The 57,671-nt window shown below is 36.3% G+C and carries 48 protein-coding genes, 2 tRNA genes and 2 pseudogenes (2 of these 52 cut by a window edge); 16 read left to right on the top strand and 36 right to left on the bottom strand.

Annotated elements, in window-relative coordinates; translation table 11 throughout:
• The 4 genes from DYE54_RS04600 to DYE54_RS04615 form a co-directional block, all read right to left on the bottom strand.
• Nucleotides 1-1,317, bottom strand: the 5' portion of a protein-coding gene (locus DYE54_RS04600) for an ATP-dependent nuclease (protein ID WP_172460558.1). The gene continues 597 nt to the left of window position 1, outside the view; the window shows 1,317 of its 1,914 coding nt (coding positions 1-1,317); it begins with the start codon at nt 1,315-1,317; its stop codon lies beyond the left edge, outside the window.
• A 41-nt stretch (nt 1,318-1,358) separates the two neighbouring features.
• Nucleotides 1,359-2,210: a DMT family transporter gene (locus DYE54_RS04605; RefSeq protein ID WP_115310144.1), complete on the bottom strand. Its 852-nt coding sequence runs from the start codon at nt 2,208-2,210 to the stop codon at nt 1,359-1,361.
• 34 nt (nt 2,211-2,244) lie between these two features.
• Complete coding sequence (gene thrC / locus DYE54_RS04610) at nt 2,245-3,744, bottom strand: threonine synthase (protein WP_115310145.1); 1,500 nt, start codon at nt 3,742-3,744, stop codon at nt 2,245-2,247.
• A gap of 278 nt (nt 3,745-4,022) precedes the next feature.
• Nucleotides 4,023-13,469 (bottom strand): ESPR-type extended signal peptide-containing protein, encoded by a 9,447-nt coding sequence (locus DYE54_RS04615; protein WP_115310146.1) that lies wholly within the window; start codon nt 13,467-13,469, stop codon nt 4,023-4,025.
• A gap of 596 nt (nt 13,470-14,065) precedes the next feature.
• Between DYE54_RS04615 and DYE54_RS04620 the strand changes: the two genes are divergently transcribed.
• Nucleotides 14,066-14,141 (top strand) — tRNA-Lys (locus tag DYE54_RS04620).
• 268 nt (nt 14,142-14,409) lie between these two features.
• Here DYE54_RS04620 and DYE54_RS10245 read toward each other — a convergent pair.
• The 3 genes from DYE54_RS10245 to larA all read right to left on the bottom strand — a co-directional run bounded on the left by DYE54_RS10245 (nt 14,410) and on the right by larA (nt 16,476).
• Nucleotides 14,410-14,553 carry a hypothetical protein gene (locus tag DYE54_RS10245; protein ID WP_218564755.1) on the bottom strand — a complete coding sequence of 48 codons (144 nt, stop codon included), beginning with the start codon at nt 14,551-14,553 and terminating at the stop codon, nt 14,410-14,412.
• Nucleotides 14,554-14,909: 356 nt separating this feature from the next.
• Nucleotides 14,910-15,059 carry a LysR family transcriptional regulator gene (locus DYE54_RS04630; protein ID WP_115311085.1) on the bottom strand — a complete coding sequence of 50 codons (150 nt, stop codon included), beginning with the start codon at nt 15,057-15,059 and terminating at the stop codon, nt 14,910-14,912.
• Between the two features lie 142 nt (nt 15,060-15,201).
• Nucleotides 15,202-16,476 carry a nickel-dependent lactate racemase gene (gene larA, locus DYE54_RS04635; protein ID WP_115310147.1) on the bottom strand — a complete coding sequence of 425 codons (1,275 nt, stop codon included), beginning with the start codon at nt 16,474-16,476 and terminating at the stop codon, nt 15,202-15,204.
• Nucleotides 16,477-16,754: 278 nt separating this feature from the next.
• On the opposite strand from larA, the gene DYE54_RS10440 reads away from it, so the two are divergent.
• Entirely contained in the window at nt 16,755-16,832 is a 78-nt protein-coding gene (locus DYE54_RS10440; protein ID WP_422822098.1) for a putative holin-like toxin, read from the top strand.
• A gap of 148 nt (nt 16,833-16,980) precedes the next feature.
• On the opposite strand, the gene DYE54_RS10140 is transcribed toward DYE54_RS10440, so the two are convergent.
• Complete coding sequence (locus DYE54_RS10140; RefSeq protein ID WP_172460559.1) at nt 16,981-17,121, bottom strand: hypothetical protein; 141 nt, start codon at nt 17,119-17,121, stop codon at nt 16,981-16,983.
• Nucleotides 17,122-17,374: 253 nt separating this feature from the next.
• Here DYE54_RS10140 and DYE54_RS04640 point away from each other — a divergent pair, with 253 nt between their 5' ends.
• Both DYE54_RS04640 and DYE54_RS04645 read left to right on the top strand, forming a co-directional pair.
• Nucleotides 17,375-19,078 carry a sensor histidine kinase gene (locus tag DYE54_RS04640; protein WP_115310148.1) on the top strand — a complete coding sequence of 568 codons (1,704 nt, stop codon included), beginning with the start codon at nt 17,375-17,377 and terminating at the stop codon, nt 19,076-19,078.
• Complete coding sequence (locus tag DYE54_RS04645; protein ID WP_115310149.1) at nt 19,075-19,899, top strand: LytR/AlgR family response regulator transcription factor; 825 nt, start codon at nt 19,075-19,077, stop codon at nt 19,897-19,899. Before DYE54_RS04640 ends, DYE54_RS04645 begins: the two co-directional genes overlap by 4 nt.
• 407 nt (nt 19,900-20,306) lie before the next feature.
• Here the strand turns inward: DYE54_RS04645 and DYE54_RS04650 are convergent, their stop codons facing one another.
• The 9 genes from DYE54_RS04650 to DYE54_RS04690 form a co-directional block, all read right to left on the bottom strand.
• Entirely contained in the window at nt 20,307-22,136 is a 1,830-nt protein-coding gene (locus DYE54_RS04650) for a carbon starvation CstA family protein (protein WP_172460560.1), read from the bottom strand.
• A gap of 199 nt (nt 22,137-22,335) precedes the next feature.
• Complete coding sequence (locus tag DYE54_RS04655) at nt 22,336-23,505, bottom strand: iron-containing alcohol dehydrogenase (RefSeq protein WP_115310150.1); 1,170 nt, start codon at nt 23,503-23,505, stop codon at nt 22,336-22,338.
• Nucleotides 23,506-23,577: 72 nt separating this feature from the next.
• Nucleotides 23,578-24,684 (bottom strand): aldose epimerase family protein, encoded by a 1,107-nt coding sequence (locus tag DYE54_RS04660; protein WP_115310151.1) that lies wholly within the window; start codon nt 24,682-24,684, stop codon nt 23,578-23,580.
• Nucleotides 24,685-24,710: 26 nt separating this feature from the next.
• Nucleotides 24,711-25,697 carry a GTP 3',8-cyclase MoaA gene (gene moaA, locus DYE54_RS04665; RefSeq protein WP_115310152.1) on the bottom strand — a complete coding sequence of 329 codons (987 nt, stop codon included), beginning with the start codon at nt 25,695-25,697 and terminating at the stop codon, nt 24,711-24,713.
• 17 nt (nt 25,698-25,714) lie between these two features.
• Nucleotides 25,715-26,161, bottom strand: coding sequence for an MOSC domain-containing protein (locus DYE54_RS04670; protein ID WP_245935690.1), 447 nt, complete (start codon nt 26,159-26,161; stop codon nt 25,715-25,717).
• A gap of 269 nt (nt 26,162-26,430) precedes the next feature.
• Nucleotides 26,431-27,765 (bottom strand): nucleobase:cation symporter-2 family protein, encoded by a 1,335-nt coding sequence (locus DYE54_RS04675; RefSeq protein ID WP_115310154.1) that lies wholly within the window; start codon nt 27,763-27,765, stop codon nt 26,431-26,433.
• A 369-nt stretch (nt 27,766-28,134) separates the two neighbouring features.
• Nucleotides 28,135-28,551, bottom strand: coding sequence for a M20/M25/M40 family metallo-hydrolase (locus DYE54_RS04680; RefSeq protein ID WP_245935691.1), 417 nt, complete (start codon nt 28,549-28,551; stop codon nt 28,135-28,137).
• A 38-nt stretch (nt 28,552-28,589) separates the two neighbouring features.
• Nucleotides 28,590-29,792: a diaminopropionate ammonia-lyase gene (gene dpaL / locus DYE54_RS04685; RefSeq protein WP_115310155.1), complete on the bottom strand. Its 1,203-nt coding sequence runs from the start codon at nt 29,790-29,792 to the stop codon at nt 28,590-28,592.
• 89 nt (nt 29,793-29,881) lie between these two features.
• Complete coding sequence (locus DYE54_RS04690; protein ID WP_115310156.1) at nt 29,882-30,556, bottom strand: helix-turn-helix transcriptional regulator; 675 nt, start codon at nt 30,554-30,556, stop codon at nt 29,882-29,884.
• A gap of 304 nt (nt 30,557-30,860) precedes the next feature.
• On the opposite strand from DYE54_RS04690, the gene DYE54_RS04695 reads away from it, so the two are divergent.
• On the top strand, nt 30,861-31,805 hold the full coding sequence (locus tag DYE54_RS04695; RefSeq protein WP_115310157.1) for a YihY/virulence factor BrkB family protein: 945 nt from the start codon (nt 30,861-30,863) through the stop codon (nt 31,803-31,805).
• Between the two features lie 113 nt (nt 31,806-31,918).
• Here DYE54_RS04695 and DYE54_RS04700 read toward each other — a convergent pair whose 3' ends face one another.
• On the bottom strand, nt 31,919-33,154 hold the full coding sequence (locus DYE54_RS04700) for a M20 metallopeptidase family protein (protein WP_245935692.1): 1,236 nt from the start codon (nt 33,152-33,154) through the stop codon (nt 31,919-31,921).
• A gap of 196 nt (nt 33,155-33,350) precedes the next feature.
• On the opposite strand from DYE54_RS04700, the gene DYE54_RS04705 reads away from it, so the two are divergent.
• A complete protein-coding gene (locus DYE54_RS04705) occupies nt 33,351-34,034 on the top strand; it encodes a LysE family translocator (RefSeq protein WP_115310158.1) in 684 nt (227 codons plus the stop codon).
• A 240-nt stretch (nt 34,035-34,274) separates the two neighbouring features.
• Here the strand turns inward: DYE54_RS04705 and DYE54_RS04710 are convergent, their stop codons facing one another.
• Complete coding sequence (locus tag DYE54_RS04710; protein WP_115310159.1) at nt 34,275-35,195, bottom strand: M48 family metalloprotease; 921 nt, start codon at nt 35,193-35,195, stop codon at nt 34,275-34,277.
• Nucleotides 35,196-35,837: 642 nt separating this feature from the next.
• Here DYE54_RS04710 and DYE54_RS04715 point away from each other — a divergent pair.
• The gene (locus DYE54_RS04715) at nt 35,838-36,419 is read left to right on the top strand and encodes a hypothetical protein (protein ID WP_147285260.1); all 582 of its coding nucleotides are present in this window, start codon (nt 35,838-35,840) and stop codon (nt 36,417-36,419) included.
• A gap of 46 nt (nt 36,420-36,465) precedes the next feature.
• Here the strand turns inward: DYE54_RS04715 and DYE54_RS04720 are convergent, their stop codons facing one another.
• The 8 genes and pseudogenes from DYE54_RS04720 to DYE54_RS04740 form a co-directional block, all read right to left on the bottom strand.
• Nucleotides 36,466-37,041: a hypothetical protein gene (locus tag DYE54_RS04720; RefSeq protein WP_115310161.1), complete on the bottom strand. Its 576-nt coding sequence runs from the start codon at nt 37,039-37,041 to the stop codon at nt 36,466-36,468.
• A 57-nt stretch (nt 37,042-37,098) separates the two neighbouring features.
• Nucleotides 37,099-37,713 carry a hypothetical protein gene (locus DYE54_RS04725; RefSeq protein ID WP_115310162.1) on the bottom strand — a complete coding sequence of 205 codons (615 nt, stop codon included), beginning with the start codon at nt 37,711-37,713 and terminating at the stop codon, nt 37,099-37,101.
• Between the two features lie 187 nt (nt 37,714-37,900).
• Nucleotides 37,901-38,390: pseudogene (locus DYE54_RS10445) on the bottom strand (transposase); the annotation flags it as partial.
• Between the two features lie 541 nt (nt 38,391-38,931).
• Entirely contained in the window at nt 38,932-39,471 is a 540-nt protein-coding gene (locus tag DYE54_RS04730; RefSeq protein WP_115310163.1) for a hypothetical protein, read from the bottom strand.
• A 61-nt stretch (nt 39,472-39,532) separates the two neighbouring features.
• Nucleotides 39,533-40,147, bottom strand: coding sequence for a hypothetical protein (locus DYE54_RS04735; RefSeq protein ID WP_115310164.1), 615 nt, complete (start codon nt 40,145-40,147; stop codon nt 39,533-39,535).
• A 199-nt stretch (nt 40,148-40,346) separates the two neighbouring features.
• Nucleotides 40,347-40,550, bottom strand: a complete 204-nt coding sequence (locus DYE54_RS10145; RefSeq protein WP_340148309.1) for a type IIL restriction-modification enzyme MmeI — start codon at nt 40,548-40,550, stop codon at nt 40,347-40,349.
• 56 nt (nt 40,551-40,606) lie between these two features.
• Nucleotides 40,607-40,795: pseudogene (locus DYE54_RS10450) on the bottom strand (type IIL restriction-modification enzyme MmeI); the annotation flags it as partial.
• The gene (locus DYE54_RS04740) at nt 40,792-41,661 is read right to left on the bottom strand and encodes a helix-turn-helix transcriptional regulator (RefSeq protein WP_172460562.1); all 870 of its coding nucleotides are present in this window, start codon (nt 41,659-41,661) and stop codon (nt 40,792-40,794) included. The gene DYE54_RS04740 and the pseudogene DYE54_RS10450, both read right to left, overlap by 4 nt.
• A gap of 112 nt (nt 41,662-41,773) precedes the next feature.
• On the opposite strand from DYE54_RS04740, the gene DYE54_RS04745 reads away from it, so the two are divergent.
• From DYE54_RS04745 to DYE54_RS04785, 9 genes are all read left to right on the top strand, one after another.
• The gene (locus DYE54_RS04745; protein WP_115310166.1) at nt 41,774-41,941 is read left to right on the top strand and encodes a helix-turn-helix domain-containing protein; all 168 of its coding nucleotides are present in this window, start codon (nt 41,774-41,776) and stop codon (nt 41,939-41,941) included.
• A 300-nt stretch (nt 41,942-42,241) separates the two neighbouring features.
• A complete protein-coding gene (locus tag DYE54_RS04750) occupies nt 42,242-43,219 on the top strand; it encodes a toprim domain-containing protein (RefSeq protein WP_115310167.1) in 978 nt (325 codons plus the stop codon).
• A gap of 2 nt (nt 43,220-43,221) precedes the next feature.
• Nucleotides 43,222-43,467, top strand: coding sequence for a hypothetical protein (locus DYE54_RS04755; protein ID WP_115310168.1), 246 nt, complete (start codon nt 43,222-43,224; stop codon nt 43,465-43,467).
• Nucleotides 43,468-43,620: 153 nt separating this feature from the next.
• A complete protein-coding gene (locus DYE54_RS04760) occupies nt 43,621-43,947 on the top strand; it encodes a plasmid mobilization protein (RefSeq protein ID WP_115310169.1) in 327 nt (108 codons plus the stop codon).
• Entirely contained in the window at nt 43,905-44,816 is a 912-nt protein-coding gene (locus DYE54_RS04765) for a relaxase/mobilization nuclease domain-containing protein (protein WP_115310170.1), read from the top strand. Before DYE54_RS04760 ends, DYE54_RS04765 begins: the two co-directional genes overlap by 43 nt.
• Nucleotides 44,813-45,553 (top strand): hypothetical protein, encoded by a 741-nt coding sequence (locus tag DYE54_RS04770; RefSeq protein WP_115310171.1) that lies wholly within the window; start codon nt 44,813-44,815, stop codon nt 45,551-45,553. The genes DYE54_RS04765 and DYE54_RS04770 overlap by 4 nt, the downstream gene beginning before the upstream one ends.
• Nucleotides 45,543-45,728 carry a helix-turn-helix domain-containing protein gene (locus DYE54_RS04775; protein WP_115310172.1) on the top strand — a complete coding sequence of 62 codons (186 nt, stop codon included), beginning with the start codon at nt 45,543-45,545 and terminating at the stop codon, nt 45,726-45,728. The genes DYE54_RS04770 and DYE54_RS04775 overlap by 11 nt, the downstream gene beginning before the upstream one ends.
• Nucleotides 45,725-46,930 (top strand): site-specific integrase, encoded by a 1,206-nt coding sequence (locus DYE54_RS04780; protein ID WP_115310173.1) that lies wholly within the window; start codon nt 45,725-45,727, stop codon nt 46,928-46,930. The genes DYE54_RS04775 and DYE54_RS04780 overlap by 4 nt, the downstream gene beginning before the upstream one ends.
• 133 nt (nt 46,931-47,063) lie before the next feature.
• On the top strand, nt 47,064-48,242 hold the full coding sequence (locus DYE54_RS04785; protein ID WP_115310174.1) for a DNA cytosine methyltransferase: 1,179 nt from the start codon (nt 47,064-47,066) through the stop codon (nt 48,240-48,242).
• A gap of 43 nt (nt 48,243-48,285) precedes the next feature.
• Here DYE54_RS04785 and DYE54_RS04790 read toward each other — a convergent pair whose 3' ends face one another.
• From DYE54_RS04790 to DYE54_RS04830, 9 genes are all read right to left on the bottom strand, one after another.
• Nucleotides 48,286-49,776 (bottom strand): hypothetical protein, encoded by a 1,491-nt coding sequence (locus tag DYE54_RS04790; protein ID WP_115310175.1) that lies wholly within the window; start codon nt 49,774-49,776, stop codon nt 48,286-48,288.
• Between the two features lie 7 nt (nt 49,777-49,783).
• Nucleotides 49,784-50,638, bottom strand: a complete 855-nt coding sequence (locus tag DYE54_RS04795; RefSeq protein WP_115310176.1) for an LlaMI family restriction endonuclease — start codon at nt 50,636-50,638, stop codon at nt 49,784-49,786.
• Between the two features lie 15 nt (nt 50,639-50,653).
• Nucleotides 50,654-51,730 carry a DNA cytosine methyltransferase gene (locus DYE54_RS04800; RefSeq protein WP_115310177.1) on the bottom strand — a complete coding sequence of 359 codons (1,077 nt, stop codon included), beginning with the start codon at nt 51,728-51,730 and terminating at the stop codon, nt 50,654-50,656.
• A gap of 4 nt (nt 51,731-51,734) precedes the next feature.
• Nucleotides 51,735-52,205, bottom strand: coding sequence for a hypothetical protein (locus DYE54_RS04805; RefSeq protein ID WP_115310178.1), 471 nt, complete (start codon nt 52,203-52,205; stop codon nt 51,735-51,737).
• Between the two features lie 290 nt (nt 52,206-52,495).
• Nucleotides 52,496-52,570: transfer RNA gene (locus tag DYE54_RS04810), tRNA-Arg, on the bottom strand.
• 157 nt (nt 52,571-52,727) lie between these two features.
• Nucleotides 52,728-54,008 carry a uracil permease gene (gene uraA, locus DYE54_RS04815; protein WP_115310179.1) on the bottom strand — a complete coding sequence of 427 codons (1,281 nt, stop codon included), beginning with the start codon at nt 54,006-54,008 and terminating at the stop codon, nt 52,728-52,730.
• An 81-nt stretch (nt 54,009-54,089) separates the two neighbouring features.
• On the bottom strand, nt 54,090-55,361 hold the full coding sequence (locus DYE54_RS04820; protein ID WP_115310180.1) for an FtsW/RodA/SpoVE family cell cycle protein: 1,272 nt from the start codon (nt 55,359-55,361) through the stop codon (nt 54,090-54,092).
• Nucleotides 55,362-55,364: 3 nt separating this feature from the next.
• Nucleotides 55,365-56,015: a tRNA (guanosine(46)-N7)-methyltransferase TrmB gene (gene trmB, locus DYE54_RS04825; protein WP_115310181.1), complete on the bottom strand. Its 651-nt coding sequence runs from the start codon at nt 56,013-56,015 to the stop codon at nt 55,365-55,367.
• 375 nt (nt 56,016-56,390) lie between these two features.
• On the bottom strand, nt 56,391-57,671 hold the 3' end of the coding sequence (locus DYE54_RS04830) for a YadA-like family protein (RefSeq protein WP_115310182.1). The gene runs 8,013 nt beyond the window's last position; only the last 1,281 of its 9,294 coding nucleotides appear in the window; its start codon lies beyond the right edge, outside the window; it ends in the stop codon at nt 56,391-56,393.

Genomic DNA, 57,671 nt, shown 5'->3' on the forward strand with positions numbered 1-57,671 from the left:
TATCCCATAAAAATCAAACGGAATGCCTAAAGTCTTGGCAAACTGCCTAAAACTACTATATTCCGTCTCCCCCTCGACAATCATAACACAACGCGTATACAACGCTTCTTTTACCGCTGAAAAGTAAGCAATTAAATGCTCCTCTGCTTCTGACGACACATCGAAGGTAACACCACAGGCAATTTTAACTGAACCAGACGGTTGACGATAAAACCGAATAATCTGTCTATAATCATCAGACAATACTTCAGCCGAATGAGTAACAATAAACAGCTGCCCCAACAGCCCATCTACATCAAACACATCTTTTAAAATGCGGAGAAACCCAATATTTTCATTGGCTAAAATCTCCTTGAAATAGTCAACCATCGCTCGTTGCATCAAAGGATTTAAATGCGCTTCGACTTCGTCCAGACTCACTATGAGTGGCAAATACCGCTTACCACGTTTCATAATAATGTGAGATTCAAACTTGCCCCCTTCTACCAAAGAGAAAATCTGTCTCACCACGCGCAAGACTACCAACGTAATCAAACGCAATGCATCAGGTGTATAAAAGCCTGCATATATGCCCGATATCAATCCAGCCTTCAAAACCTTCTTGTCAATCATCGAACCACGAGCTAACAACGGCCACTGTGTTAATTGAGCTAATACAATAATCATATAGTCAGGCAAATGGGGCATAACCATCCGAAATTGTCGAATCCGTAACGCAATGCGTGACATGGATTTATGAGAACCATCACCATCCCTAGTTAACACACGCTCTAAGGCATGCCCTAAGACATCGCGAAGTGCTACATAAGAATCAGCCATACTCGGCATAGCTTCACTATGTTCACCCCTATCTACCTCGGCTACAGCAGCCTCACTGCCCCTAAGCATTGACTTTGTCGTTGATGTATACAAGCCAATATCACGAAGCGCCAAATACGGAATATAGCGAAGCACACGCAGTGGCACTTGACGCCGTTTATCAATGGTTAGTACCTCATACAACTGTGGTCTTGCTACCACAGATAACTGCTCCCACTCAAGCAAAATGCGCCCTTCATTGACGGCTCCAACGAAACGCTTAGGTAGCGTTTCATGTGGATCTACCATTAATGTTAGACGCACTTTTACTGGTTTTGTCACATCAAAGAAGTCAGTCGCTGCCAACGAACGACCGGACGTAATAATCATAATAAGCGCTAGCAGATTAGATTTCCCAATCGCATTTTCACCAATCAAATAATTGCACTGTTCGTGAAACGCCAATTGCATATGATTCAAATTGCGAAAATTTTCAATCTCTAAGGTCGCTAAATACATACTAGCACCTACTTTCATAGAAATGAGAGAAACACGTCCCCTTATTTAACATGTTGCTCCTTTAACCGAGCAATCATAACAGAGGCGACAAACATAAGTAAGCCGGCACAAACTGTCAACCAAGATAAGGTTTCTCCAAAAATGAGAAAACCCCACATAGCATTAAAGAATACTCCGATATATTGCAAGAACTGCGCTACTACAGCATTAGTCGCTACAAAGGCACCTGTTAAGAAAAATTGGGCAAATACAGAAATGCCTCCAATAATAGCAATAATGCCCCACTGCCGAAGATCTGGCCACACAAAATTAGGCCACATTAAAGCACCGCCCACAATCATAGTGGTTACCAAGAAATAAAACATGATCTCATAATTGCTATGATGACCGACCTGACTAATCTTGCGAATTGTTGTATACGCAGCCGCTGCAAAAGCAGCCCCACCTATAGCATACAAGGAATACCAATGAAACTCACTAAACGACCAAGGTTTAATCATAATCATAACAGCGGCAAAAATCACGAGTAACCATTTGCCAGCCCCTTTAGGAATCGCTTCACGCAATATAAAGGTACTAAAAATAAATACAAATACCCCTGATAATTGGAATAAAATAGCTGCATCGGCCAAATTCATATACGCTAAAGCGATAAAGTTCATCAAGGTGCCTACACCACCAAAAATACCGCGTATGGTAAGCATACCGCGATGTTCCGTAGAAAAGGCAATCCCCTTTGCCCACATATAGGCTAATACTGCCACCGTGCCAATGAGACCTCGAAAAAACGTAATTTCCGAAGCGGGCATAGCTTGACCAAGCATCTTAACAAATAAATTCATTACACTAAATGCTAATGCTGACGCAATAGCATAGAAAAACGCTGTTCTCACATAGTCACTACTTTCTAATTCATACTACAGTAACTTATTTACCAAAAGTATCTACGAAACTTAAAATTTCTTTCCCCATCAATTCTTTATCAATCACATGAGTAAAACGAAGTTCCTTCTCCTGTAAAGCCGCTAATTCTTTAGGGAATGCAACGCCTGTCACTGCACTAATATGCTCTAAACTTTCATACGGTGTGCCCCCTGGCTGAATTTCCAAAGCTTCACAAATAGGGGTTGGGAACTTGAATGGATGTGCCGTAGCAGCAATCACAGTATGACGACTACCGTCTTCAGGATGAGCCTGTAATTCTTTCATATAAGCCCCCATAGCTACCGCTGTATGAGGATCTAATAAATACCCATAGGAATTATATACCTGCGCGATAACCGCTTTCGTTTCTTCATCGGATATAAATTGACCACTAAAATCACGTTGTACCCGACTTAGCTCTTCACCGCTAACAGACAACTTACCCGTCGCTTTTAACTCTTTCATACGTGTATTAGTGAGTTCATAATCCTCACCACTCACATAATACAAGAATCGTTCAAAATTAGAGCTTTCTAAAATATCCATAGATGGTGAAATCGTAGTATAAAATTGACGATTCATATCGTAAGTGCCCGTTTTAAAGAAATCCGTCAATACATTATTGCGATTGGAGGCACAAATCAATTTACCAATCGGCACGCCCATTTTTTTTGCATAATAAGCCGCCAAAATATTACCAAAATTCCCTGTTGGTACTACCACATTAAACGCTTCATCCCGATGAATAGCACCTTGGTTCACAAGCTCTGCATACGCCGCCACATAATACACCACTTGTGGTGCTAAGCGACCAATATTGATAGAGTTAGCACTAGAGAATCGAACCCCTTTGGCCGCTACTTTAGCCGCCATATCTTTATCTACAAATAGGCGTTTCAAGAACTGCTGGGCATCGTCAAAATTGCCTCGAATAGCGGTAACATTCACATTATCGCCTTCTTGCTTCTGCATCTGCTCCTGTTGCATAGGGCTTACCCCATCGGTAGGATAGAAAATTTGAATATGCGTTCCGTCCACATCTTTGAAGCCTTCTAAAGCCGCTTTGCCTGTATCACCAGAGGTAGCCGTTAAAATGAGCACCTCATCAGTTTCCCCTTCGGCTTCTTTAGCCGCCACCAATAAATACGGGAATAAAGATAACGCCATATCTTTAAATGCCTGAGTACGACCATGAAATAGTTCCAACACAGATAATCGCTCTAATACAGAATGGAGCGGTGCTATATCCACTGTGCTAAAATTAGCTTTACTATAAGCCGCGTTAATCATTTCTCGTAATGCGGCTTCACTAAAAGTTGGGAAAAAATGCTGTAACACAGTATATGCAATATCCTGATATGACGCATCCGCAACCATATCATAGGTAATTGTCCGTTCTGGAAATTTAGCTGGCACATAGAGGCCCCCATCACTCGCTAGCCCATGTAACAATGCATAGGTCTCATTGACTGTTTCTTCACTTCTCGTACTTCTGTATTTCATCTCTCTGCCCTCATATTTCTACTACTTTTAAAATTTCTTTTGATTAACTCATTTCATTTATAAAATATTACTTTATTTAATTAATTATACCGAAAATACGCAATTTTTGCTACCCGTGAAACAGCAAAAGACTGGGGCCGTCCCATTTCTGAAACGACCCCAGCCTTAGTTAGGAAGGTATGTCACAAACAAACCGAAATATGCAATTGTATTACTTAATTGACGCGTACTACAACTTATACGTTATTCTTTTATGCTGTTTGCACCTCCTATGCCACTTAAGCTTGTTGAGTTGGCTGTGCTTCTTCAGCATCAGCTTGTGCCTGTGGCGCACTTACGATTGGTTGAATCTGTTGATTAGCACCTACTAATGTATTAACCAATTGTGTTAATTGTTCAATCTTAGCATTTTGTGTATCAACTACCGATTGTAAATCTTTAATCTGTTGTGCCATCACTTTACGAGCTGGATAGTTTTCAGTTTCACCATCGCCAACACGTAAAGTTACACCAGCGTTAACCATGTTTTCACCGCCACCAAGGGATGTACCAATGCTAAACATAGTATCACCATTTGGACGATAGAACGCACCGAGAGCCACTGCATTGGCACCTTTGTAGTTACCTACACCAGCAGATACTTCCCATTTAGCTTCTGGGCTGAATTCTAATGGATGTAAAGCAGCAAGAGCAGCAGCGCCTGCACCAACACGGTCTACACGACGATCAAGTTTGCTAATGCGGTTAGACATTTGATTCATGCCATTGCCTACAGCATTAAGAGCGTTGTCTAACTGACCTTTGTTGATAGCATCTGTATCATCTTCCGCGTCAGCAACACCTTGAACTCGGTTGTTGCCCATATCGACTTTATCTCTGCTAACAACAACTTTGTCTTTACCATCTTCGCCTTTAACAGCAATACCATCGCTAGTAATTGTAGCGCCGTCTTTACCATCTTTGCCTTTAATAGTAAGACCATCATTGTTAATAGTTGTGTTGCCAGTAGTTACGGAATTTAGGCCGGTAAGGTCTTTATTAAGCTGTACTTGAACTTGTGGAATCTTCACACCATCTTTTTCAACTACACTAGCCACAGTTGCAATATTAGTATCACCAACTACATTAAATTGACTACCCGGTGTTGCTGCAGCTGTGCCAGAATCACCACCTACTGTAATAGGTTTTGTTTCAACAGAAATGTTAATATCTTTACCTTCACTAACTTTATCAGCAGTGCCTGTATTTGTATTACCTGTATCAGTGCCAGTATTACCTGTGTCAGAACCAGTACCTGGAGTTGTAGGCGTTTCTGTACCCGTACCAGGAGTTGTAGGCTCTTCTGTGCCAGTACCTGGAGTAGTTGTAGATTTATCAGGTTCAACAGTTGTATTATCAGTTGGTGTATCAACACCGTTAAGTTTTAAACCAATCTTATAGGTGCTGCCATTACGAGTTACGATAACACCATCATCAGCAACGATATCAATACCACCAGTTGCAAACTGATTCTTAACAAATTTGTAAATTGTATCACCATTTACAATATCATTTGAGCCTTCTACTATTTGGCCACCCCAACTATTCTTGATAGTCGCACCACCAAAGTTGATAGCTGTTTTACTGATGATAAAGTCACCACCACCAAATTTGATGGAGCCATTACTACCGAGATTAATATTCTGAGCAAGTTTAATAGTTAAACCACCGTCAGCTTTAGCTACTACACCAATGTTATTATCACTAAGTTTAGTTTCATCAGCAATACCGCCCTTAATGGATAAGGTGTCATTAAGTTTCTTAGGAATTGTTACATCCGCTGTATCACCAGTGAAGTTTAGGCCATCATCCATAGTCGCTACTTCATGTGGCTTACCGTCTTCATCTTTATAAACAATACGAGTTACGCCATCTTTACCGTCAAGACCTTTTTCACCATCTTTTACGGAAATATCTGCGCTTGTATTGTTACCTTTTGGAAGCTCATTGCCTTCAGCATCTTTACCATTTTCACCAATAATTTGGATACTACCTGGTGTACCTGCCTTGCCATCGGTACCTGGTTGTCCATCTTCACCTGGTTTACCTGGTTCGCCTTTAGTACCAATGACTAACTTATCATTTAACTTAATGTCATATGTTTTTTGTCCATCAGCATCAGTAACATTGATTTGTAAGTTGCCTGTACCAACATATGTTGTATTTTTGGCTTTTTCGCCACCATTAACACTTACAACCGTATGTTTACCTGCTTCTGTTGCGGCAGCTTTTGCTTCATTAGCTACCACTTGCAACTGATCTTCAGTAGCGGCGCGACCATTTACAACGCCCACTGTGTCTGGATCCCAATCTGTATTAGTTAAACCAGTTACATATAAACCAGTTTGTTTTGGAGCATCTGTAGAGTTGCCATCTGCATCAGTAATTTTTGGTGTTACTTCCTGGTTAGCAATATAGATACCGCCTTGACCAACGCCTTCAGGAGTTACTGTACCACCAATACGAGCGCTGTCAATACCTTTCAAGTCTTTAGCTAATTTAACGCTTAAATATGTTTTACCATCTTTAGTCTCACTAACAACACCAATATTATTATCACTTAATGCCTTAGTATCTGCGCCACCTTTAATGTCTAGTTGTTCATTAAGTTCCTTAGCTATAGGCTGAGCATCGTCACCAGCAAACTTGAGACCATCATCCATAGTCGCTACTTCATGTGGCTTACCGTCTTCATCTTTGTAAACAATGCGAGTTACGCCGTCTTTACCGTCAAGACCTTTAGCACCGTCTTTTACAGAAATATCTGCGCTTGTATTGTTGCCTTCTGGAAGTTCTTTGCCTTCAGCATCTTTACCATTTTCACCAATAATTTGGATACTACCTGGTGTACCTGCCTTGCCATCGGTACCTGGTTGTCCATCTTCACCTGGTTTACCTGGTTCGCCTTTAGTGCCAAGTACTAACTTATCATTTAACTTAATGTCATATGTTTTTTGTCCATCAGCATCAGTAACATTAATTTGTAAGTTGCCTGTACCAACATATGTTGTATTTTTGGCTTTTTCGCCACCATTAACACTTACAACCGTATGTTTACCTGCTTCTGTTGCGGCAGCTTTTGCTTCATTAGCTACCACTTGTAACTGATCTTCGGTAGCGGCGCGACCATTTACAACGCCCACTGTGTCTGGATCCCAATCTGTATTAGTTAAACCAGTTACATATAAACCAGTTTGTTTTGGAGCATCTGTAGAGTTGCCATCTGCATCAGTAATTTTTGGTGTTACTTCCTGGTTAGCAATATAGATACCGCCTTGACCAACGCCTTCAGGAGTTACTGTACCACCAATACGAGCACTATCGATACCTTTCAAATTCTTAGCTAATTTGATTTGTAAAGTATCTTCACCAGATGCTACAACACCAATATTATTGTCAGATAAGTCTGTTGTCTGAGCACCACCAACAAGATTTAATTGTTCACCTAACCCACGATGTAAAATCTGAGTAGTATCACCCTTGAAATTAAGCCCAGTTTCACCCAATGACTTCAATTGTGCCACATTCACTGCATCAGTATCTTGTGTACCCGCTGCTACATTAGTGATTTGACGAGTTATACCTTTATCAGCATCACCAACAGATACAGCGGCACCAGTAGCAATCCAAGTCGAAGCGAGTTTTTCTGCTTCTAGCTCTTTAGCTGGAATAATTGCTTCTGTTTCACTTAATTCTTGTTGTTTTGCCAAAATTTGTTGAGTTAACTCACTATATTCATCATCCCAGAAAGTATATTGTTTCAATTCTTCTTGTAATGTACTAATCTCTGTATTAATAGCTGTTGCTTTTTCTTGTGCCGTTTTAATATCATTTTGAATTGCATCATAGGCGGCTTTATTATCACCTAATGCCGATTCAAAATCAGTCACGTTACCAGAGATATCATAGCCAAGTTGACCTTTATCAACAGTTGCTATTGAACCAGAACCAAGAGCTACACCACCAGCTACGCTAGCATTTGCATTATGACCAATTACAGTCACATCAGCTACTGTTGATTCAAGTCGTTTTGTTCCCTCTTCATTCGTATCAGCGGAACCAATTACAACACTATTATTAATGCCTGTTAATTTACGATTATCACCTAAAAGAATCGCATTATCAGTACTATCAATTACATTGTTACTGCCTGTCGCTGTTACATGACTTACATTGGTCGCAATATTTTCGAAACCAGTAATAGCGTTAGCTATACTAATATCACTATCAGTACCTTTTACCGTATTATTAACCCCGATAATGGCTGTACGTTGCGTATAGTCTGCTACGTTGCCACCACCAAAGGCCATGGTAGCACCGCCACTCTTACTATTGCGAATTGCACTTTGTAATGTATCAACCATTGCATCAACTGAAGCAGCACCTGAAGTTGGTGCATTAATTGATGTAACAGAGTTAGAGATCTTATTGCCAGCACCATATACAAGGGAACCATTTGTATTATCTGTAATATTAGCTATACCTGTAATGGTATTGGCAATACCTTCATATGATGGGAATAAGAAATTACCGCTACCATTTGAACGAATGCTATTCAAGGAACCCAGTACAGTGGCACCAAAATTCTGTGCACCATAAGCCAAAGTATTCATTCGTCCAGAGCTGTCAAAGCTACCCGTAGCAATCGAATACGAACCTATCATTGTAGAGAATAAACCTTTAGCATAAGTATTGGTACCTAAAGCGGTTTGATTTACATGGAAACCAATCGCATCATTGCCTTTAACTTGTTTTCCACCCATTAAACCATTATAAGTACGACCACCAATGTCAATAGAACCGGTACGACCTTTAGCATTGACACCCATAGCAATACCAGTGGCCACACGACTGCGGTCAGTTGGATTATCATAACCTCCAGCGCCACCTTTAGGCCAAATAGTTGGATCAAAGCCAAGTTTAGCTTCTTGTTCGCCACCACCAGCAAATACACGAGCATTTTTACCAATTGCAATATGTCCATCTAATACGATGTTAGGGTCTACACCAGCACCATCACCGATGATAACTGTGCTATCGCCACTTGATCTAGTGTTGCGACCAATAACTACAGCGCCAGAACCTTCAATCGCACGATTCTGATAACGATTATTATATCCAATTACAACACTACCTGAACCAGATACATTATTGGTATTACCAATAGCAACACTATTTTCTCCACTAGCTACTGCATTAGGACCAATAGCAACCGCATTAAGACCTGTAGCACCTTTGTTATCTTTATTGCCAGTTTCAGTAGATTTTACGGAGAAGTATTCAATTTTATTCTGTAATCCATTAATAGCAATGCTTTTGCCATTACTATCAGTTAATGTTAATGTACCTTTACCATCAGCTGCATATGTAACCGCACCACTTGCAACTGTAGTATCTTTATCAACTGCATTGATTGTATATACTGTACCACCTTCAGGTGTAGACGCAGTGCTAACGGAAGCTATATTTTCTCCTCCTACAACAGATACCTTGGCTGCTTTTAATTGGGCTACGTTGACTGCATCAGTATTTTGCCAGCCAGCAGCCACACCTGTAATTTGACGTGTTTTATTAGGTGTACCAACAGCCACAGCACCAAGTTTAGATGTCCACATTGCTGTAGTCTTTGTAGAATTTGTGCCAGTAGTTGGATCATAACCAGCAACACCTTTATCAGTATTAGCAACGGATCCTGCACCTAATGCTACTCCACCAGCAATTTTACTCTTCGCTTGATACCCAATAGCAACAGAGTTTTCCTGCATAGATTGAACTTCATTACCAATTGCTATTGCTGTCTTACCTTCAACAATATTATCTTTACCAACAGCAATACCATAGTCTTCATCGGTTTGACCAACTTTATTATTAGAACCAATCGCTATACCTTTACTTCTTACTGTATTACCTTGGCCTATAGCATACGCAGCAGTAACCGTATTGAGAGCACCAATTGTTATGCCTTGGTCTCCAGATACAGTATTACCAGCACCAAGAACTGTATTGTGCTCACCTGTTACAGTAGTTGGTGTAATTTTAGCATCAGTAAGATTATTATAATCAGTTGCTAAAACACTATTATAAATACCATTTACAGTAGCACCATTAGCTACTACAACACTACCATTTACTGAACCATCTTTACCATCCTTAGTGCCCTCTAAAGTTGTTCCATTACCTAATAAAATAGAATTAACCGCACCTTCAATGTTACTTGAATTAATGCCAATTACAAGGGAATCATTTGCTTTAGCACCGTCATTAGCAAAATTAGAGCCATCAGCGACTTTATCACTTGTAGCTGAGTAGTAATGAATAGCGCCATCATCAACTTTAGTATTCAATGCTTTTAATTGGGCTACGTTAACAGCATCAGTATCTTCTGTACCAGCTGCTACATTCGTGATTTGACGAGTTACATATTCATTACCTACAGAAACAGCGCCTAAGCCAGATTTATAAGCAGCACTCAATTTACCTCTCTCATCTAAGATAGCATAAAGCTCATCTCTAGCCTTTAGTGCCTCCTCATATAAAGCATCATCTTTTGGATTAGCATCAAAAGCGGCTTTCTTCTCCATCATCTCTTTTTCTTTAGCTTGTGCTTGTTCCGTTAATGCATTATATTCATCAGCCTTGCCTAAATATGTTATAAGCTCTTCATCACTAGTAAATGTAGCTGCATCTGGAGCATATCCAAAGATTCCTTTCTCTCTATTTGCAATGGAACTAGAACCTATAGCAATAGAGCGTTCTGCCTCAGCCTTCGCACTAGATCCTATTGCTACACTACTACGCCCAGATGCTGCCGAATTCGCCCCTAATGCAGTTGCATAATTCCCTTTAGATTCAGCAAAAAAACCTATAGCTGTACTTTTATTACCAGACCCTACTGTTCTTGTGCCTAGAGCTATACTTGAATCACTTTCTGCTTTAGCCCTATCACCAATAGCAATAGAACCTTCATCCTCAAGATTCACATTACTCACAGCTGCATTACCAATAGCAATACCCGCCTTACCTTTAGCCGTGACACTAGTCCCTAACGCAACAGAGGTTGAACCTAAGGCATTACTATTTTGTCCATAAGCTACACTATAATCACCTGTAGCCTTAGATTTCCAACCCACAGCTGTATTACGTGCATTACCAGATGCATTAGCCTCAACACCGATAGCAATGCTATCATCGGATGTTGTTGAAGAACTTACACCAATAATAATCCCTTGGCCATCAGTAATATTACTACCAATTACAATCGCATTGTCAATATCTGCTTCGACATTAGAACCTAAAGCTACTGCATTATCAGCACTAGCACTTGCATTAGGCCCAATAGCCATGGAGTTAGCCCCAGTAGCACCATCATTTTCATAGTTTGTACCATTTGGAGTTGGGCCATTTACACTGAAATAGTGAGTCGCATTATTGTCAACTTTAGTATTTAATGCTTTTAATTGAGCTACGTTAACAGCATCAGTATCTTGTGTACCCGCTGCTACATTAGTAATTTGTCTAGTACCAGCTTTCACACTAGCATATGGTGCTTTATAACCTACAGAAACCGTACCGAGTGTAGACTTCCAAGTTGGAGTATCTTTAGTACTTTTGCGGCCAATGTTAGGGTCATATCCCACAGCACCAGCCTCAGTATCTACCTTAGATTTAGAACCTAAGGCAACACTATCTCCTTTACCCGCATCAGCAAATTTACCTATAGCCGTAGCAGCCTCAGCATAACTTTTTGCTAAATGACCTAAGGCCAATCCACTATCAGCGAACACTTCAGCTTCATAGCCAATAGCGGTACCAAAAGTGTCTCCGCCTATTTTATTATATTTTGTTTCAACTTGTTCCCCAGTAGTTCTCGGATCCAATGCATATTTAGTTTTCTCTGCCTCAGAAAGTTTTTCATAATCTTCAAGAGATAAAGACTGCGATCTATCCGCATAAACAGTAGCATTAGTACCAAGAGCAATAGATCTCCCAGTATAAGTTGCTGCTTGATACCCACTAGCTATTGATTTTCCATTATATGCTCGTGCATAACTGCCTAGAGCTGTTGAATCCCATCCATAAGATTCAGCATAAGTGCCAAGCGCAGTGCCATTATCATTAGATACTGCCATATAGCCAACAGATACGCTACTTTGTTTGTTAGCTTTACTTAACATGCCTAATGCAAGACTTGTAGACGTACCACTGTAAGAATCATAGCCAATAGCTATGCCGTCTTTAGCTGTCGCCTCATGACCAATAGCTATTGTGCTACTCCCATTTAATGTACTAGCATTATAACCAATAGCAATTTGACCACTACCACCAGCAACAACATTCGCACCATAACCAACTGCTAAAGAGTACGACCCTTTATTAGATGCATTAGGACCAATAGCAATACTACCGAGCTCCGTTGCGCCCTTATTATCTTTATTAGTATCGGTAGCATTAGCACCCTTAATAGACACATACTCAACACCACTACCTGTGCTACTTGTATTGATTAAACTTGCCACTTTATTTAATTGAGCTACGTTAACAGCATCAGTATCTTGTGTACCAGCAGCTACATTAGTAATTTGACGAGTGCCTACGGCTTTACCGTCAGCACCTGCAGAACCAACTGATACAGCACCTAATGTAGATGTCCAAGTAGCAGTCTTCTTATCGTCATCAGATACTGTTGTGTTAGACGGAGCAGCACCTACTACACCAGCTGCCACACTTGCCACAGAGTTAGAGCCCAATGCTACACCATCTGCTACCGCAGCATTAGCATTATAGCCTGCTACAACTGCATTGGATACTGTTGTATCTAATACTTTGCCTGATTCGCCAGAGCCTAAAATAACATTGTTAGACCCACCTGTAATGCTACGATAATCGCCTACAAGAGCATTGCCAGTAGCACCAGATACAGCATTGTTAGTACCAATTAAATACGTATTATCGGACTCTGTAACTGTATTTTTTGCACCAGAAACAAAGTTATATTGGCTATTATTATCAGATGTACCTGTCAAGCTGTTATTAACGCCAGTAACTGATGAGAAGCGTGCATTATCAACTATATTCGCACCACCAATAACAAGCATTTGTCCGCCACTATCTTTTACAGCACTAGCTAGTGCTTTAGTTAAAGAAATTGGATCTGTTGGATTAAGAGCGCCAGGATCAATCATTACATCACCATACGAGTTAGTAACTAAATTCCCTGCACCAAAAATCAATGTAGCATTTGCATTTTGTGTTGTATTAGCGGCACCTACAACTGCATTGGCAACACCATCAAATTCACCACCTGTAGAGCCATCAATAGTATTTACCATGCCAACAGCCGTTGCAGTAGCGCCTTGGAATAAAGTTTTAGTTTTAACAGAAGTTCCTAAACCAACCACTGTAGAGCCGATACCACCGGCAGTATCTCCACTGGCATTGCCTTGCTTAGCTAACATATCTAGCCCAACTAACCGTCCATTATAATCATTTACACTAGAATACGGAGTTGCCGCACTTACGCCTCCACTCAATCCCGCACAAAGTGCCAATACAGAAAGAGCCACGCCCAATGTTCGGCCTGACTGAATATGAGTAGAGGCAGCTTTACCATTGCTCTTAGCTAATTCAGATACTACCACATAGCTATGCTTCACCTTACTCCAAATGACTTTGTAATGCTTATTCATTGACTCAACCTCCCAAAATGTTAACCAGTCATTCAATAACAATTCATTACATTATAAAAATAAAAAACTTTAAATTAATGTATGTTTAAAATAATCTAAAAACTAAAACATATAAGACTGTAAACGGCTATCACCCCACACAACATTTTCTTCATAGAGTTATAAACACATCTTCCTCATAAACTTTTATAGTCTATTTGTCTTCATTTTATCTTTACATTTTCTGACTGTCAATAAAAAACAGTGGTTTACAATGACAAAACTTCATTTTAAGCTCATTAATATATTACATATTTCAAATTTATCAACCACTTATTAATTAATAATTTTTTTCTTATAATTTCAACAATAATCAAATTTTATAGGATGTATGCTAGGTTTATCAATTTATAACCTCTTTTTTGATATAATCCCACATTATAAAACAATCTCTATGTATGCTCATTTTAAACTCATGTTTTATGATGCCGAAATTCATGTTTAATTAGACCAAGATTAACAAATAATTATCATAGTAGCTTCACTTTGCTTAGTCCTTTTTTTAAATTAATAGTTTACTTTTTAAATCAATAGGTATATAATATCTATGTTGTCATGGACCACTAGCTCAGCTGGCAGAGCACCTGACTCTTAATCAGGGTGTCCAGGGTTCGAACCCCTGGTGGTCCACCACACTAAGCCTTGTTTGCGCAAGGCTTTTTTTGTACCCTTAAACATACACAAACACCAAAAAGCCCGAATCTCCTTCTCCGAGATTCGGGCTTCTCAAATATACACCATCAATAACTATGAACTATGGCCTCTAAAATAACGCATTTGGCCATCCGCCACTTGGCTGAGCCATTCATTACGTGGTTGACTATAGCCGGTCATATGAACCAATCTAAAGTTATCGTCTAGAATGAAATCTAAACCACGAATAGTCTGTGCTATTTTATACTTATAAAGCAAGTCCTTTTTTTGGATTAAGCATGTCTAAAAAACCGTGAACATGTTCATATTCAGGCGTCAAATTTGCTACTTTAGCACTACCATAGCGAAACTCTGTACGAGCACCGCCTGGTTCTACAATGGTTACTTTCACATTACTGCAATAGATCCAGTTAAATTTGTTGCAACAATATGATCCACTTGTTCATCAGTCAATTCTTCGGCCGCCCAAATAGCCCATAGCCAGCATTTGAGATATTTCGTTTCATATATATCACTACTCCTTATCCATAACTTTTTCTTATTTCTCCTTTATCATAACGAAAAAAGACCAACAAGAACAATTCATCTTGTCGGTCTTTTCGATAAGTTTTTCTTATGCTAATTTTATTTATCCTTAGTAAAACTATATTCCTAAAACGAGTTTTCCATGATTTTTACAAAGTCTTTCACTACAGTTGTAAGTCGTGCAAGTGGTGCAAATAAGCAATATTGACGCGTCAAACATTTCTACACACCTAAGTCTTGCTCCAGCGACTTAATTCGTTGCGATATAGCAGATTGCGAGATATGACACGCTTCAGCTGCCTCTGTAAAGTTGTGATATTTGATAACCGCTAAAAAGGAACTCTTATAGCTATTCTCTTGAAATAGGAAAATAGCCTCAACGTGGAAATAACGTCAAGGCCATTTCTCAAGTAATTTTAGATTTCTTCGAGATGAGCCAAACGGTACCAAACGTCTAGCTATCTCTCTTTCTATATACCCACTCTACAGTCACCCGTCAAACACGGGTGGCTTTTTACTTAACGACTACCGATACACCATCAGGAATAACTGTCACAGATGCCGTTTGACCTTTAAGTTCAAAAGCTCTTTGTAGTGCTTCTTCAAAGGTAAACACATGTTCCATATGCATATCTGTAAGCATTTGTGGATTACATTGATCAGTGACTACAATAACGGTAAATTTATCTAAAATACGTGCCAAAATTTGCATTTCCCATTGATCTGGAATTGTTTCATTCCGTGGCACTTTTGCAATTCTATCTAATAGTTCTCTTGGCGTTTGTACTGCTTTTAAATTATCATATAAAGATTGACCACCATGACCATCATTACAAGCCGCAATCATGATAATAACGCCATTAGGCTTACAAGTTGCCTCAGCTGCTGTCATACCTTTAACCGCTTGGTAAATATTTTGATCAAGTGGATAGCCACCATTCGTGGTCACTACAATATCTGCAGGGGCTTTAGACACACTCGCTAATTTTGTTACAAACTCACAACCTGCTTCATGCGCCTTTTCACTATCTCCAGCAAACGCATTAATAATATGTTTTTCAGGGTCAATTACCACATTTAAAATAAACGCTAATTTAGCGACTTTAGCTGCATATAGCATATCTCTGTGAATAGGATTATCTTTCAAAATACCCGTGCGAGCCTGTGGACTGTTAATAAATTCAGCACAATGATTCGCCATGACGGTCACGGCTGAGGCAATGCCTGGCAAAATACTCTTGCGACCACCTGAAAAGCCTGCAAAAAAGTGTGGTTCAATAAAGCCTTCAGCAATAAGTAATTCTGTTTCAACGGCCAATTTATTGATAATACATTCACCACCAGATGGAAGCGTACCTACTTTTGCCATCTGCGAAGAATCTCCAGAAATATGATTGACAATTTTTTCATGAGCTACAATTTCAGGTCCAAATTTATCAATCATCTCTTCCTTAGTCGTGGGCCTATGAAATCCAGTAGCTAACAGGATTGTAATATCAATTGTTGGATTCACGGCCCGAATACGGCGTAGTAAAATTGGCATTGTAATTTTACTAGGGACTGGACGCGTATGGTCACTGGTAATAATGACCATATTATGTTTTCCTTTTACCAACTCTTCTAACGGAGCACTACCAATAGGATTATCTAACGCCGCTTCTACTAAGGCCGTTTCACTCGCTGTTGCCTTATATTCAGCAGAACCTGATTCTAAAACAGCTGTTAAATTAGCCTCTGGTACTTGAATGTCTACAAAACCTTTTGCATATGGTACTTTCATTGTTTTCATACTTATAGCCCCCTATAGCTACCTCTTACCATCAACCTAACTCTATATTTATGCATAATAGGCATAGATATTATGCATATCACCTTGTTAAATATATCACTCATTAATCAAAATAGCAATAAGATTCTATAGCATATATATAATTTATCAAAGAATAGAGGCCTTTTAATATTACATCGCACATTCAAACACATTCATCGTATTTTTGTGCTATAATACCTATAGAGGTAGCTAAGTAGCTAGGTTTGTCAATCCGTAACAGATTGGCGGTGATGTCCATGAACACATACCAAGTACTTACTTTAATGATAAGTTTTGGAGTACTAGTGGCCACCATTATTATTGCTTCTAAATAAGCAATGAAAAAGGCCATAGCGTTGTAACACTACGGCCATTTCTCAATATAACATTTTTGTTACGAGATGAGCCGAGCGTTGCAATACTTAGCTATCTCTCTTTCTATTATACCCACTCTACAGTCACCCGTCAAATACGGGTGACTTTTTAAATTCCAAAAATCCAAGATACGCCTAGGCGAATAAAGCTCAAAGTTAATACCCAAAACGCCAAGAAATGCAGAGTTCCTTCTAAGCCTTGCCCTAAACGAGACACGCCAGATTTATATACAATATCACACCAACACATAGTAAAACCTCCAATCACACTGTATGATAAATGATTCTTTATTATTCATTCTTTTACGATATAACTGTTCTTATTCTACTAAATTCACTCGCATTTCTCAACCTAAAAAGCATGCTATGTATACCAATTGCGCATATGATATAATGAAATCAATAGCATATTCTATTATATGTATAGGAATATATGTAGGAATATATGTATAGGAATAGGCTCTTACAATTTTTTAGCTATCTATCTTTGAAAGGCTACTTTTATGACTGACATTTTATTATTTGAAATGATAAAACGAATCAGTACTGCCATTGTACTGGGTCTTGTCATTTCACGCTTAAAACTCTTTGATAGACTCATGGCCAATCGTTTGTCTTGGCTTGATCGCATTATTTTTATTCTTATTTTCTCTAGTATTGCGATTCTAGGCACTTATGGTGGCATACCAATTAATGATGCGCTCGCCAACTCGCGCATGATTGGCATTATGGCAGCCGGTCTTGTGGGTGGCCCCTTTTTAGGTAGTGCCGTTGGTCTCGTTTCAGGGCTCCACCGTTATTCCCTCGGCGGTTTCACAGCCCTCGCCTGTGCTATTTCGTCCATTACCGAAGGCCTTTTAGCTGGCCTTTTTCAGAAATTCTACAAACGTCCACTCATTCCTTGGCCCATAGCATTAGGCATTGGTTTCTTTGGTGAAATTTTGCAAATGCTCATCATCTTATTAGTCGCGGAACCGTATCATATGGCGGCCGCTCTCGTTGGTGAGATTGCCGTACCTATGACCATAGCCAATTCACTAGGACTGGCCCTTTTCATGAAAATCATCAAAGACGGCTTGCATCAACGGGAAACGCAAAAAGCCAATCAAAGCCAGAATATTTTAGCCATTGCCCGTGAAACGGTCCGTTATTTCCGTAAGGGCTTGAATCCTGAGTCAGCTAACGCAGTGGTTCAAATTATCAAAAAGCACAGTTCCTACGATGCCGTCTCGATTACAGACACAACGCATGTCTTAGCTTATATCGGAGCCGAAGCGAATCATCATGCCCCAGGCGTGGCCGACCATTTAACAAATGTAACCATTCATTCCCTAACATCGGGCAAAATTCATATTGCGTATTCTCACGATGAAATTGGCTGTACCGATCCTCACTGCACCCTGAATAGTGCCATCGTAGTACCGTTAACTATCAATAGCCGAATTATTGGTTCTCTTAAAATGTACTATACCACGGCCACCCATTCCCCCGACTCCTCAGATGTGGCCTTTGCACAGGGGTTAGCTGATTTATTTTCTACTCAGCTCGAGTTAACTGAAATTGACCAGCAACGCCAATTAACTGAAGCCGCTAAAATGCAAGCTTTACATACACAAATTAATCCGCATTTCTTATTTAATACGCTAAATACGATTTCCTCTTTAATTCGCACGAATCCAGAATTGGCGCGACGCTTACTGATTAAATTTTCACAGATGTTTCGTTTCACCTTGCAATATACGGGCCGTGTCATTTCTATCGCTAAAGAATGGGATCAAGTCAGTGGTTTCCTCGAAATTTCCCTAGCCCGCCATGGTGATAAGCTCTTTGTGACACACAATATTGATCCAGCTATTTTTAACTATGGCATTCCGTCGCTCACATTGCAACCGATTATTGAAAACTCCATTAAACACGGCTTGCAACCTCGTGAGGTCGGTGGTTCTATCGCCATCGAGGGTACGATGACTGACACAGATATTCTAATTACGGTAACTGACGATGGCGTAGGTTTTCAAAATGACCCCTCCTATTATTTAGAGCACCCTCCCGAAGGACACATTGGCGTAAGCAATGTCCATCACCGCCTACAAGGTCTCTATGGTACGCCTTATGGCCTCACGATTTCATCCGTGCCCGAAGAAGGTACGACTGTAACCATCCGCATTCCTAAAATTCAACCTGAACCTGAAAAGGAGACTCTATGATTCGCACAATCCTAATTGACGATGAAGCGCCAGCTCGTGACGAACTGCGCTATTTGCTCACGACGAACCACAGCACTACGATTGATATTATTGGCGAAGCCGATAATGCCACGTCCGCCATTTCGCTCATTACCCATGAAAAACCACAATTAATCTTTTTAGATATTCATATGCGCGGACTCTCAGGTCTTGAACTCGCTGAGGTAATTCATGATATTTCACCAGACAGTCGTATCATTTTTGCTACGGCTTATGACGAATATGCGCTCAAAGCGTTTGAACTTCAAGCGTTAGACTATGTAGTAAAACCAATCGAAGAAGATCGTCTTGCTAAAGCTATTCAGCATGTAATGAAAGCCCTATATCCACAGGGACTACCAACAACTGAAACTACCGATGAAACGTTACCGCAAACATCTCATAAATCGGCAAACAACAGTACAGCCCCTTATAGCACACCAGCTGTACGCACAAATAAATTAGCTGTGGATGATGGTGCTCATATTCTATTGATTGACCTAGATAGCATCGCCTATATTACCGGTGAATCAGGACGCCTTGAAGTCCACACTGATGCAGGCAAGTACGGCTCAAATAAAACGTTAACTGAATTACAAGAACGCCTTCGTGGCACCTCATTATACCGTGTTCATCGCAGCTACATTGTAAATCTGAATAAAGTACGTGAAGTTGTTCCTTGGTTCAAAGGCACCTATTGGCTACGACTACCTAAGCAAACAGCCAAAGGCCAGGAACTCCTGGACATACCAGTGAGTAAGGCACAAGTGAAGTTGATAAAAGAGTTACTAGGGATTAACTGAATGTAGTTTAATAACTACCAATATGTTGGCCAATTAGATTTTACTAAACAAGGAAATAGGGAGCTCTCGCGCCCGAGCTAGGAAAGAAAGCAACGGCCACTACGAGTTCCCTATTTTCTTTTTGAGTCTTTACTACTACAAGCTTCTATCGCCAACATATTGATAAATTATAACTAAAAGAGTTAATCACTAGTAATCTCTTTTAGTAGTGAAAGGGATAGAAGGTACGATATAAAATAGGAGACCCGCCCTAGTTATGCTTTTACAAGCACAGCTAGGAGAGTCTCCTATTTTGTCTTTAAAGTATGTAAGTAGTTTTTGAGATTCTAATGTTAGATGAATATTAGGCTACCAAAAATGATATTAGCTCATACGATAATAACACATGTATTATCTCAAGAATAAGCTTATACATTTTCTGTTTCCATATTTGTTAGTTCTTCTGCTTCTATATCTGTTTCAGTTCTGAAGTCTTGTGGCTGTTTTGCCAAACGAATCCAGCTACGAACGGCTTCAACCATAACAATAGCAACTAAGATGAGCATAAGAATACTTACACCCACAAGCATCCACTGACCTTCTGGAATATAGTTTCCTACGATATTTTCATAATCAGCCATAACCGTAATAACAGCAATGAAAATACATGGAATTAAAGTAACCCAAGCGTAACGCTTATGACCAAGGTGCATAATAACGGTCGTACCAATAGCAAGGCCCATAGTCGCTAACAGCTGATTAGATACACCAAAGAGTGGCCAAATTGTACCGATGTTACCTTGTAATACGAGGTAACCCCAAGTGAAACATACTAGGAAAGAAGCAATATAAACACCTGGTAACCAATGTGCATCCTTCATTTTAGGGAATGCCATACCTAACAATTCTTGTACCATGTAGCGACTTACGCGAGTCCCTGTATCAATTAAGGTTAAGATAAATAAGGCTTCAAACATGATACAGAAATGGTACCAGTAGCTCATAAGATGTGCCATGCTAGGAATCTGAGAGAAGATGTGTGCCATACCAACAGCTAAGGATACAGCGCCACCTGGGCGGTGCATTAAGTCTTCCCCAACGAGGGCCGATAAAGCTGGTAATTCATGAACTTGAAGGCCTAAGGCTGTAAATGTTTCAGTAGTAGAATTAATAGCGAAATAGTCATTTGGATGTAAGCTAGTCGCCGCAATCAAAGCCATCATAGCAATAAATGCTTCCGTAAGCATAGCACCATAACCGATAGGTAACATTTCCTTTTCATTGGTAATCATTTTAGGGGTTGTCCCTGTAGAAACGGTCGCATGGAAACCAGATAAAGCACCACAAGCGATGGTAATAAATACGAATGGAATAGCGGAACCACTAAGCACAGGGCCACCACCATGTACATAATCAGAGAAAGCTGGCATTTGAAGCACTGGCATTACAATGATAATACCAAGTGCTAACGCACCAATTGTACCGACTTTCATATATGTGGATAAATAACCGCGAGGCGCTAATAATAACCAAACTGGTAAGGCTGCTGCAAAGAAGCTGTAAACAGCCAACATAATTTGAATGGAATGACGATCCCAAGTAAAGTAAGGCGCTAAAGAAGAATGAGCAATGTCTGGCCCATAAATAACAGCGGCCATAATCAAAGCAACGCCAATAACAGTGGCTTCACGAATTTTACCAGGACGAATCCAGCGAAGGTAAATACCAATGAATACAGCAATTGGAATCGTAGCACTTACTGTGAAAAAGCCCCATGGGGAGTTTTCAAGGGAGTTAGCTACTACGGCAGCCATCCCTGCCATAGTAATAATAAGCAAGAATAAAGTCGCTAATAAAGTACCCATACCCGCTAAGCTAGAAATTTCAGATTTCGCAATATCCGCAATGGATTTACCATTATATCGTACGGAAGCAAATAATAACACAAAATCGTGAACAGCCCCAGCCAATACGGAACCAATTAAAATCCAAAGCACACCTGGTAAATAACCAAACTGTGCGGCAATAACTGGCCCTACTAAAGGACCCGCACCAGCAATCGCTGCAAAATGTTGACCAAACGTAACCCATTTATTGGTAGGTACATAGTCAACACCATCATTAATAGCTACCGCTGGGGTTGTCCGATATTGATTCACCGTCAATACTTTGGCAGCTATGAAGGACCCGTACAAGCGATACGCTATCGCTAATACTAGGGCCGATACAATAACTAAATAAAGCCCGTTCATTTCCATCTCTTGGAACCTCCTAACATAAAATACGTGCCTTGTGAGCTGACTCTCCAGTCATGAAGTATGATTACTCATAATCGAATTTGTCATCTCATCTTCATCTGATAGCATTGTATGTTATTTTAAGTATTCGGTAAACGAATTTCCTATGAATGGAACAAAACGGGCTATTAATGGAAATAAAATTTGGTAAAAAGAAATCTTACAGCGCACTTTTATAAATATTTAGAATATCTTCGGTGGTAAAGTTGGTATAGGAAGTAGGATAGCGATTAGATTTTTCAGCAATTGCTGGTAAATCTTCTGCAGGAATGCCTACTTCAGTTAATGTAGTCGGTGCCCCGAGGCTCTTAAAGTAAGCACGCAAAGTTTCAATACCAGCCAAAGCTAAGGCTTCATCGCTTTCATAGTCACTACGTTGTAAGCCCCATACATGAGTAGCAAAACGGACAAACCGCGCTACATGATTTTTATAGATATAACGAAGTAGCATTGGATGTACAATGGCAAGGCCAGCACCATGAGCAATATCATGAAATGCTGATAAAGAATGTTCAATCTGATGCGCCATCCAATCTTGCTTTTTGCCCAAACCCATAATACCATTGAGGGCTATGGTAGCACCCCACATTAGATTAGAACGAGCTTCATAGTCAGTTGGATTTTTAACAGCAATATTTGCATTTTCCATAATATTTTTAAACGCCGCTTCAATTAAAGCATCACTTAAATTATTCGTTTCAGGTAAAGAGAAATATTGCTCCATCAAGTGTGATAACATATCACAAATACCATTGACTAACTGTTCTTGTGGCATGGTATAGGTATATGTTGGATCCAAGAAAGAAAATTGAGGAAATAAGGCATCGCCAAAACCACCCATTTTCTTCTGAAATTCCCAATTGGTTACTACGCCACGGTTATTCATTTCACTGCCAGTTGCTGACATAGTGAGAACTACACCAATTGGCAATGCGTCTGTTACGTTTTCACGTTTCATAAACATGTGTTCCCACCAATCATAATCTGGTGCTGTTTTTGCTACACCAGCAATGAATTTAGAGCAATCAATAACAGAACCACCGCCTACAGCTAGGACAAAATCCACCTTATGTTTACGACATAAATCAGCACCTTCTTGGACTTTTTCCATACGAGGATTTGACATAATACCACTCAATTCCACAACCGTTTTACCAGCTGCTTTCAATTGAGCCATAACAGCTTCATAAATGCCATTTTTCTTAATGCTACCGCCACCATACGTTAATAATACAGTTTGCCCATATCGAGCAAGTTCTTGCCCTAGTTGATTCACACAATCTTTGCCAAACACAATTTTAGTTGGATTGTAAAAAGTAAATGCGTCCATAGGGACCTCCTTTTTAATATATACAAGTAAACCGGTCATGCCTTGCATAACCGGTCTATCCTATGATTCCCTCTATTTATTGTAACCTAAATTAATAGCATACACAATGCGTCGTTCATACATTTCGTTAGCCTTTGTCAGTGATTCCTGAAACGCTGGCATATTGACGTCATTCGGTGCAAATTGTGGTTCAATACAAAGACCACTATATTGTTCATACACTTCGCTATTGCGTCCTTCATCAACTAACCAATTGCCTGTATAGAACTGAAATCCTGGTGCATCGGATAACACAGTCAACTCCAAATCGCTTACACGAAAAGCGCCACATCGTTGAATGTCTGCTATTGCCCTTGGCTCACTATGTATCCCGCCATTAGCCAAAATATACTGATGATCATAGCCTCTATACTCAGCTAACTCTTGATAATGTGCTGTCAACGCCTTACCTACCAATTGCCATTCACGAAAATCAAAGGGCGTATCTTCAACTGGCGCAATTTCACCCGTTGGGATTTGATGTTCACCAAACGGCATATAATACTTAGCATTAAGTTGTATTTCATGATTGGTGATGAGCCCTTGATCAGCGGTAGCCATAACGCCATCGACATGAGGTAAACTAGCGGTTCCATTAAGATTAAAGTAGCTATGCCCCGTAATATTAACAACAGAATCCTTCGATGTCATATATTGATACGTCAATCGTAATTCTGCACCGACTAATTCGACAATAAGTTGTACCCGTAAATCGCCAGGGAATCCATCCTGTTGTTCTTGTAAGGTAGTAGCCAGTACTAACTTTTCATAGTTGGCCTCTTGCCGTTCACTATTAGGCACTAATTGCCATATAGCAAAACTTAAACTATGCGCACCACTATGTAATAAATTAGGCCCATTATTAGGCGTCCACTGATATTCTGTATCGGCTACCTTACACCGTGCATTAGCAATCCGATTTGCTACACGTCCTACTGTAGCGCCTAAATAGGCATCACCTTGTTCATAGCCATGTATGGAATCATAGCCTAAAACAATATTACGTTGTAAAGGCTTTACGATAAAATCAACAATCGTTGCGCCTCGATTTAAAATTCGTACAAGTAATGAATCTGTTTCTAATTCATAAAGCGTAGCTGCTTCACCATTTCGTGTCGTGCCCCAATCATACCGCTTCATTGTGCCACCTCACCCAAAATCTTCTATTAGCCACCAATACGCCACATAGCACGCTGTGGTACATCCATATCTGTGCCCTCATGTTGTTCTTTACGCAACTGCAATATGTTTACAATATGCTGAGCTAACTCTTTTGCCGTTTTCCCTTGACGTACAAGACCTACTAAATCGGCTTCTTCATCACGAAGTAAACAAAGACGTAAACGTCCATCCGACGTCAAACGCACGCGATTACAAGACTCACAGTAACTGTGACTCATGGGAAAAATGAATCCTACCAAATGACCTTGCGGTAAACGATAATATGTAGCCGGTCCAAAGCCAGTTACCGCTTTAGTATTTGTGGCTGAACCTACTGGCAATAATCTACCACCACAAAGTCGTTCTAACTGTTGATGCCACATTTCAAAAGTAGGCCCTCTAAATTTTTGTCCCTGAAATGGCATGTATTCGATGAAACGCCAAATAACAGGCCATTTATCCATATAGGCTAATAAAGAGCGTACCATATCATCTGATAAAGCCTCCATTAAAACCGTATTAATTTTTACTGTTTTAAAACCAGCGGCCAATGAGGCTTCAATGCCATCAATAACTGATTGTAATTGACCTGTACGTCCAGTTCGTTCATCAAACGTGGCTTCATCCACAGCATCCAAACTAATATTCACACGCTGTAAACCTAATTTATGCAAACGTTCTGCTCGGTCAGCCAATAAACTACCATTGGTCGTCATGGATATGTCTTCAAACCACGCTCGTTGTTGTAGTTCCTTTAGCAATCTATCTAATTGCGGATACAACAAGGGCTCACCACCTGTAAGACGCAAGGCTCGAATCCCCAATTTATGGAAAGCTTCTAAAATAACGAGCCACTCATCAGGCGTTAATAAATTAGTCTGACTGTCCGGTGTGATAGCCTCTGGTCGGCAATAGGGACAACAAAAATTGCAGGCTTCCGTTAGCGATACACGCACATATTCAATTGTTCGTTGCCAACTATCTTGTACCATTTAAATTCTCCTGTCAGCTATTCACTAGCACTCTCTTCGACGACAACGGTATCACCTACATGAATCATGCCACCACTCAATACTTTTGCAAAAATACCTTGTGTTGGCATAATACATGAACCTACTTGTTTTTGTATTTCACAACCAGAATGACATTCTTTACCAATCTGAGTGACTTCGAGCAACACTTCATCACCTACGAACAAACGAGTTCCTACAGGTAATTCATATAACACAATGCCTTCTATCGTAATATTTTCAGCAAAATCACCAGGGTTTACATCAGCCCCTTTAGCACGCATCAAATCAATGCTTTGAATGCCTAATAAACTAATTTGACGATGCCATTTACCTGCATGGGCATCCCCTTCCATACCAAAATCTGTAATCAACTTTGCTTCAGGAATATTATGCTTCTTCTGTCCTTTTTTTTCGCTAATAGAAATAGCAATCACTTTTGCCATAATAATGTATTAGTTCCTTTCTATGACCTACTAAGTTACTTACACACAGTTTTATAAGCTGTAGATATGCTACTACGCTTAGTATGCCACCGTATCAATCACTTTGTATGTTGCACTGGCAACACAGCACAACTCACTGTATAGATTGATTTCTATATAATAGTTATTATAACACGAGATACGTAACTACGACATGTTAAACTTTTTAAAATCATAAAAAATCTGGTATAACCAAAATTGTTTGGCTATACCAGATTATTATTAAGCTATTAATCTTCTTCCTCAACAGGTTCTTCTTTACCAAAACCATTAAAGATTAGATTAAGGATGACCGCTGTCAAACTACCAAGGGTAATACCACTATGTAAAATAACGGCTGTCCAGCTTGGAAAGTTATGATAGAAGTTTGGTTCTGTTAATGTAACCATACTCATACCAATACTAACAGCTACCAACATTAAGTTATAATTACCTTCAAAGTTTACTTTAGATAAAGCACGGATACCACTAGCAATAATCATACCAAACATGGCAATCCCAGCACCACCTAATACAGAGTTTGGAATACAAGCTACCACTGCGGCCATTTTAGGCACAAGACCTAATACCACAAGAATCAAACCAGACATGGCTACTACAAAACGGCTTTTTACGCGTGTTACCGCCAAAAGACCTACGTTTTGTGCAAAAGCAGTGTATGGGAAGCTGTTGAAAATACCACCCAACATAGTAGATAACCCGTCAGCTCGCAAGCATTTAGCTAATCCTTTCCGGCCCATTGGCTTACCTACAATTTCACCAATAGCTACGCAGTCACCCGTCGTTTCTACCATAACAACGACCATAACAATAATCATGGAAAGAATAGCCCCTATATCAAAGGTTGGATACCCAAAGGAGAACGGTGTAATGAACCCAACCCAATCAGCCGTAGCGACTTCACTGAAATCAGCTACCCCTAGGAGAGTCGCAATAATGGTACCACCAATTAAACCAATTAATACGGATATATTACTTAAAAAGCCTTTACAGAAACGATATACAATAATAACAATAGCTAATGTCAAAAAGGCTAAAAATAAGTTCATCGGACTAGCAAACTCGGGGGATGTTGGTTTAGCATAACCTGTAATCCACCGAACTGAAACTGGCAACAAGGTAATCCCAATGATTGTAATAATTGTCCCCGTCACTACTGGTGGGAATAAACGAATTAACCGACTGAAGTACGGCGCTATTAAAAAGGTAAATAGACCGGCTACTATAATGGCCCCATAAATGGCCGTCATACCTCCTTGGGAACCAATAACGATCATCGGTGTAACAGATGCAAAGGTTACCCCTTGAATCATAGGAATACGGGCCCCTACTTTCCAAAACCCCAATGTCTGAATTAAGGTCGCAATGCCACAAGTAAATAAATCAGCATTAATCAAATGAATTAACTGTTCCGCAGACAAATGCATAGCTTGCGCTACAATGATTGGCACCGCTACAGCGCCTGCATACATAGCTAATACATGCTGTAGGCCATAGGCAAATAATTGTGATGTAGGCAGCATTTCATCTACGGGATGAATCGCTTTTTTAGTGTCTTCGCTCATGAGAACCCCCTCATACAAAATACCAGTATACCTAACATATAGTGAGTTTTAGAAATATTTACCTAAAGTCTATAACTTATTAGCACAAAGCACGCTATGTATAAAGTCCCTCAACAACTTTATAATTTATAAACTAGGCTTGCCTTTTAATAAATACTTCTAATTTAATATCAACTATATATTTCTTATATTTATTAAACAACGATTCCTACCTTTTTGTCAAAACCTATTTGCTCATAACAAAACTGCCTACATCTCATAGAGGACCCAAGGGATGTGTTATCATAAGGTCATTTAATTTTATCTGGACGATCCGACGGATGACCTTCACTACCATTCAATAAGATATTCATGATAACCGCCACCAAACTACCTAATGTAATACGCATCCGTTAAAAGGCCTAAATCTTTCATGATTTTAGCACCATAAATAGCTGATACAATACCACCTAATTGGTCAGAAACACCACGACCACCAATTTCAGTAGCAGATTCAAAACCTTCATATGGATCAAACGCCCAGTTTTCACGATTACCAATGCCTACTGTATCAATATGCGCATCATAAGCAATTAAAGTTTTGCCGGTTCCCATATAACCAAGTACATTACCCTGTGGATCGATGATAACTTCATCAAAACCAACCGCTCTCATTTCTTCAGCAATACGGTCAGCATGCCCTTTTTCATCGGCACTTTCACCTGGAATCGCTACGATATCACGTAAACATTTTGTCATAGCTGCTTCATACCCTTGTGCCGCTTTTTTAATCGCTTCGAAATCCATACTAATAACCTCCTTAAATTATCCCTTCCTAAACCTGCTTACTTACCATACCAAACAATATCTTTATACCGAATTGGATCTGTATCCCCTTCAGTCGAGAAGCAAAGTACCTGAGATGTCTCATTTAATCCCAATGTTTCTTTTAACTCTTTATAATCAGGGCAAGTCATAATCGCCGCTACCGTTCCTAGTGGCGCCGCCCCTGATTCACCCGAAATAATGGAAGTATCCCCTTTAAGTGGCGCGGCACTAATACGCATGCCCCATTGGGCTACCCAATCAGGAGCCGATACAAATACATCTGCATGATTTCGTAAAATTTCCCAACTAATGGTATTGGGCTCACCACAGGCAAGACCAGCCATAATTGTTTGTAAATCACCACCTACCATTCTAGGTTTGCCATCACCAGCAACAGCCCCTTGATATAAACAATCCGCCGCTTGCGCCTCTACTACTACAATCTTTGGTTGTACCTTAGCCTCTTTATATAAATTTCTAAAATAACCTGTTACCGCACCAGCCAACGAACCGACCCCGGCTTGTACAAAGATATGGGTTGGCAGGATCTCTGCTTTCGCTAGTTGCTCACCTGCTTCAAGCGCCATCGTGCCATAGCCTTGCATAATCCAACTTGGTACTTCTTCGTATCCCTCCCAAGCAGTGTCTTGCACAACCACACCATTATTTACTTTGGCTGCTTCGGCTACGGCTTTGCGCACACAGTCATCATAATTTAATTCTTCAATCGTTACGGTAGCCCCCTCACGCTGAATATGTTCTAAACGAGATTGGGTAGTTCCTTTTGGCATGAACACCACAGCCTTTTGACCTAATTGGCGCGCTGCCCAAGCTACGCCACGACCGTGATTTCCATCGGTAGCCGTAAAAAAGGTAACATCACCTAATTGCGCCTGTAATTCTTTTGAAGTCAAGACATCATAGGGTAATTCCAACACATCTTTCCCTAATTGTTGCGCCACGTATTTTACCATGGAATACGCACCACCTAGCACTTTAAAAGCATTTAAGCCAAAGCGATACGATTCATCTTTGACAAATACACTGCCTAACCCCCAAAACTTGGCTAACTCAGGTAACGAAGTCAATGGCGTTTCAGTATACTGTGGAAAACTTTGATGAAAGGCACGTGCCTTTTTAGCTTCCTCCACTGACATAATCGCCAAATTATTCTGTTCACTTTTTGGCAAGTGATTCATTTCCCATTTGATTGTGGCCATACTATTACCTCCTATACCCGATTAGCCTATACGTTTGTTGCCTAATGCCTTTAGAATGTGTCGTTCAAATTATCACTCCCATAATTACCTTATTGCTCCTTTTCTTTATCTTTAATCATATTTAAGTCACTGTATAAGGTAAAACGAGAAATACCAAAATATTCACCAATCTTATCGGCTGCTTTGGAAATCAAAAAAGCCCCTGAATCATTTAAAAATTTCAACGCTTCAATCCGTTCTGCTTTATTCATCAACTGCGCTGGTTTGCCAACTTGCTGTACGGCTTGTTCAATTAAATCATCTAATAAGTCAGCTACACTGGTCGTAATCCGTTCTGCTCCAGCGGAAGCTTTAGTATCATGCGTAAGATTAGGAACGCCTGCATTATCAGCAACTTGATTAACAATTTGTTGTAAATGCATCAAATTAGTAATATCTGAATTAATGCCAAAAACATACATAATGTCCCCATTTTCATCACGCATATACATCGTACTTGACCTAAATACACGACCATCCTTAGTCCGTGTCAAATAGCCATATCGATCAGCTACATCTTTTCCCCCATTTTTAAGGGCCTCTAATACAACATGCGAAGGCCCATCGCCAAGTTTACGGTTAGAAACTTTGCCATTTTCTATACAAACCACTGTCCCCTCCATTTCAGGAGTTCTTACATCATGAATCACTACTTCACAGGTTTCACCAAACTGCTGAGCTAACCCATGAGCAATCTGTTTCAGTACCGCTAAATCATTTTTCATGTTCGCTCGCCTCACTTTACTGTGTAAACACTTTGTTACACAAGCCATCTCTTTCATTCTCCAGCTTTGTCAGCCTAACTATTTTTTTGTCAGCCTAACAAATTGTTTTGTTTCTATGATTTAATAGTATCATAAGTATTACTAAATAGCAATATTCAAAAATTAAATAATAAGAAAAATTTATAAATATGCTTGTGTATTAGTTTTTTCAAGTTGTTAGTACTTTTATTTTTACAAAAATTGTAAATTATGCTATAAAGAAGTGAAACGATAGTATTTTAATATTACTAAGGAGTTATCGACTATGAAGTCTGTTATTGATTGGATTAAAATGATTATAAACGACTATAGCGACCATAATATTTCACGCTTATCAGCCGAAACAACCTATTACATTATTTTATCGATTGTACCGTTTTTAATTATTGCATTAACCGGTATTACTGTATTTCTTAATCATAATACAGATGTCCTTAATCAATTAGTGGCTTTGTTACCACCTGAATCACAACATACCTTAACTAGTTTGATTGAAGATTTAACAGAAAACCAAAGCACGACCTTATTTTCAGTCGGTATTATCACTGCATTTTGGACCTTATCGGCCAGTACAAGATCCTTAATCAACGCTCTCAATACAATGCTTAGCCTTGATCATATTAAGGAAAGTATTATTAAAATGTATAGCAAAGCCTTATTCTTTACTTTTATTGGTGCTATCACCGGTTTCTTGGGCCTTGTGTTATCCGTATATGGGCAATCCTTTTTACAACTCTTTGGTAACTTCTTTGGTATTCCTAAAGAAGTCATCCGCTTAGCAGGGGCTTTTACTACCTTATTGCCACTCGTTTCCTTTATTATTTCGCTAACTCTGTTTTATCACTATGCACCACGCCATGAAACAGGCAAAATTATTAGTTGGAAACGTTCCTTTGCGGGTGGCCTATTAGCTACTATTCTTTGGCTACTTCTCACAATAGGTTATCGCTTCTACATTACAAATTTTGCTGGTGGCTCCTCAACATATGGTCCATTAGTTGGTATTATGATTCTCTTCGTTTGGATTAACTTATCAGTCCAAACCATTTTACTAAGTGCTGAAATCATTCGTAATCGCGACCTTGATGAAAAACTCGAAACAGATGCCATTAAAGCTCAAATTAGTGAAGTCAAACAAGCAAAAAAAGAAAAGCGGGAAAAAGAAAAGAAAGCTAACGAAAAACGAATACAAGAAAAATTACAATCATAAAATTTTCCCCAAAAGAATACTCTACTTGTTAACACAAAAAGCCTTAGCATGACATCAAGTCAGCTAAGGCTTTTTTATTATTGTTTATCACTATTTACTTATCTAATATTTTCTTATTTATCATTATGTTCCTTGAGCCACTGTAACGCATATTGCGTATACATAGCAGAGCCAATAGCTAATGCTGATTCATCAATCTTAAAGAAATTACTATGATGGGAATGAACGGCATCAAGTTCAGGATTCGCAATACCAAAGAAAGCAAAACAACCTGGTTTTTCTTCTAAATAGTAAGCAAAATCTTCACCAGCCATTGTTTTTTCCATCAATACTACATTGTCTTCTCCAATTAACTCAGCCCCTACACGCTTAGCAAGGTCTGAAGACGCTGGCTCATTAATTGTTGGTGGCACCATCTGTCTAAATGTTACATTAGCTGTGGCACCATAACCTTTAGCCGTTTCTTCCGCCATCTGAGTCATAGCCTTTTTCAATTCATCACCAATGGAATGTTTGAAATAGCGCGCCGTACCTTCTAACTTCGCATGTCCTGAAATTACATTATAACGATCACCACTGGTTACTTTACCAATCGTCACAACCACGGACTCAAGGGGATTAAAATGCCGTGATACTAATGTCTGCAAATTCATAATAATAGCCGCTGCTACTACTGTGGCATCCACTGTCAAATGCGGTTGTGCACCATGACCAGCTTGCCCTTCAATTTCAATGCCTAGCTCAAGCGACGCGGCCATTCGTTCTCCTGCTTCTACAGAAATCTGCCCGGCAGGCAAGTCAATCCAAATATGTCCACCAAATACACTATCTGTTTCAGCAAACCATGTACCAAATTCTTTCATGTATTTAGCGCCTTCAGCGCTTTCTTCCGCTGGCTGGAATACAAGAAATACTTTCCCTTCAATATCCTGCTGCAAAGTTTTTAACATCTTAGCGGCCCCTAAAAGAATGGCCATATGCGCATCATGACCACAGGCATGCATTTTTCCTTCATGTTTAGAGGCAAACTCATGACCGGTTTGTTCCGTTACATTAAGAGCATCAATATCAGCGCGCAACATAATCGTCTTACCTGGCTTTGCGCCCTCAATCCACGCCACAATACCTGTATTCTTTTCAGTATTAATTTCATAGGGAATCCCTAATTTATCCAATTCACCAGCTAAATATTGAGTCGTTGCTTGTTCCTCAAAACTTACTTCTGGATATTGATGCAAATGACGACGCCAAGCAATAATATCACCTTCGTATTCCTTTTGCAATCGTTTAACGGCTTCTATTGTATTCATTGCTGTACTATTTGTATTCGTAACTGTTGTTGATTCCATATGTTGTCCTCCAATCTCTTTGGTTCTCATAGTAGAATAATTGAGTCTCCTTGTCAAGTTTTTCCTACCTAAACACTATGATATAATTTTCAGATACTTACGCTTTTTTGTGATATACTAAACGATATACTAAATAGTCACTTTATAAAAACTTCTAACCAATATATTCATCCAACCAATAAAGGACGTGACGCCCATGGATACTACCTTATTTCCATATTTTTTAATCTCATCCATTCTACTCACCTTGGCACCTGGACCAGACAATTTATATTTATTAGCTAAAAGTATTACTGATGGGGCCAAAAACGGCATTATCTTAGCAGGTGGTCTTGCGTCAGGCATCATTTTTCACACTACCCTAGTCATTCTAGGTGTAGCTGCCTTAGTCAAAAGTTCACCTATGGCCTTCGCTACCTTAAAATATGTAGGCGCAGCCTATCTATTTTATCTTGCTTATGGGGCTTTTACAGCGAAAGTAAATGAAACAAGTTCTACTGTAGTTACAACGGATAAAACTATATCTACTGAAACTTCTTCTACTGAAAGAGTATCTGTATCTGTTAAAACTTCCTCTGAAACAGGTCTTGCCATTTATCGTAAAGGCTTAATTATGAATATATTAAATCCTAAAGTATTGCTATTCTTTTTAGCCTTCTTACCTCAATTTGTAAGTCCTAATAGTGAAAATCCAAGCCTTGCCATTGCTTTCTTAGGGGCCACTTTTAGCTTGCAAGCCTTTATTTTATTCAGCCTTATTGCTCTTTGTGCTGGTAAATTACGGGGCTTTTTACACCAAGGACCAAAATCGCAACGCATATTAAATCGTGTGCAAGGTATAGTCCTTTTAGGTATTGGTGGCTTGTTGTTATTCTTTTAACAAACTATACCACCTGTATTACAATTATATTACAGGATGCTCTTCTAGGGAGTTAATCGTATAGCACTCTCAGATTATATTCAAACTAGTGTACTTTAGAGAAAGATGTCTATAAATAAAAGGATGTAACCTTACATGAATATCCTCATGTAACAGTTACATCCTTTTGTATTATTTAACCCAAGTTACAATGTCCGCTAAAATTCGAAGATCTCCATCACTTATCAATTTCTACTTTTTTTATTTATTCGCTAGCTGTTGCAACTTTGCTACTCGCTTATACAATGGTGGATGATCACTAAATAACTGATTAATAAAGCCATGCGTATCGCCATAACGACTTAATTTCGCCAATGCAGAGGCTAATTCCATACCTAGCCCTAATTCATGCGCATACCGATCAGCTCGATATTCCGCAATACGTGAGCCAAAAGGACTTAATAATACGAAGGCTGTATTAACGGCTGAATTCATAATTCGAACAATAAAATTTAAAGCTAATATAATTAAAGTAAAGAAAAATGACAAAATATTGATAAAAGGAATAAATCGAATGATATTATGAACAAACACAATAAGCCTAATAATAAAGCTAAATACGCGAAGTACTAAATTATAGGCAGAACCAATCGCAAACGATGTCATACCATATGTCGTATCTCGATGAACTAAATGGCTTAACTCATGCGCTAGTACACCTTTTAACTCGGCTGGCTCCATTTCAGCTAATAAACCTGCATAAACCACGACACGATCATGGCCCATAGCAAACGCATTAACTTCACCACTTTGGCCAACATACAAACGATACTTTTGAGGATTAACACCCGCCCGCTGGCACACGTCCTGCCAACAAGCAACTAAATATTCACCTAACTCTCCTTGTGGTTTAGTGATTCCCGTAAAAGAAAGATGCAAACTTTGTACAGGTGGTAATTGATATAAAATAATAAAACTTACAAATAATAAACCAACCCAAACACAGGCAATAGCGAAACTATGCTCCGGTAAGTTAAACGCTCGTAAAAATTCCAGAATAAAAGGTTGATCTAGTACATTTCGAATGCCAAATACAACCAATATATTATTGATAAAATGTAGTACAATAGATGCCACGAACCCATAAGCAAAGGCCGTTAAAACAACAAGTAGAATTCCCATGATTTCTTTGCTCCTTAACTAATATATAGTTATAGTATACTCCTTTCTCAATACTTGATTAAGTATTTATTATTGATTTTATTCTATACTATAAAAGCTGTAATGAAGGCCGTCAAACTGACAGGCCTCATTACAGCTTATACATATGATTAAAATTTATGTTTTCTCAAATAATTGACATACAAATTGGCTTCCTCGCCAACATTTTTTATTCTGCTTTTTCTAAAAAACCAATAAACATCAGTGGTGCGCCTAGCAGGATTCGAACCTGCGCACCCGGTTCCGGAGTTGTAATTTCTAAAAACTCCTAGTAAACATTAATATAATTATATCTAAAAATCCCCATTATATGAGGAAAGTTTTATTTCTATTTATTTTCAATATAACTCTTAAATCTATTTTTTCTAAAAAAAAATTAGACTTTCAGTAGATAATGGCTGACAAATTGACCTACACTTTCTCAAAATTTATAACTTTTATTATAATATACGAATAGAAACGAAAAGCTATAAATCATTATGAATTTAACGAAGCAATTCTCATTTATATATATAATTTTTTAAATTAATATCGCTAAATTATCTGTGCCTTAATGATAGGTAGCCTTACTTGTATACCTATCAGCACAAGCTATGCATGGGGATGGAAATCAGTTTGACGTCAGCCATTTCAAAAGCCTTAGAAGTTACTAATGAAAAAATTGCTGTTACTGGTCTTATGAAAACCATTAATTTAGATGATTTATTATCTTTAAAAATTGATGAATTGCCTTCATTTGGTGGTAATACTAAATTAGGGATTGAATCCTTAGAAGATACTGGTGAATTTAAAACAAATATTTTTAACGAAACACAAGAGTTAAACGTAAATGTATTGAATGTGAACCAACAGGTTCTTTCAAATTTAAATTCTCATCAGTTATCTGTATCTACAATTTTATCTACAGAAACAGATAGTATTCGTGGTGAACAACAAAAACTACATGCTATTGAAAGTATTAATGGATTACAACAATATGAGTCTTTAAAACAAAAGGGAGCTGATTTAATACATCGTATTGAAAAAGAACAATTAGCCCATCAAGAAGAAAAATTTGATGAAGAAGTAGCAATTAATAAACAAAATTTAGGCGCTATGGATCCTTATCATCCTACACCATATGATGATGTGTTAAAAAAATCCTTACCCATTCAAACTAAACCATATGGATTCCCTGATCTATAAGCAAATAAGCCTACTTGCTTATAGCAAGTAGGCTTATCTCTTATTTTTATTTATTCGTAGTTAACACACTATCATCATAGGTAAAATTATCATATTTATATTCAAACATAGTTGCTTCTTTTGTTCTATTTTTAATTTCATCTTCTTTTACCGTTTTTAATTCATCAATTTTTTTCTTTAATTCTTCTTTATCTGTAAATCGTTTATAGGTATAGCTTTTGGCCCACGATTTTTCTTCTGTTACTAAGGTATCTTGTTTTTCATTATATGTATATACCTCTTTGTCATGACTTTGTAAATCTCTTAATGCATTATTATTAAAAACTGCTTTATTATCTCCTTTCCATTCATTTAACGTGTTATGGAATTCAAGATGAAAAGTTCCTAATGGCTGCTCATCATTTTTAGTTTGTTTTGTTTCATAGCCAAATGAATGATAGGAAATAATATATTGATTGTCTTTATCTTTCTTAATATCAATCCAACGAACCCCATTAAGATCGACTTCTTCTTTAATCCATTGTCCTACAATCTTATCTTCTGGTTCTGCCCCACAACCAGCTAATACTACCATAGCTACTGCCATAATTGCCAATACTGCATATTTAATCATTGTTTTCATACTAACACGTCCTTTCGTTATCGACTTAAATAGGTTTTATATAAATAAATTACTCCCTTAATGATGATATATCCTATCTCTAGCTACATAACCTTCTGTTACTAAATCAAATTTTTGTTTCTTCGGATTCCATTCTAAATAATATCTATAATCTTGATTACTTTTAAAATCATTTAAAAATAGATTTAATTGATTAGAATTTAATGGATTAATCTCTATATCAGCATATCCCGCTTCAGTGGCACCAAATGGATCCTTAAAATCATATAAATTAATATAATCTATCAAACGAGTTTTATTCTTATCAAATCCTACAAGTGATAGATATAAATTATCTCTATCATTTGTATTTTGTAAATACAATAAAATTTTATAAAAATTTTTTTGTGCCACATTATCATAAAATGAAGTAATTGTTAACATCCCATACTTAAAAGTCGGAAATATTCTTTGTAAAACTTTGTTGTCATTAATCTTTATAGTTAATACTTTCCCAATAAAAGATACATCTATAACACCATCAATAGACTTTAAATTCCCAGTCTCCTCTTTAACAGGATAATTAAACCGCATAAAAGTTTTAGACCCATTATATTCAAAAGCTGCATTTACTGGAATATATATCGAAAGTAAACACATAAACATCACTATAAACTTATAAAATACATTCATATAATTCCCCCTTTTAACTACTTTTACACTCTTAACTACAATTCATTATCCCAAATTATCTATTCAACAAAACATAAAATTCATCTTGTCTTTAAGATAACGAAAAAAACACCTTTTGTAAAGCTTTTTTGCTTTCACAAAAATTCTTAAATTGCAATATGAAATTGAACACCCTTCAAAGTTACTAACTGTTTAACTCCCAATGACCAAACTCTTCGCGAGTTAAAATTGACTTATCCCGTAAATCTATAGATTTTCCCAAGTATTTCTTATGCTTAAATATTTTAGCTTTACTAGTTGATCTACTCAGCATAAGAGGTAAATCTAATGGAGTAATTCGCAATACACTTTGATATACATAGTTATATAAAGTTTTTGTAGGTACCATTTCATTACGTACAAACAAACACTTACGCAATGCATAACCGACGGCAGTAGCTATAAACCATTTATCTTCAAAAAATTTTGCCTCAATCCATGAAAAAATGGTTCAATCGCCCCTGCTTTTAGCGTATTAAAAGGTCCTCTTCTAGACACTTCGTATTGATGTTGTCCATAATCAGACAAATACATTAATACACATTTCCTTGCTTGAATTGAACCACTGTGCCACACTTAATTTCAGCATTAATTGTTGTTCTAGAACGACCTAATGCTTTAACAGTACAAGATTTAGATTAGACACCTTAATCATAACACAATCGGTACTCACTATGGATTATTTATTATATGTTTAATTTCATTGTACAATTAACCTTATAACAAAAAGGTAGAAAATGAACACTTATTTTCTACCTTTTTTTTAAAACTGGCTGACAAACCTGTTTTTTCTAATATTTTATTTTTAAAAAACCAATAAACATCAGTGGTGCGCCTAGCAGGATTCGAACCTGCGCACCCGGTTCCGGAGTTGTAATTTCTAAAAACTCCTAGTAAACATTAATATAATTATATCTAAAAATCCCCATTATATGAGGAAAGTTTTATTTCTATTTATTTTCAATATAACTCTTAAATCTATTTCTTCTAAAAAAAATTTAGACTTTCAGTAGATAATGGCCGACAAATTGACATACAATGCTTTATAATTTATCAAAATTTTAAGTACCTAATCATATTTTTATAAAGATAAATACATAAAATATTAACTATAGATATTCTCATTTAGCAAAATTAAAACGGCCTACTTTAAAATATTGTAGACCGTTTAATATTTATCTATTTATTTAAAACACTGTCATCATAGTCAAATTTATCATAATAGTGTGTAAACATATTATCATTCTTTGTTCTATCTTTAATTTCTTGTTCTTTTAATGGTCGTAAATCTTGTAGTTTGTTATTAAATTCTTTATCATCGGTATATTTTGTATAAACTACATTATCAATTGTAATTGTTTTTTCTTCTTCATTATATACATAAGTTGCTTCTTCAGTAATTAATTTATTCTTATTAATATGACCTTCTTCATTTTTTGAGTTTTTAATTAATGTGTTTAAATATTCAATGTGAATATCATTAGAAAATCTTTGTCTTGATTCTTTACTAATTTTATCTTGATAGGAGTAAACATCAGATTTAATAACCATTTGTTTGTCTTTTTTAGGTTGAATATCTAATACCGTTACATTTGTTTTAGGATTCTTTGTTATCCATTTTCCTGTAAAGTTATCACTTTCAGAAGAGCCACAACCTGCTATAGCCAGCACTAATACAGACATAATAACCATTAGAATTAATTTAGATAGTTTCGTCATAACACTAACCCCATTTCTTAAATACATTGAAAGTTTTTAAATTATTAAAATAGTAATTGATTTAACTGCGATCAGTTCTGTCTATAGCAAAATAACCTTCTTGAACTACGTCAAATTTTTGCTTTTTGACATTCCATTCTAAGTAATACCTATAATCTTGATTAGTTTTCGAATCATTTAAAAACAACATCAATTGATTAGGATTAAGTGAATTAATCTCTATGCCTGCAAATCCAGGTGCAGTAGCACCAAATGGGTCTTTGAAGTCATATAAATTGATATAATCTACAAGACGATTTTCTTTTGCATCAAATCCTACAAGCGTTACATATAAATTGTCACGATTGTCTGTATTTTGTAAATAAAGAAAAATATCATAAAAATTCTTTTGTGTAACAGTATCATAGTAAGATGCTATAGTTACCATTCCATGTTTAAAAGTTGGGAATATTCTTTGTAAAACTTGTCTGTTATTAATCTTTATAGTTAAGGTTTGTCCAATAAAAGAAGCATCTATAGATCCATCCATAGATTTTAGATTGCCAGGTGCCTCTTTAACTGGATAATCAAATCTCATAAAGGTTTTAGAGCCCATAGATTCAAAGGCTGCATTGGCTGGAGTATATAAAGACAATAAACAAATGAACATGACTATAATTCTTATAAACAGCTTCATGTAATTCCCCCTTTTATAATTACCTTTGCTCCTTAGATATAAAACTGATTGTTAAAAGTTATATGTTTAAGGTGATACCAAATTCATCTCATCTTTAAGATAGCGAAAAAAACACCTTTTGTAAAGTTGAAATTTATCTTACAAAAAGTGTTTTTTTATTTTCTAAAAAGAGAAAAACGTTTATAAGAAATTTAAATTTTTATTGTTTTATATAATTTCTATATAATTTCATTAGCTCTATAATACACTCTGTTTCTGATAGCTCTCTCCAATTCCACCCATATGCTTCCATTACTGCTTTATTATTTTCTTGATGGGCTTTACGCAAATCAACTGGCATAATATTATCATCATATAAATCAGCAAGAGTAGAGTCTGTATACTTCTCTCTAACTTCAAGTATTTTTTTGCCGTTGTTTTTATTTTTTCATAAACAGATGAATTAAACTTAGGCCATGGGAAATTATTGTAAACTATTTGAATAGAATATCTATAGCTAGTTCCCATTCTTCCTACAACAACTCTCATTCAAGCCATATGAACATTAGAAAGCATAATGCCAAAATGAAAAAGTGATGCATTAGGAATAAACGATGCTCCGTTACTAATGATAGTATTAGGAGTTAAGTATCCAATAGTAAAGTTTATTCAGATAAGAGTTTTTTTAAATGCTCCCGCTGTTTTTTTATTTCTAACTCTACTTGTTGTTTATGCTCATTTAGCGATTCATAAAAATTTAAGTAATATTGTTGACTAATAGATTGTCTCTCATTTATATCTAAACTTAGCCATATTTTTATTTGTGATTCTAAAAATGGATCGTAACATGCATACAATTTACAGCCATAAGCTAACGGAGAAATATATAGTCTGATAATTCTATCATTATCTAATTTTAATGCCAATATATTTTTTCCAGTTGTAGGCCATGATTTTGCTTGCCCTAACCATGAAGCATGATTTAATTGTTGATATAATTCAACAAGAAGCGGATAACCTTCTAATACTAGAGTTAAATCGCCAGGCTGTTCTTGCCTTCCTAAAATATCATTCTTGTTAAGAACAGGAATTTTATTAAATATTTTTTCAAAATGGTGAGAAATAATTCCACCGTATTTTGAATTTAACAATAGAAAATTAGTTGCTACCTCTGGTACTTCGGGGATAACTCCCGTATTCATTACTTGGTTAAATGAAATTATTACGAGTCCTGCCAATGCTTCAAACTCTTCGATATTTTTTTCTGAAAAAATATATTGTAGTGTATGAGGAGTGCCTTTAAGTACCCATTCTGTATAAAACAAAGTACTTAAAGGCAACTCTGTTAATTGTTCGATGGAGCAATTTAGCTTGCTAGCAATATTTAATACTAAATCTAAATTAGGTTTTGAAATTTCTCTTTCATAAGCAGATACTTGAGCTTTAGTAATTCCTAAAACTTTAGCGAAATCGCCTTGTTTTAAATTATAAAGGTCTCTTATGTATTTTAAATTATCACTAAATCTGGTATCCATAACCCCTCCTGAATCATATTTTTTATTAAAAAACATTTTTTTTATGATTTTACGTTGACTTTATTATATTTTTATCATATCATAATATATATAAAGAGGAAAGGAGAATACCATGGAAAAACGATTTATGACTATCAAAGAAGCAGCACAAATTTTCTTTGAAGGGAAAATTTCTGTTGCGTCGCTTTATCGATTAATCGAAACGGGAGAAATCCCTGCTATTCGTATCGGTAAAAAGTATTTATTAAATGTTACTACCATGCAAGAAAAATATGGATAAAAAAAGCTCATTTCAGCGGCAACTGAAATGAGCATGCAAAATATCTGCTCGCGCAAACAAGAGACCTTTTGCATCACCAGTATACAATAATTCTAGATGGTGTTGCAAGGGTTGATTATATCCTTGCACACATAAGGTGTGCTAGCCTATTCAAATTATTCTTATTGAATAGGTGTTTTTAGCACACCTTTTTTTGCGCCTTTTTTTAGCAATTTTACTAATCACTAGTGGAAATCACTAGGCATTGAGTAACGAATACTTTTACTTACATTAAAAAATAAAATTTAAAGGAGCACTTTTATGATTAATGCTAATATTACAAAAAATAACTTAAAGATTGTTTCTACATATTTATATGAATATTTAAAGTTAAAAGGTATTGAATCTTTTAAAAAGAATTCATACAGATGTTTAAACCCTGCCCATAAAGATACACATCCTTCTATGTTTTTATTTAAAGGGTCTGATAGTGGAAAGCTTCATTTAAAATGTCAATCTTGTGGTTGTTCAATGGATATATTTAATACGGTTGAAGTAATTGATAAAATTAAAGGCCTAAAAAATCAATATGCTTATATTTGTAATTTATTTCAGATTGACCTATTAAATCCTTTACCATCAAGGGACTATGCTAATTTATGTATTACAAAACAAAAATCAGAAGAAGAAATAATTAAGTATATACAGCAATGTCATAATTCATCATTAAGGAGAGATTATTGGCAACAAAGAAATATACCGACAGTTTTACAAGATGAATATAATCTAGGTTTTGATAAAAATGATAATGCTTTAGTAATTCCTATAGGCTCAGGATGTTTGAAGCGTTTTATTAATCCCAAAGGCCCCAAATATAAACGATCAGTGGGATTAAGGGAAAATTTTATATCTCATAATCTTAACAATAATATGCCGATTATAATTACTGAAGGAGAAATTGATGCTCTTTCAATATTAGCTTGTGGGTATCCTAATGTAATTTCTACAGGAGGAATAGCCAATCTCAATCATATATTTAGTCAATTAGTATCTACATCTAAATTAATACCTATTATTGCAACTGATAATGATGTAGCAGGGAAAAATGCTTATGTAGATTTGATACATCTATGCGTTAAGAATAATTGGAACAGTCCTGACTTTTTTTGGAATCATGTAGAGGATTGTAATATTCTACCTCAACACTATAAACAAATAAAAGATATTAATGAATTTCTACAAAAAGATAAAACTTTACTAGAAAGTATCTTAACAATTATAGCAAGGAGATTAGATTAAATATGAAAAAACTAACAGATTCTGAGTTAAGTAAAAAGATTAGCAAATTAAATCAAGAACTTAATCGTTTGCAAGAGCAAAAAAAGGAACGAGAAAATACCCGAAAAATAAAACTTGCCGAGTATATAGAAAAAGAATATAACATTACATCTATTATAGAGTTTGAAACGTATTTTAAATCATTTAATCGAGCTAACTCACCCCATAGTAATGAAATCTACACCGCGCCCTCTCCCTATGAGGAATAAGAGCGTGAGTCAGCTCTATAATATGATTGCATGTTTTATATTTTCGGTACGAACCATACTATTTGTCCGTACAACTCTTGTTGCACGTCAAATAGATGGTTCGTCTCCGACGGGCAGGGATAAATCCCTTGCAACCCAAAAAAGGAGCCACATATGAGCAATAAACGTTGTAAACGAATTGAAATGAGGCTCACTGAAGAGGAATTTATTGTAATAAAACAATTAGCTAATAAAGCCAATATGACTGTAACACAATTCCTCTTAAAAGCAGCATTCAACTTACCTATTACAATATATGAAATTGACAATGTCAAAGATATTTTAAAGCCTTTATTAGGTCTTCAACGGCACTATAACAATATTCGCTTTAGCTTACAAAAGACTAATCAAATAACTTCAATTATAACGCCTAATATAGAAAAGGAGATACATTCATTATGGCAATTGTTAGCGCAGGCAAAGGAAGTAAAAGTGCCTTAGGTAGTATGAAATATGTTGTCTTTGAAAAAAAGTCATCTAACAAAAGAGCTAAACTTGTTGCTGGTATAAATTGCTCGGCTAATTATAAAGATGCTGCTAATGATTTTAAACAAATACTAAATATATATAAAAATAGAGGTCATCGAGAAGCCCACCATATGGTACTATCCTTCTCTGAGAACGAATCTGCTCAGTTTAGTAAAAAAGAACTAATGCAGAAAGCAATGGAAATAACAAAGCATACATTCCCTAATCATCAAGTATGGCTAGGTTTACATGATGATACAGATCATACACATGTTCATTTAATCATCAATGCAGTTGATTTAGAAACAGGCAAAAAACTTCAAATCGCGGGCAGAAAAGGTATGCATGACATTATGAATAAAGTGCAAGAAAAAGCGAAAGAATTAAATTTAGATGACAATATGATTGTGGGTAAACAAAAGCAGCGAAATAGAGGTGATATTCATACACGAAATCCAGTAGAAAAGAAACTTCTAGAGAGCAATAATTCTTGGAAGAAGAATTTAGTATTAGCAGTTATTGACTCTTTAGAGCAATCTAATTCTTTAAACTCTTTTATTATGAATTGCTCAAATAACGGAGTAGGTTGTCAATGGAGTACTAAGCGACAAAATGTAACCTTTTATTTACTTTCTAGTCCTTCAAAAAAAGCTCGTGCTAGTAATTTATCTAAGACATTTACATTACCTGAACTTAAATCTAAAGATTCTATCTTACATCATTTAAATATCAATTATACAAAACAAATAGAAACACAAATCAAATCGCTCCCTGTAAGAGAGATGGAAAAAAAGCACCCCAAAATTATCATTACTAAATCTAAAGGAGATCTAAGCTTATGAATATTTTGAACGAAAGTAGAGATTTAAGAAACTCACAAAAACGTGACCAAAGTTTTTATTTGAAATCAAAAAGAGATAGCAAAATAAATCCAGAAAACATCCCAACATCTAATACTACATCTAATAATTTGGTTAATCTATCGCTTAATGCAGTAGAAAATACATTAGGACAACCTTTAAATGGTTTATTACAAAAGCAAATTGTTACTAGTAATGAGTTTAATATCTTAATTAATGTAATGATTGCAACACAAAATGAGACTTTAAATGCAATTAGAAATCTTACTACAGCAGCTGGGAAGATGGAGGATATGACAAGACATTTTGGAAAAGACGTCACAAAAATCAGTCAAGTTCAAGATAAAACGCTCGAAACAATAAATAAAACAGTATCTGATTATAATAGTAATATTAGACAAACACTTCTTAATCAAGAAGAAAATCTAAATGAAACCTTAGTTAATGCAATACAAGAAAAAATAAGAAGCTCTGAGTATAAACTGTCCTCACTTAGTGAAGCTATAAATAATAACTTCTTTTATGGCTTTATCTCTATACTTATAGTAATCGCTATTCTTGTAGGTTTTAGCTATTTCACAATTCCTAAACTGAACAACTTAAATAATAATATGTATACAATTACACAAATACAAAAAGGCGATTTAAAATATTGGTTTGATGAATCTAACCACATTTTATATAAGAAAACTTTAGAGGAGTTAAATAATGGAAAATAAATGGCTTACAGTGAATGAAGTTGCTTCATATTTAGGTATATCTCGAACTGCCGTTATTAATGCTATAAAAAGAAAAGAATTAAAATCAATTACCTTAGGTCATCGAATTTTGATTAAAGGTTCCGATTTTTCAGACTTTTTAAATGCTGCTTATATTACAAAGGAGAGTAAATGAGACGAAGAAGTAATGGTGAAGGCAGCATATATCATAATAAAAAGCGTAATATGTACGAATTAAGAATCACTTACACTGATCCGTTGGGTATAAAAAAACGAAAAGCATTTTATGGAAAAACGATAAAAGAAGTAAAAGAAAATTGTAGCAAATGGAAAGAAAATAATCTTAATTTTGATAATATTGTATATAAAAACCCTTTGGTAAAAGATTGGATTGTAGAATGGCTAGAGACCTATGTAAAAAATACTGTAAGACCATCTACATATGAAAAATACAAGTGTTGCCTTAATCCAATAAAAGATTTTTTTGGTGATAAACATTTAAATAATCTAGATCCTACTTCATTACAACACTTTTTTAATCGTGAGCTTAAAAGTGGAGGTAAAAATAAAAAAGGGCTTTCAACATTAACTATTAGAAATCAAAGGCGCTATCTTTCTTCCTGTATAGATACTGCAATTAAGTTAGAGTTAATAACCAAAAATCCAGTTAAATTAACTAAACCTCCCAAAATAAAAAAGAAAGAAATAGAACCATTAACTATTGAAGAATGTAAAAAAATCATTAACCTTGCATATAATAATGTCCAAGCTATGATTAATCAAAATAAACTTGGGGATATGATGTCTGCTGAGGATTTATATATAGGTGTATATATAGCCATAGAAACAGGAATGCGCCTAGGAGAGCTTATGGCTTTACGATGGAATGACGTTATAAATGATATTATGGATAATGAATATATTATAGTGCAACGCTCCAAATCTAAAATCAAAGAACAAGATATTACTAGAACTAAAACTGGCTTAGGTCGAAAAATACAAATTAGTAATTCTTTAAGTGTTGCCTTAAAGAAGCATTTTAAAATACAAAAAGCTTACATAAAAGAAGTTAATCAATTATACAATGATCAAAATTATATTATTGGTGGACTATTTGGAAATGGATATAGTCATAGTCATTATAGCTCTAGAAAATTCAAAAAATTACTCAAACAAGCTAATATCGAACGCCGAGTACGATTTCATGACTTACGCCATACTCATGCTACCTTACTTTTATTAGCAGGTGTCAATCCTAAAATTGTTCAAGAACGTTTAGGTCATGCAAGTATTGATATGACGCTAGACACATATTCTCATTTAACTTTAGCTAATCAGTCGGTAGCTGTTAATGTTTTAGATAAATTTAATATTTAAAAGACTATAAACCAGTTTTGCAAGAACATACTTTCGATTAAATTAAGGATATGATATAATATAAAAAATAGAATTATATAGTTATAAGGCTAAAATTTATTACTAATTAAATATTAATACTGGAGTAAACACAATGAAATCTAATATTATAGTTAACTCTAAATCAATAAATATTTTAAACAAAAGAAAATTACTGGATATTACACGAAAAGAGTTTGCAGATGCACTTGATTTTGATAGACAAGAAGAAAAAAATCTTAAATTATGGGAAGAAGGAGTATTACCAATTCCGACACAAATATATAATCAAATCATGAACTTTCGTAGTATTGGTAAATATGCTCTAAGTACTAAATCAAATTATAGGTTTACACAAATTGATTTATTTGCAGGCATTGGTGGTATTAGATTAGGATTTCAAAAGCATGGAGGAAAAACTGTATTTTCTTCTGAATGGGATAAGTTTGCACAAAAAACTTATCGAATAAATTATGGAGAAGTACCTGCTGGAGATATTACATTAATTCCCCCAGATACTATTCCTAATCATGATATTTTATTAGGAGGATTCCCTTGCCAACCATTCTCTCAAGCCGGTTTAAAAAAAGGTTTTGAGGATACTCGGGGTACATTATTTTTTAATATAGCTTCTATATTGAAAGCTAAAAGACCAAAAGCATTTATGCTAGAAAATGTGAAACAATTAAAGGGACATGATAAAGGAAAAACATTAGAAGTAATTTTAAATACGCTCAATGAATTAAATTATTATGTTCCCACCCCTCAAATTTTAAATGCATATCATTTTGGCGTTCCTCAAAATAGAGAGCGTATTATTATCGTTGGTTTTAACAAAGATTACTTACCTCAAGACTTCGAGGAATTTATTTATCCAGAAGGAAAAGTTGATAATAGTATAAAAGTAGGAGATATATTAAGTAATGTTGTAAAAGATAAATACACTATCTCAGATAAATTATATGAAGGACATTTAGCAAGAAAAAGACAGCACAAGAAAAAAGGAAATGGATTTGGATTCTCTTTATTTAATAAAGAGAGTAAATATACTAGTACAATAAGTGCAAGATATTATAAAGATGGTAGTGAAGCATTAATAGAACAAAATAATAAAAATCCTAGAATGCTTACTCCGCGTGAATGTGCTAGACTTCAAGGTTTTCCAGAAGACTTTATTATTCCCGTATCTAATACACAAGCATATAAACAATTTGGAAATTCAGTTTGTATAAACGTAATCGATGCTGTTGCTGAACGAATGGTAGCGTATTTAGAACAGTATCACATAATTTAAAAAAAGGATTGAAGCGTATATAATATCTTCAATCCTTGCTTTTTTATCTAAATACTAATTCTTTAAATGTAGCGGTCCCTTTAGTCCTTATATTTTTAGGTAATTGATCTTTAGATGTAAGTTTATATCCAGAAAATTCATCTATTAAAGCACCATTCTGATAATATTTTATAGGAATATTATTATTAATATAACAAACTTTTTTGTCTTTTGAAATAGTGCCTTCGTCATCTGTAAAATACACTATATCGCTTAAATGAAGGTTTAGACCTACACAAGTATTCTTTAAATTACAAGTATAACATGAAATAGGATTTATTCCTCTTAATTTTTTATTACCTGTTGTCCCAAAACGCTGGCACCATAAAATATCAAAAAAAGTTTTCATATTAGTTTTATTGGATTGACTTGCCAACCAAATCACTCTTTCCAGTTTTCCCATATTAGAAAACTTCTTTAGAAAAGTTATTTTTTTACTAATCCCCAATGGATACTTATAAAAAGTTTCAATCCATGTATCAATTGGAATTGCTTCAGAATTTAGAAATCCTTGTTGAATAAAGCAAGCAATAACTTTTTCTGAATATCCTATAAGTTTATTTCCAGCCATATAAAACTTATTAAAGAAGTCTTTTTTCCATGATGCATACTTTTTATCTATATTGATGTATGAACTAATAAAATAGGCTGCACGCCATGGGTGACGATTAAATGCATCTACTAATGCTTCAGCTACTGCTTTTTCATCTTCATTAAATATTTTTTGTTCATATAGTGGCTCAGATACTTCTTTGATAAATGAGCCTTTATTTTTTCCCCAAGCTTTTTCCATCCCTAAAAAAATTGTATTTTCTATTTTAACACTATGAGTAAAAAATTCATTAAATAACTTAATTGATGTTGAATGCAATAACTTAAACTTAGTGAAGCTGTTAAAATTTTCTTGTAAAATATCATTTAATAATGGAAGTACATAAAACTCTATATGCTCCCATTTATTTGGCAAAGCAACTTGTTCGCCAAATGCACTCATAAAATTATAAAGCATTCTCATTTCGCTTTGTCGGCCTGTCTTAGGTTGCCAAGCTGCTACAAATCTTACTATAGAATACATTTCTTCATAGAATTTTCCATAAGGCAAATATTTCCCGTAAGAGCTTTCTATATATCGCCAAAGATCGTCTAATAAGCGCTGATAGTCTTTGTTTTCATTGCAGCATAAGAGTATATCTGTTTTGCTGATTTTATCAGAAAGTCCAATTCTATTGCTAAGTTCGTCTTTAATTTTTTCTATATAGTTATTTTCATCCTGAGAAACATTAGACAACAATAAGAATTCAGCAGTACAAGAATCTTCAGTAATACTATAACTCACTGCTACAGGGCAAGCGATAATACGTTTATTATTACATTCAAAGTGAATATATATAATAGGAAATTGTGGTAAATCAGGATAGAATAATTCTATTTTAGAAATCCACGGTATTGGAATATCACTAAGTTTAATTTTTATTTCATGATTTAATTTAAACATTTTTCACCTATTTATATGTCTCAATGATTAAACTATCCCAGAATTGATTGCTAGCTCTCCATTGTGAATAAGGTCTTATATTCCCTTCATGCATTCCACTATCAAAAAATACTATACCACGGCGAATTAACTCAAGCCAAGAATTATAATTAAATGGAGCACCAAAACAAATTCTGTCATATTTTCCATTTAAGTCTGTCTTACAGGTAAACCAGCCCATATCATTAAATTTATCTTCAAGTTTTTGCTTTAAACATTTATCACCTCGTTTTATACTAAGTGACTCTAAACCAAACCAATGTGCAATAATTAGATTTTCTTGTTGAAGGGGTTTAGGAATAATAAAATCTTTGTTTTCTCTCATATCTTTTGAAAATGAGTAAACTGCTAGAATATCAAATTCCCTAATAGGCGTATCAAAAGGGGTCCCCCAAGATTCATTTGGCTCTACAATTTTTAAAATTTGCCCAAAAGAATTATACTTATTTATTTTAGGCACTGGGCGACCAGACCATGAATACCTATTGTTTTTATCAGGATTTGGTGCTCCAAATATCCGGCAAAATGAATCCTGTCTTTGAGTTGGAGTCTTACCATCAAATAAATGTGAATAGCAACTTTTTTTATATATGTATCGATTAGCAGACCAGTCTCCAAATGATGTTTTGCTAGTAGTTTCATTTTTAAGTTCATAACCATAAAAATCGGCATGATTATCTGCATCAGGTGATTTTCCAAATTGCTCTTCCAACCAATTACCTTCTTTTCCATCATGCCTTTCATTTCGTCCCGTTACATCAGGAACTTGACCTTTGACATAAGCTCTAAAAAAGTTGATTAACATTTCCTTGTTAGGATCCATATTGACCATCCTCTCTTAACTGAACAATTCTTTAAAAATAGCTTCTAATACAGGAACAACTATGCTATTTCCAGATTGTTTATAAAGACTAGTGTTGCTTACTAAACTGCTAGCCTTATAATAATCAGAATCTTTAACTCCCATAAAACGCCAAGTCTCTAGTGGTGTTAATCGGCGAGCTGGATATAATCCATCACTATTAATAGGTCCAGAAACCAGTTGACGTCTCCTTTTTTCTAAAAAATCTTTTAAAAAAGTTCCTTTCCAATAATTAGAGTCTAAACAATATATATAATCCTGTTTAATTGGATCTAATGTTGTTTGGTTATTTTTTAAATAAAATTTATCAGGCACATTTTTTTCTAATAACTCAGTCATAGTAACCTTTAAAGGGATTTCTCTAGGATAAAGAAACTTATTTTTTCCTTTATATATACTTATGCAAAAAACTCTTTCCCTATTTTGTGGTATACCAAAGTCACGAGCATTTAAAACCTTCCAATAATTTTTATATCCTAAATTTTCTAAATACTCTAAAAACAGCTCAAAAATTTTTTTATGATTATTACCCACAAGATTTTTAACATTTTCCATCATTAGATATTTAGGGCGCTTTGTTTCTATAATTTTACAACATTCCCACAATAAAGAAGATCTTGTATCTGAAGATTTACTTAATCCTTTTTGAAAACCTGCTACTGATATATCCTGACAAGGAAATGAATAAGTAAAAAAATCAAAATCAGGAAGATCTAAGGGATTAATAACTCTGATATCTCCATAATTTTTACTTAAAACATTAGCAAGATACATATCTTTAAGTTTTTGCCCCTTTAGATTTTTTGCTTTATTAACAAAAGTTTTATAATCTAAAGGAACATTTATTTTTTCTAAATAGCCCCTCATGGACTGATCAGAGACATTTAATGGTTCATTTCTTTTTTCTAATAGATGTTCATGAATAGCAGCATACGAAAGAATAACATCACCTTCAATTTCAGATATACCTACTATTTCATGTGGAATTTTGAGATTTTTTAAAGCCATCCTTTGACTACCATATCCAGCAAAGGCTTCAAAAACTTTAAGCATAAATTTAATACTCCTTACATATATGTTCAGGGAAGATATTCGTTAAATCATTTTTTATTTTCCCATCTAGTAATATAACCTTTTTGTCCAAATATTTTTTTAGCTCTATGTTATTTTCTAATAAAATATATGACTGAGGTGGAAAAAAGTTTGGTACATTAGTCCGCAAATCTTGTAATGTGATAGGCTCAATTCTTTGAAATCCAATAATTTCAGCACCATATCTATAATTTTTTTGTTCAAATAACTCTATACGATGGCATATTAATTTATTTTCTTTATATTGAAGCTTCCACTTATTTATTGAATGAATTCTTCCAAAATATATTATTCCACAAATAGCTTTTACTGGTTTACTAATATACATATAAGCAAATCTGCATTCTTTTGGAAAATTTCGTCTATATTCTATCAGTTTTTCTCCTCGTATAATTTTATTATAAATGGAGGGCCAAAAACTCATTACTGGAACCATTTATTATTACCTCTTTTCAAATAATTAAGAGTATGATATAGAGTTAAAATAGTGAACAATTTATATTATGATCATAAAATCATGGATAAGTATTTATAACATATTAAATATATATTCTCATTTAAGTATAATAAAAAGTACATCATCTAAAGATTATAAAGAAAAATTTATAACAAAAAGGTAGAAAATGAACACTCATTTTCTACCTTTTTTTAAAAAACTGGCTGACAAATTGGCTGACAAAATTATTTTTTCTAATAATTTTTACTTAAAAAGTCAGTAAATATCAGTGGTGCGCCTAGCAGGATTCGAACCTGCGCACCCGGTTCCGGAGACCGGCGCTCTATCCCCTGAGCTATAGGCGCATATAAGGGTAACGCTATTTTGTTACAATATAATATTTCAAATATAATATCTTAACAAAAAGGCTACCCAATTATTATATCAGTGCCAATTGTAGACTGTCAAATCGCTATCGTATACTAACAACGTAAAACAATTTTCTCTACATCACTACATGCCTTAATCATGTTTCAATTGTTTATTGCCAAGGCCTGTTTTACGGAAAATAGTAAAGCAAAGGCTAAGCACGATAGCTACGACTGTTGCTAGTCCCATCCCTTGAAGAACTACAGGTCCTAATGTCACTTGAGCGCCACTTAAACCAGTAATCATAACAACGGATGTCAAAATCAAATTATCAGGGCGCGTATAATCTACTTTGCGTTCTACTAACATACGCAAACCAGAAGCCGCAATGATACCAAATAATAGGATACTTACACCACCCATAACCGGTACAGGAATCGCATGGATTAAGGCTGCAATTTTACCAATAAAGGAAAATATAATCGCCAACACAGCCGCACCACCGATTACATATACACTAAATACTCGTGTAATTGCCAATACACCAATATTTTCACCATAAGTGGTATTTGGCGTAGCTCCAAAGAAGCCTGATAACACATTAGCAATCCCATCACCTAATAAAGATCGTTGAAGTCCTGGATCTTTCATAAGGTCACGACCGACAATATTACTCGTCACAACCAAGTGCCCTACATGTTCAGCAAATACCACGAATAATGCTGGCATAATCATCAAAATAGCGTTGATATTAAATACAGGGGCACTCATATGAGGCAAAGAGAACCAAGCCGCTTCTGAAACTTTTGAAAAATCTACCACACCCATAAACGCAGCTAAAATATAACCAGATACAACGCCAATCAACACAGGAATAACCGCAAAAAAACCTCGGAATACAACGGTTCCTAGAATCGTTACAATTAAAGAAAATAAGGAAATCGTCAATACTTGTGCATGTGTCATGCCTAAGGTTTGCCAGCTATCACCTGTAATTCCAGCCATTCCCATAGCGACAGGACCTAATTCCAAACCAATAACGGCAATAATGGCCCCCATGGCAGCCGGTGGAAATAAAACATCAATCCAACCAATCCCCACTGCACGAACAATAAAGGATAAAACAATAAACGCTAAACCAAAAGCGATAAAACCACCTTGCGCTGCTTCATAAGACATCCCTGCCGCCATAACGGACAAGACAGGCGCTATAAATGCAAAACTAGAGCCTAAATAGGAAGGAATCTTCCCTTTACAAATAAATAAATACAGAATCGTCCCAATCCCATTCATAAAGAGTGCTGTTGCTGGATCCGCTTTTAACAAATACGGTACTAATACCGTAGACCCAAACATAGCAAATAAATGTTGAAAACTTAATGGCAACATAGCCGCATTGGACGGCCGTTCAGACACATCAATAAAGTCTTTCATGTCCTCTAAATCCTTTCTTACTACACACTGAACACCGATATTTATTTACAAGTATCTATCACACATTCATTTCGTTTCACCTTACCCATTGGACGGTCTGAAACGACTGCGCGTTTCTTCACGCAGTGAAGGCATCACACCTTGACTCCCAATCTTGCGGTTAAGTTCTTCATTAGTTCGTGAAATACTCAATAAGATAGCAACAGCTACTACATTCATCAATAGTGAAGAACCACCATAGGAAACAAAGGGCAACGGTACCCCTGTAACTGGCAGTATACCACATACCATAAGCATATTAAATACCGCTTGACCACCAATAATACTGGTAATCCCTAAGGCCATTAGTTTACCAAAGAAATCGCGAGCGTCGATAGCCACTCGAAATCCAAAATATACAAACCCAAGTACTACAAAGCTTAATATAGCTGCCCCGATTAAGCCTGTTTCCTGAGCCCACACAGCAAAGGCAAAGTCAGTATGTGCTTCTGGCAAATAAAAATACTTTGCCGTTCCTTGCCCTAGCCCCTGACCAAAGATGCCACCTGACCCAATAGCCAACATACTTTGTACACTTTGGTAACTTAGCGTTTGCGCATGCCCCCAAGGATCAAGCCAAGCTAAAATACGTTCCAAACGATACGGTGAATGCCAAACCATGGCTGCAAAACCAATAGCTCCCACAATCATTACTACACTCAATTGTCGAATACTTCTTTGATTTAAACGAGCCATAATCATCAAAATCAATGGAAAGCCAACAATTAACATAGCCGTCCCTGTATCTGGTTGTACTAATGTAATAATGCCAAATAGTAGTGGCGCCCATAAAGCCTTAGCGGGTACAGGATATTTTCGCACTTGACCAGTAGCATCTCGTGATTCAAATAAAGATACTGTCGAATAGTGTTGTCGCCACTCTTCAATACATTGAGCCGCCCAAATAACACCGGCTAGTTTAGCAAATTCAGAGGGCTGTACCGATAAGCCAAAGGGCAAACTAATCCAACGACGTGCCCCATTAACGACCGTACCAAATAAACCAACCCAAGCAAGGGAAGCAAAAACGCCCATCATAATCCAGAATATAAATTTGGGTTCTTTAAGTCGTCGGTAATCTAAATGGTAAAAATAACTCCCAGCAAACAAGCTTATAATTAAAAATCCAATGTGTTTTACAATATTACTCTTTAAAATAGTCCCTTGTTGTGCCATTTCAACGGACGTAGCACTATAAATATTTAAGCTACCAATAAAAATCCAAATGGCAACCACTAATATAATACCTTGTGCATCATTGCGTACGAGCCGTTGTAACCAACTTTCTTTAGCTCGTTTTGCCTGCTTCGCCATGACTTACGCCTCCTCAGGTTTGATTGCTTCTAGGCGGAAAATCGGCTGTCCTTTTTTACTAAATTTTTCTTCATATTCAGTCATTACATTGGGCATATCCGTACTATGTAAATCATACGTTACATTTTTTAACGTCCAGCCACATTCTTTAAATTCTTCTAAGGAAAATAAGAATAAACCTTCATTATCCGTTTTAAAATGAATTTCCCCCTGTGGCTTCAACAACCGTGCATACCGCTCTAAAAATGTACGGTAAGTTAATCGGCGTTTCGCATGCCGTGCCTTTGGCCATGGATCACAGAAGTTAATATAAAAACGGTCTACTTCCCCATGCTCCACTACCTCTTCAATACCTGCAATATCAAAGAGCGTTACTTTGGCATTCGGTAAACCACGTTCAAACACTTTCTGAGCGGCATAATAAAGCACACCCAATTGTACTTCAAAGCCCACAAAATTAGCTTCTGGATATGTTTCAGCCATCCCCGCAATAAAACGGCCCTTACCAGTACCTAATTCAAAATATAACGGTTTCGTAGGGTCTACGAATAATTCACGCCACGCCCCTTTGTGAGCCTCATGGTTCTCCAAAATCACATGTGAATCATACTCGTGAATCGCCTCATCAATCCAAGGTTTTCTACGTAATCGCATACTATCTCCTTTAAGTCTATTAATCCTATACTACTATTAATCTAAATATCATCTTCTATTTCAGCAACATTACAAACACAGCCTAATAAAAGCACTTGTAAAACGATTTTTCAAAAAAATCTTTATCTAATTAATTATATAGTATAGTAGTCATTTGCACAACAAAAGGCTGCCTCTAAAATGCTCGTCTTGAAATACGCTTCAGAAAATCTGAAGTGTATGAGCACTTAGAAACAGCCTTTGTCTCAGAATATCCTCAACATACACCATAGTTTACAAGGTCATAAGCCAATCTCATGCGTGCTACCCCATATAGCAAACCCAACTAACTATAGGCTCCCTCGTATGGTGAGGATACTATACAATTGTGAAACCTTATTTACTAATCATCAACGACTGTACTAATTCTTCTAGCTTTTTAATACGTTCGTTTTGACTTTCATTTTGAGCTTTCAAGTCATCAATTTCAGTAGTTTGTTGTTCTACATATTCAATTAGACGACCTTTACTCATACCAGCATATGGATTCGATTCGCCAAACTTCATGCTCACGCCAAAGTTCATCATATCTTCGCCATTGCCTAACGTACCGCCTACACTAAACATAGTGTTTTCGTTTGGACGATAGAACGCACCTAATGCAACAGAGCTCGAACCGTGATACGTACCAACACCAGCCGTGAAATTCCACTTATTATCTGGATCATAATCGAGTGGATGTAACGCTGCTAAGGCTGCAAGACCGGCACCCGATTTATTAATCTTAGTATCTAATCGTGAAATTTGATGTGAGTTATTTTGTACTACATTCGCTACGCCACTAATTTGTTCAGATAAAGTTTCACGAACTTCAAATACTTGACCGGTTGTCGCCGCATAATTGCCATTTTCTTCTAATTCAACGGCTTCAACATTACTAATAATACCTGTGTTAGTAATTTTTACAGTATCACCAACAGTAATACTATTGCCTACTTTAAGATCTTTGTTCAAGGATAAAGTATATTCATTCTTGCCATCAGTCTTAGGCGCTATAATATTACCATCACCTTCTTTAATTGTTGTAGCACCAGCAATTTCAGTAATATTATCAATAATATTAGTAATTTTGCCATCCACAGCGTGAAGTTGATCTTCTGTAGCAGCACGACCTGATTCAAAAGTCTTGCCATCCCACTTCGTATTAGTTAAGCCTGTGATTGTACTATTAGCGATTTCCCCATCTTTTGGTTTCGTACCATCAATAACAATACCACCAATAGTGATTTTTTCATCAAGACTCACTTTTACGCCTTTAGTTGCATCAGCTTCATCAACTGGAGTTACTTTTACGCCGGTAACAGCATCGCCTTCAACTTTAGTAACAATGCCATTATCAGTGATGTTATTGACTTTTTCTTCTAAGTTTGTGACCTTACCTTCTACCTTAGTTACACGAGTGTTCAAGGTAGTAATATTAGAAGTATTATCTGTTACCTCTTTAACAAAAGCAGGATCTACACCAATCGTAATATCATTACCGGATTGTGTAACTTTAATCTTTTCGCCATCTTTAAAGTTAATGATTTCGTTCTTCTTAATAGAACGTTCACCTGCACCATTGACTTGAAGCTTCCAAACACCAGCTTCGCCAACTTGTGAGCTAATGTTGCTAAT

The organism is Veillonella criceti, from assembly GCF_900460315.1.
In the GTDB taxonomy this organism is placed as follows: domain Bacteria; phylum Bacillota; class Negativicutes; order Veillonellales; family Veillonellaceae; genus Veillonella_A; species Veillonella_A criceti.

Excerpts from the sequence above, each read along its gene's own strand:
- DYE54_RS04710 (WP_115310159.1), bottom strand. The coding sequence starts at position 35,195 with ATGGGAATTCTACTTGTTGTTTTAACGGCCTTTGCTTATGGGTTCGTG.
- DYE54_RS04800 (WP_115310177.1), bottom strand. The coding sequence starts at position 51,730 with ATGCTTAAAGTTTTTGAAGCCTTTGCTGGATATGGTAGTCAAAGGATG.
- DYE54_RS04645 (WP_115310149.1), top strand. The coding sequence starts at position 19,075 with ATGATTCGCACAATCCTAATTGACGATGAAGCGCCAGCTCGTGACGAA.
- DYE54_RS10140 (WP_172460559.1), bottom strand. The coding sequence starts at position 17,121 with ATGTGTTGGTGTGATATTGTATATAAATCTGGCGTGTCTCGTTTAGGG.
- DYE54_RS04705 (WP_115310158.1), top strand. The coding sequence starts at position 33,351 with ATGGATACTACCTTATTTCCATATTTTTTAATCTCATCCATTCTACTC.
- DYE54_RS04740 (WP_172460562.1), bottom strand. The coding sequence starts at position 41,661 with ATGGATACCAGATTTAGTGATAATTTAAAATACATAAGAGACCTTTAT.
- DYE54_RS10440 (WP_422822098.1), top strand. The coding sequence starts at position 16,755 with ATGAACACATACCAAGTACTTACTTTAATGATAAGTTTTGGAGTACTA.
- DYE54_RS04750 (WP_115310167.1), top strand. The coding sequence starts at position 42,242 with ATGATTAATGCTAATATTACAAAAAATAACTTAAAGATTGTTTCTACA.
- DYE54_RS04670 (WP_245935690.1), bottom strand. The coding sequence starts at position 26,161 with ATGGCAAAAGTGATTGCTATTTCTATTAGCGAAAAAAAAGGACAGAAG.
- thrC (WP_115310145.1), bottom strand. The coding sequence starts at position 3,744 with ATGAAATACAGAAGTACGAGAAGTGAAGAAACAGTCAATGAGACCTAT.
- DYE54_RS04795 (WP_115310176.1), bottom strand. The coding sequence starts at position 50,638 with ATGGATCCTAACAAGGAAATGTTAATCAACTTTTTTAGAGCTTATGTC.
- DYE54_RS04655 (WP_115310150.1), bottom strand. The coding sequence starts at position 23,505 with ATGGACGCATTTACTTTTTACAATCCAACTAAAATTGTGTTTGGCAAA.
- DYE54_RS04695 (WP_115310157.1), top strand. The coding sequence starts at position 30,861 with ATGAAGTCTGTTATTGATTGGATTAAAATGATTATAAACGACTATAGC.
- DYE54_RS04780 (WP_115310173.1), top strand. The coding sequence starts at position 45,725 with ATGAGACGAAGAAGTAATGGTGAAGGCAGCATATATCATAATAAAAAG.
- DYE54_RS04660 (WP_115310151.1), bottom strand. The coding sequence starts at position 24,684 with ATGAAGCGGTATGATTGGGGCACGACACGAAATGGTGAAGCAGCTACG.
- DYE54_RS04735 (WP_115310164.1), bottom strand. The coding sequence starts at position 40,147 with ATGAAGCTGTTTATAAGAATTATAGTCATGTTCATTTGTTTATTGTCT.
- DYE54_RS04690 (WP_115310156.1), bottom strand. The coding sequence starts at position 30,556 with ATGAAAAATGATTTAGCGGTACTGAAACAGATTGCTCATGGGTTAGCT.
- DYE54_RS04715 (WP_147285260.1), top strand. The coding sequence starts at position 35,838 with ATGGAAATCAGTTTGACGTCAGCCATTTCAAAAGCCTTAGAAGTTACT.
- trmB (WP_115310181.1), bottom strand. The coding sequence starts at position 56,015 with ATGCGATTACGTAGAAAACCTTGGATTGATGAGGCGATTCACGAGTAT.
- DYE54_RS04725 (WP_115310162.1), bottom strand. The coding sequence starts at position 37,713 with ATGAATGTATTTTATAAGTTTATAGTGATGTTTATGTGTTTACTTTCG.
- DYE54_RS04770 (WP_115310171.1), top strand. The coding sequence starts at position 44,813 with ATGAATATTTTGAACGAAAGTAGAGATTTAAGAAACTCACAAAAACGT.
- moaA (WP_115310152.1), bottom strand. The coding sequence starts at position 25,697 with ATGGTACAAGATAGTTGGCAACGAACAATTGAATATGTGCGTGTATCG.
- DYE54_RS04755 (WP_115310168.1), top strand. The coding sequence starts at position 43,222 with ATGAAAAAACTAACAGATTCTGAGTTAAGTAAAAAGATTAGCAAATTA.
- DYE54_RS04745 (WP_115310166.1), top strand. The coding sequence starts at position 41,774 with ATGGAAAAACGATTTATGACTATCAAAGAAGCAGCACAAATTTTCTTT.
- DYE54_RS04790 (WP_115310175.1), bottom strand. The coding sequence starts at position 49,776 with ATGTTTAAATTAAATCATGAAATAAAAATTAAACTTAGTGATATTCCA.
- DYE54_RS04650 (WP_172460560.1), bottom strand. The coding sequence starts at position 22,136 with ATGGAAATGAACGGGCTTTATTTAGTTATTGTATCGGCCCTAGTATTA.
- DYE54_RS04720 (WP_115310161.1), bottom strand. The coding sequence starts at position 37,041 with ATGAAAACAATGATTAAATATGCAGTATTGGCAATTATGGCAGTAGCT.
- dpaL (WP_115310155.1), bottom strand. The coding sequence starts at position 29,792 with ATGGCCACAATCAAATGGGAAATGAATCACTTGCCAAAAAGTGAACAG.
- uraA (WP_115310179.1), bottom strand. The coding sequence starts at position 54,008 with ATGAAAGACTTTATTGATGTGTCTGAACGGCCGTCCAATGCGGCTATG.
- DYE54_RS04805 (WP_115310178.1), bottom strand. The coding sequence starts at position 52,205 with ATGGTTCCAGTAATGAGTTTTTGGCCCTCCATTTATAATAAAATTATA.
- DYE54_RS04730 (WP_115310163.1), bottom strand. The coding sequence starts at position 39,471 with ATGACGAAACTATCTAAATTAATTCTAATGGTTATTATGTCTGTATTA.
- DYE54_RS04785 (WP_115310174.1), top strand. The coding sequence starts at position 47,064 with ATGAAATCTAATATTATAGTTAACTCTAAATCAATAAATATTTTAAAC.
- DYE54_RS04640 (WP_115310148.1), top strand. The coding sequence starts at position 17,375 with ATGACTGACATTTTATTATTTGAAATGATAAAACGAATCAGTACTGCC.
- DYE54_RS04615 (WP_115310146.1), bottom strand. The coding sequence starts at position 13,469 with ATGAATAAGCATTACAAAGTCATTTGGAGTAAGGTGAAGCATAGCTAT.
- DYE54_RS04680 (WP_245935691.1), bottom strand. The coding sequence starts at position 28,551 with ATGGATTTCGAAGCGATTAAAAAAGCGGCACAAGGGTATGAAGCAGCT.
- DYE54_RS04760 (WP_115310169.1), top strand. The coding sequence starts at position 43,621 with ATGAGCAATAAACGTTGTAAACGAATTGAAATGAGGCTCACTGAAGAG.
- DYE54_RS04765 (WP_115310170.1), top strand. The coding sequence starts at position 43,905 with ATGGCAATTGTTAGCGCAGGCAAAGGAAGTAAAAGTGCCTTAGGTAGT.
- DYE54_RS04820 (WP_115310180.1), bottom strand. The coding sequence starts at position 55,361 with ATGGCGAAGCAGGCAAAACGAGCTAAAGAAAGTTGGTTACAACGGCTC.
- DYE54_RS04700 (WP_245935692.1), bottom strand. The coding sequence starts at position 33,154 with ATGGAATCAACAACAGTTACGAATACAAATAGTACAGCAATGAATACA.
- larA (WP_115310147.1), bottom strand. The coding sequence starts at position 16,476 with ATGAAAACAATGAAAGTACCATATGCAAAAGGTTTTGTAGACATTCAA.
- DYE54_RS04775 (WP_115310172.1), top strand. The coding sequence starts at position 45,543 with ATGGAAAATAAATGGCTTACAGTGAATGAAGTTGCTTCATATTTAGGT.
- DYE54_RS04675 (WP_115310154.1), bottom strand. The coding sequence starts at position 27,765 with ATGAGCGAAGACACTAAAAAAGCGATTCATCCCGTAGATGAAATGCTG.